The sequence below is a fragment of the Vampirovibrio chlorellavorus genome (assembly GCF_003149375.1).
Taxonomy (GTDB): Bacteria; Cyanobacteriota; Vampirovibrionia; order Vampirovibrionales; family Vampirovibrionaceae; genus Vampirovibrio; species Vampirovibrio chlorellavorus_B.
This window is the reverse complement of record NZ_QFWH01000001.1, coordinates 339646-397316: the sequence shown is the minus strand read 5'-3', so window position 1 is coordinate 397316 and position 57671 is coordinate 339646. Positions and strand designations below refer to the sequence as shown.

The 57671-nt window shown below is 54.1% G+C and carries 49 protein-coding genes and 1 tRNA gene (1 of these 50 running past the window's edge); 20 read left to right on the top strand and 30 right to left on the bottom strand.

The genetic code is table 11. The features are described from left to right. From DF283_RS01955 to dtd, 5 genes are all read left to right on the top strand, one after another. Nucleotides 1-506, top strand: partial view of a hypothetical protein gene (locus DF283_RS01955; protein ID WP_303672966.1) — the final stretch only. The gene continues 850 nt to the left of window position 1, outside the view; the window shows 506 of its 1356 coding nt (coding positions 851-1356); its start codon lies beyond the left edge, outside the window; the stop codon is at nucleotides 504-506. A gap of 180 nt (nucleotides 507-686) precedes the next feature. Beyond that, complete coding sequence (gene gap / locus DF283_RS01950; RefSeq protein WP_303672964.1) at nucleotides 687-1709, top strand: type I glyceraldehyde-3-phosphate dehydrogenase; 1023 nt, start codon at nucleotides 687-689, stop codon at nucleotides 1707-1709. 113 nt (nucleotides 1710-1822) lie between these two features. After that, entirely contained in the window at nucleotides 1823-2605 is a 783-nt protein-coding gene (gene tpiA, locus DF283_RS01945; RefSeq protein WP_303672963.1) for a triose-phosphate isomerase, read from the top strand. A 12-nt stretch (nucleotides 2606-2617) separates the two neighbouring features. Further along, the gene (gene dut / locus DF283_RS01940) at nucleotides 2618-3094 is read left to right on the top strand and encodes a dUTP diphosphatase (RefSeq protein WP_303672962.1); all 477 of its coding nucleotides are present in this window, start codon (nucleotides 2618-2620) and stop codon (nucleotides 3092-3094) included. A gap of 21 nt (nucleotides 3095-3115) precedes the next feature. Further along, nucleotides 3116-3556 carry a D-aminoacyl-tRNA deacylase gene (dtd, locus tag DF283_RS01935; RefSeq protein WP_303672961.1) on the top strand — a complete coding sequence of 147 codons (441 nt, stop codon included), beginning with the start codon at nucleotides 3116-3118 and terminating at the stop codon, nucleotides 3554-3556. Nucleotides 3557-3626: 70 nt separating this feature from the next. On the opposite strand, the gene hemC is transcribed toward dtd, so the two are convergent. The 4 genes from hemC to DF283_RS01915 form a co-directional block, all read right to left on the bottom strand. After that, nucleotides 3627-4562 (bottom strand): hydroxymethylbilane synthase, encoded by a 936-nt coding sequence (gene hemC, locus DF283_RS01930; RefSeq protein WP_303672960.1) that lies wholly within the window; start codon nucleotides 4560-4562, stop codon nucleotides 3627-3629. Nucleotides 4563-4574: 12 nt separating this feature from the next. Further along, entirely contained in the window at nucleotides 4575-5882 is a 1308-nt protein-coding gene (hemA, locus tag DF283_RS01925; RefSeq protein WP_303672958.1) for a glutamyl-tRNA reductase, read from the bottom strand. A gap of 265 nt (nucleotides 5883-6147) precedes the next feature. Next, complete coding sequence (gene metK / locus DF283_RS01920) at nucleotides 6148-7428, bottom strand: methionine adenosyltransferase (protein ID WP_303672956.1); 1281 nt, start codon at nucleotides 7426-7428, stop codon at nucleotides 6148-6150. 191 nt (nucleotides 7429-7619) lie between these two features. Beyond that, nucleotides 7620-8330, bottom strand: coding sequence for an N-acetylmannosamine-6-phosphate 2-epimerase (locus tag DF283_RS01915; RefSeq protein WP_303673098.1), 711 nt, complete (start codon nucleotides 8328-8330; stop codon nucleotides 7620-7622). Nucleotides 8331-8704: 374 nt separating this feature from the next. Between DF283_RS01915 and DF283_RS01910 the strand changes: the two genes are divergently transcribed. The 3 genes from DF283_RS01910 to rpoD all read left to right on the top strand — a co-directional run bounded on the left by DF283_RS01910 (nucleotide 8705) and on the right by rpoD (nucleotide 12894). Continuing rightward, a complete protein-coding gene (locus DF283_RS01910; protein WP_443082981.1) occupies nucleotides 8705-9739 on the top strand; it encodes a deoxyguanosinetriphosphate triphosphohydrolase in 1035 nt (344 codons plus the stop codon). Further along, a complete protein-coding gene (gene dnaG / locus DF283_RS01905; protein WP_303672954.1) occupies nucleotides 9736-11754 on the top strand; it encodes a DNA primase in 2019 nt (672 codons plus the stop codon). The genes DF283_RS01910 and dnaG overlap by 4 nt, the downstream gene beginning before the upstream one ends. 66 nt (nucleotides 11755-11820) lie before the next feature. Beyond that, complete coding sequence (gene rpoD, locus DF283_RS01900; protein WP_303672952.1) at nucleotides 11821-12894, top strand: RNA polymerase sigma factor RpoD; 1074 nt, start codon at nucleotides 11821-11823, stop codon at nucleotides 12892-12894. Nucleotides 12895-13149: 255 nt separating this feature from the next. Here rpoD and DF283_RS01895 read toward each other — a convergent pair whose 3' ends face one another. From DF283_RS01895 to DF283_RS01880, 4 genes are all read right to left on the bottom strand, one after another. After that, entirely contained in the window at nucleotides 13150-14388 is a 1239-nt protein-coding gene (locus DF283_RS01895; protein ID WP_303672951.1) for a type II secretion system F family protein, read from the bottom strand. 3 nt (nucleotides 14389-14391) lie between these two features. Next, complete coding sequence (locus DF283_RS01890) at nucleotides 14392-16167, bottom strand: GspE/PulE family protein (RefSeq protein WP_303672949.1); 1776 nt, start codon at nucleotides 16165-16167, stop codon at nucleotides 14392-14394. 62 nt (nucleotides 16168-16229) lie between these two features. After that, a complete protein-coding gene (locus DF283_RS01885) occupies nucleotides 16230-18443 on the bottom strand; it encodes a hypothetical protein (RefSeq protein ID WP_303672948.1) in 2214 nt (737 codons plus the stop codon). Between the two features lie 243 nt (nucleotides 18444-18686). Then, nucleotides 18687-19670 (bottom strand): hypothetical protein, encoded by a 984-nt coding sequence (locus tag DF283_RS01880; RefSeq protein ID WP_303672946.1) that lies wholly within the window; start codon nucleotides 19668-19670, stop codon nucleotides 18687-18689. Between the two features lie 291 nt (nucleotides 19671-19961). Between DF283_RS01880 and groES the strand changes: the two genes are divergently transcribed. Both groES and groL read left to right on the top strand, forming a co-directional pair. Then, on the top strand, nucleotides 19962-20273 hold the full coding sequence (groES, locus tag DF283_RS01875) for a co-chaperone GroES (RefSeq protein WP_303672945.1): 312 nt from the start codon (nucleotides 19962-19964) through the stop codon (nucleotides 20271-20273). A gap of 64 nt (nucleotides 20274-20337) precedes the next feature. After that, a complete protein-coding gene (gene groL / locus DF283_RS01870) occupies nucleotides 20338-21966 on the top strand; it encodes a chaperonin GroEL (protein WP_303672944.1) in 1629 nt (542 codons plus the stop codon). Nucleotides 21967-22265: 299 nt separating this feature from the next. Here the strand turns inward: groL and DF283_RS01865 are convergent, their stop codons facing one another. The 3 genes from DF283_RS01865 to kdsB all read right to left on the bottom strand — a co-directional run bounded on the left by DF283_RS01865 (nucleotide 22266) and on the right by kdsB (nucleotide 25157). Next, nucleotides 22266-23423, bottom strand: a complete 1158-nt coding sequence (locus DF283_RS01865) for a siphovirus Gp157 family protein (protein WP_303672942.1) — start codon at nucleotides 23421-23423, stop codon at nucleotides 22266-22268. Nucleotides 23424-23518: 95 nt separating this feature from the next. Beyond that, nucleotides 23519-24187, bottom strand: a complete 669-nt coding sequence (locus DF283_RS01860) for a lytic transglycosylase domain-containing protein (protein WP_303672941.1) — start codon at nucleotides 24185-24187, stop codon at nucleotides 23519-23521. A 211-nt stretch (nucleotides 24188-24398) separates the two neighbouring features. Next, nucleotides 24399-25157, bottom strand: coding sequence for a 3-deoxy-manno-octulosonate cytidylyltransferase (gene kdsB, locus DF283_RS01855; protein ID WP_303672939.1), 759 nt, complete (start codon nucleotides 25155-25157; stop codon nucleotides 24399-24401). Between the two features lie 169 nt (nucleotides 25158-25326). Here kdsB and murQ point away from each other — a divergent pair, with 169 nt between their 5' ends. Together murQ and DF283_RS01845 are read left to right on the top strand one after the other, a co-directional pair. Then, nucleotides 25327-26274, top strand: a complete 948-nt coding sequence (gene murQ / locus DF283_RS01850) for an N-acetylmuramic acid 6-phosphate etherase (protein WP_303672938.1) — start codon at nucleotides 25327-25329, stop codon at nucleotides 26272-26274. Between the two features lie 69 nt (nucleotides 26275-26343). After that, nucleotides 26344-27885 carry a class I adenylate-forming enzyme family protein gene (locus DF283_RS01845; protein ID WP_303672936.1) on the top strand — a complete coding sequence of 514 codons (1542 nt, stop codon included), beginning with the start codon at nucleotides 26344-26346 and terminating at the stop codon, nucleotides 27883-27885. 21 nt (nucleotides 27886-27906) lie between these two features. On the opposite strand, the gene DF283_RS01840 is transcribed toward DF283_RS01845, so the two are convergent. The 4 genes from DF283_RS01840 to DF283_RS01825 all read right to left on the bottom strand — a co-directional run bounded on the left by DF283_RS01840 (nucleotide 27907) and on the right by DF283_RS01825 (nucleotide 32535). After that, nucleotides 27907-28980, bottom strand: coding sequence for a hypothetical protein (locus DF283_RS01840; protein ID WP_303672935.1), 1074 nt, complete (start codon nucleotides 28978-28980; stop codon nucleotides 27907-27909). A gap of 329 nt (nucleotides 28981-29309) precedes the next feature. Next, nucleotides 29310-30167: a hypothetical protein gene (locus DF283_RS01835; RefSeq protein ID WP_303672933.1), complete on the bottom strand. Its 858-nt coding sequence runs from the start codon at nucleotides 30165-30167 to the stop codon at nucleotides 29310-29312. Nucleotides 30168-30291: 124 nt separating this feature from the next. Then, the gene (locus DF283_RS01830; protein ID WP_303672932.1) at nucleotides 30292-30483 is read right to left on the bottom strand and encodes a hypothetical protein; all 192 of its coding nucleotides are present in this window, start codon (nucleotides 30481-30483) and stop codon (nucleotides 30292-30294) included. Nucleotides 30484-30963: 480 nt separating this feature from the next. Then, nucleotides 30964-32535 (bottom strand): hypothetical protein, encoded by a 1572-nt coding sequence (locus tag DF283_RS01825; protein WP_303672930.1) that lies wholly within the window; start codon nucleotides 32533-32535, stop codon nucleotides 30964-30966. A gap of 200 nt (nucleotides 32536-32735) precedes the next feature. On the opposite strand from DF283_RS01825, the gene ribD reads away from it, so the two are divergent. Then, nucleotides 32736-33911 (top strand): bifunctional diaminohydroxyphosphoribosylaminopyrimidine deaminase/5-amino-6-(5-phosphoribosylamino)uracil reductase RibD, encoded by a 1176-nt coding sequence (gene ribD, locus DF283_RS01820; protein ID WP_303672929.1) that lies wholly within the window; start codon nucleotides 32736-32738, stop codon nucleotides 33909-33911. A gap of 12 nt (nucleotides 33912-33923) precedes the next feature. Here the strand turns inward: ribD and DF283_RS01815 are convergent, their stop codons facing one another. Beyond that, complete coding sequence (locus DF283_RS01815) at nucleotides 33924-34193, bottom strand: FmdB family zinc ribbon protein (RefSeq protein ID WP_303672928.1); 270 nt, start codon at nucleotides 34191-34193, stop codon at nucleotides 33924-33926. A gap of 19 nt (nucleotides 34194-34212) precedes the next feature. Further along, complete coding sequence (locus DF283_RS01810) at nucleotides 34213-34989, bottom strand: glycosyltransferase family 2 protein (RefSeq protein WP_303672926.1); 777 nt, start codon at nucleotides 34987-34989, stop codon at nucleotides 34213-34215. A 140-nt stretch (nucleotides 34990-35129) separates the two neighbouring features. Between DF283_RS01810 and DF283_RS01805 the strand changes: the two genes are divergently transcribed. Genes DF283_RS01805 through pyrR form a run of 3 tightly spaced genes read left to right on the top strand, consistent with a single transcriptional unit; the run spans nucleotide 35130 to nucleotide 37958 of the window. After that, on the top strand, nucleotides 35130-35891 hold the full coding sequence (locus tag DF283_RS01805) for a YebC/PmpR family DNA-binding transcriptional regulator (protein WP_303672925.1): 762 nt from the start codon (nucleotides 35130-35132) through the stop codon (nucleotides 35889-35891). Nucleotides 35892-35894: 3 nt separating this feature from the next. Continuing rightward, nucleotides 35895-37391 (top strand): anthranilate synthase component I family protein, encoded by a 1497-nt coding sequence (locus tag DF283_RS01800; RefSeq protein WP_303672924.1) that lies wholly within the window; start codon nucleotides 35895-35897, stop codon nucleotides 37389-37391. 27 nt (nucleotides 37392-37418) lie between these two features. Then, entirely contained in the window at nucleotides 37419-37958 is a 540-nt protein-coding gene (gene pyrR / locus DF283_RS01795) for a bifunctional pyr operon transcriptional regulator/uracil phosphoribosyltransferase PyrR (RefSeq protein WP_303672923.1), read from the top strand. A 15-nt stretch (nucleotides 37959-37973) separates the two neighbouring features. On the opposite strand, the gene hutI is transcribed toward pyrR, so the two are convergent. The 13 genes from hutI to fliS form a co-directional block, all read right to left on the bottom strand. Continuing rightward, nucleotides 37974-39266 (bottom strand): imidazolonepropionase, encoded by a 1293-nt coding sequence (gene hutI / locus DF283_RS01790; RefSeq protein ID WP_303672922.1) that lies wholly within the window; start codon nucleotides 39264-39266, stop codon nucleotides 37974-37976. 95 nt (nucleotides 39267-39361) lie between these two features. Continuing rightward, the gene (locus tag DF283_RS01785) at nucleotides 39362-40360 is read right to left on the bottom strand and encodes a GIY-YIG nuclease family protein (RefSeq protein ID WP_303672921.1); all 999 of its coding nucleotides are present in this window, start codon (nucleotides 40358-40360) and stop codon (nucleotides 39362-39364) included. A gap of 157 nt (nucleotides 40361-40517) precedes the next feature. Next, nucleotides 40518-42185 carry a urocanate hydratase gene (hutU, locus tag DF283_RS01780; RefSeq protein ID WP_303672920.1) on the bottom strand — a complete coding sequence of 556 codons (1668 nt, stop codon included), beginning with the start codon at nucleotides 42183-42185 and terminating at the stop codon, nucleotides 40518-40520. A 152-nt stretch (nucleotides 42186-42337) separates the two neighbouring features. Continuing rightward, nucleotides 42338-43660: a 3-deoxy-D-manno-octulosonic acid transferase gene (locus DF283_RS01775; protein WP_303672919.1), complete on the bottom strand. Its 1323-nt coding sequence runs from the start codon at nucleotides 43658-43660 to the stop codon at nucleotides 42338-42340. Nucleotides 43661-43750: 90 nt separating this feature from the next. Next, nucleotides 43751-44272: a tetratricopeptide repeat protein gene (locus DF283_RS01770; protein ID WP_303672917.1), complete on the bottom strand. Its 522-nt coding sequence runs from the start codon at nucleotides 44270-44272 to the stop codon at nucleotides 43751-43753. Nucleotides 44273-44420: 148 nt separating this feature from the next. After that, nucleotides 44421-48368, bottom strand: coding sequence for a DNA-directed RNA polymerase subunit beta'' (locus DF283_RS01765; RefSeq protein WP_303672916.1), 3948 nt, complete (start codon nucleotides 48366-48368; stop codon nucleotides 44421-44423). A gap of 25 nt (nucleotides 48369-48393) precedes the next feature. Then, nucleotides 48394-50112, bottom strand: coding sequence for a DNA-directed RNA polymerase subunit gamma (gene rpoC1 / locus DF283_RS01760; protein ID WP_303672914.1), 1719 nt, complete (start codon nucleotides 50110-50112; stop codon nucleotides 48394-48396). 12 nt (nucleotides 50113-50124) lie between these two features. After that, nucleotides 50125-53412: a DNA-directed RNA polymerase subunit beta gene (gene rpoB / locus DF283_RS01755; protein ID WP_443082977.1), complete on the bottom strand. Its 3288-nt coding sequence runs from the start codon at nucleotides 53410-53412 to the stop codon at nucleotides 50125-50127. Between the two features lie 226 nt (nucleotides 53413-53638). Further along, nucleotides 53639-54028: a 50S ribosomal protein L7/L12 gene (gene rplL / locus DF283_RS01750; protein WP_303672911.1), complete on the bottom strand. Its 390-nt coding sequence runs from the start codon at nucleotides 54026-54028 to the stop codon at nucleotides 53639-53641. Nucleotides 54029-54114: 86 nt separating this feature from the next. Then, the gene (rplJ, locus tag DF283_RS01745) at nucleotides 54115-54642 is read right to left on the bottom strand and encodes a 50S ribosomal protein L10 (protein WP_303672910.1); all 528 of its coding nucleotides are present in this window, start codon (nucleotides 54640-54642) and stop codon (nucleotides 54115-54117) included. A 318-nt stretch (nucleotides 54643-54960) separates the two neighbouring features. Further along, complete coding sequence (locus DF283_RS01740) at nucleotides 54961-55326, bottom strand: response regulator (RefSeq protein ID WP_303672909.1); 366 nt, start codon at nucleotides 55324-55326, stop codon at nucleotides 54961-54963. Nucleotides 55327-55359: 33 nt separating this feature from the next. Further along, nucleotides 55360-55674, bottom strand: coding sequence for a hypothetical protein (locus DF283_RS01735; protein ID WP_303672907.1), 315 nt, complete (start codon nucleotides 55672-55674; stop codon nucleotides 55360-55362). A gap of 40 nt (nucleotides 55675-55714) precedes the next feature. Then, on the bottom strand, nucleotides 55715-56152 hold the full coding sequence (fliS, locus tag DF283_RS01730; protein WP_303672906.1) for a flagellar export chaperone FliS: 438 nt from the start codon (nucleotides 56150-56152) through the stop codon (nucleotides 55715-55717). 273 nt (nucleotides 56153-56425) lie between these two features. On the opposite strand from fliS, the gene DF283_RS01725 reads away from it, so the two are divergent. From DF283_RS01725 to DF283_RS01710, 4 genes are all read left to right on the top strand, one after another. Beyond that, nucleotides 56426-56635, top strand: a complete 210-nt coding sequence (locus DF283_RS01725) for a hypothetical protein (RefSeq protein ID WP_303672904.1) — start codon at nucleotides 56426-56428, stop codon at nucleotides 56633-56635. A 3-nt stretch (nucleotides 56636-56638) separates the two neighbouring features. Beyond that, nucleotides 56639-56995 (top strand): type II toxin-antitoxin system RelE/ParE family toxin, encoded by a 357-nt coding sequence (locus DF283_RS01720; RefSeq protein ID WP_303672903.1) that lies wholly within the window; start codon nucleotides 56639-56641, stop codon nucleotides 56993-56995. Between the two features lie 106 nt (nucleotides 56996-57101). Continuing rightward, nucleotides 57102-57302 (top strand): hypothetical protein, encoded by a 201-nt coding sequence (locus DF283_RS01715; protein ID WP_303672902.1) that lies wholly within the window; start codon nucleotides 57102-57104, stop codon nucleotides 57300-57302. Nucleotides 57303-57424: 122 nt separating this feature from the next. Next, nucleotides 57425-57498 (top strand) — tRNA-Arg (locus tag DF283_RS01710). Nucleotides 57499-57671: the final 173 nt, after the last annotated feature.

The window sequence follows — 57671 nt, the reverse complement described above, 5'->3', positions numbered from 1 at the left end:
CCAACGTGAGCCAACCGGCCAAAGTGGGCTCCAGTGAACTTAAGGAGCTGACCAGTGAAGTCCGCAAGGGCTTCCAGTCCATTCCTCAGTGGCTATTCATCACTGTCGCTGTTTTCTTTGGTGGTATTGGGGTGTTCTGCGTCATCGGAGCGCTGGTGCTTTTAAAAATCCTGTTCACCCAGGTGCGCCAATCCGTATCCAACGGGAATCTGCCTGCCAGCATTCCTTACGTAACCGGATTAATGCCGCTTTATCCGGCTCCCGGAACCGCTGAGAACACAGCCCCAGACGAACTGAATGCGTCCGGAAAGGCCGCATACGCCAGCCGTCCCAGTTACGGCCAGACATCACTCCGGTTTGAGGACAAAAGCGCTATCAAAGCGCTGGACTATCTGAAAGAAACCCCCGCAAGCGTGACTCAGGCCATCCATAACACCCGGGTCAGCCGGTTACAGAGTCGAAAAAGAACAAATTTCAGGGAGTTTCCCCAAGCCTCCAACCGTTAGCACAACCCGATCCGGTCCAATGACCTCTCCACGGGGCGAACCTCCCGGACAGGCCGCCTTTCCTCAATCGGGATAAGGCCAGCCGCTGACCTCACGTTTGCACTTTGCTTGTGATATATTGAATTGGCAGTTATTTTGGCTGTATCAGCCGTATGAACTTTAGCAAGAAGGAAAATGCTTATGGCAAGCAAAGTCGCCATTAATGGCTTTGGTCGCATCGGTCGCTTGACCCTTCGGGCCGCTCTGGAAAACCCTCGTGTGGACTTAAACGTCGTTGCTATCAATGACTTAACCACCCCCAAGCAATTGGCCCACCTGTTCAAGTATGACTCCACCATGGGCATCTACAAAGGCGAAGTGGACTTCACCGAAAACGCCCTGATCATCGACGGGCGCACCATCCGCATTTATGCCGAAAAAGATCCGGCCAACCTGCCCTGGAAAGACCTGGGTGTGGATGTGGTCATCGAATCCACCGGCTTTTTCACCGATGGCGAGAAGGCCAAAAAACACATTGAAGCCGGTGCCAAGAAAGTCATCATCAGCGCCCCGGCCAAAAACGAAGACATCACCGTGGCCATCGGCATCAACGCCCACGAATACGACCCGGCCAAACACCACATCATCTCCAACGCCAGCTGCACCACCAACTGCCTGGCCCCCATCGGCAAGGTGCTGCACGAAACCTTCGGAGTGGTCTCCGGGATTATGACCACCATCCACAGCTACACCGGCGATCAGCGTCTGCTGGATGCCCCGCATGAAGATCTGCGCCGGGCCCGCGCCGCCGCCCTGAGCATGGTTCCCACCTCCACCGGGGCTGCCAAAGCCATCGGTTCCGTGTTACCCGCCCTGAAAGGCAAGCTGAACGGTTACGCCGTTCGGGTCCCAACCCCCGATGTCAGCCTGACCGACCTGACCGTGGTCACCGAAAAACCGATGACCGTGGAAGCCATCAACGAGGCTTTCAAAAAGGCCGCCGCCAACGAGCTGAAGGACGTACTGGAATACGCCGAAGCCCCGCTGGTCAGCACCGATTACATCGGCAACCCGCACAGCTGCGTGTTCGATCCTGAGTTCACCCAGGTCATCGGCAGCAACATGGCCAAAGTGATTGGCTGGTACGACAACGAATGGGGCTACAGCAACCGCCTGGCGGAACTGACCCACATGGTGGCCGAGCGACTGCCGGTCAGCGTTTAATCGCAACTTTACAGAGGGGAGCAAATGCTCCCCTCTGGCTATATCCCCTTTGCTACATGCACACAGTTTGACAGATCGTTTGAGTTGAAACCCATTTCGCAGGAGAGAGATTGATGGCTACCCCTCGCCGCCCCATTATTGCCGGCAACTGGAAAATGTTTAAAACCACGCACGAGGCCAGTGCCTTTATGGATGCCCTTTGGCAAAAAGTACAATCGCTGAAAGGGATTGAGCTGCCGGAAATTGTGGTCTGCCCGCCATTCACTGCTCTCAGCACCGTAAAGCAACAGGTGGAAGCGCTGAGCGCCCCCTTTATCGTGGCCGCTCAAACCATGGAAAGCCGGGATAGCGGCGCATACACCGGCGAAATCTCCCCTCTGATGCTCACCGACATCGGCGTGCGCTGGGTGGTTCTGGGTCACAGCGAGCGCCGTCAATATTTCAACGAAACCGATGAAACCGTCACCGCCAAGACCTTGGCCGCCCTCAAGTACGGTCTGACCCCCATTGTTTGTGTAGGAGAAGAGCTGCAAGAGCGGGAAAACGGCTTAACCGATGCGGTCATCGAGCAGCAGATTCGGGCCGTGTGCAGCCAACTGCAAGCCAGCGACTTGCCCAAGATCGTGATTGCCTATGAGCCGGTTTGGGCCATCGGTACCGGTAAAGTCTGCGAAGCCGCGGAAGCCAACCGGGTTTGCGCCCTGATTCGGCACTTTGTGAGCGAATACGGCCCGGCGGATCAAACCCGCATTCTCTACGGCGGCAGCGTAAAGGCCGATAACACCCAAGCCCTGATGAGCCAAAGCGACATTGATGGCGGATTGGTGGGTGGGGCCAGCCTGGAGGCGGACAGCTTCTTCGCCATCATCCAGCACGCCAGCCCTGTCACCGCCTAGGAGTCGCGCGCCATGCAAACCATCCCCCAACCCATTCAGGTGGCCATTCATCGGCTGGCCCACGCCCCCAAGCATTTGCCCGCCTACGCCACGCCGGGTTCCGCTGGCATGGACGTGCAGGCCGCCATTGGGGTACCCTTGACACTGCAACCACTGGAACGGACCCTGGTGCCCACGGGCTTTATCATGATGCTGCCGGAAGGCTACGAGTGCCAGGTACGGGCCCGCAGCGGGCTGGCCATCAAGCACGGCATTTGTCTGGCCAACGGCGTGGGAACCATTGATAGCGACTACCGGCACGAAGTCAAAGTGGCCCTCATCAACCTATCCAGTGAGGCGTTCACCATCCAGCCCGGCGATCGCATCGCCCAGTTGGTCATTGCCCCGGTCACCCAGGTACGGTGGACTGAAGCCGAGGACGTGGTGCTGGTGGAGGGACGTCAGGGTGGCTTTGGTTCCACCGGCATTGCCGCCCCGGAACCAGCCTAGACCGCAGGACGCTGTTTTACCGTGAAATGTGTGATTCAACGGGTCTCCCGAGCCAGCGTAACAGTCGATCAAAGCACCGTGGGCCAGATCGATCGCGGGTTGCTGGTGCTGTTTGGCGTGGAAAAAGACGATGACGCCCGCCAGCTGGATTACCACGTGGGCAAACTGCTCAAGCTGCGCATTTTTCCCGATGAACAAGGCAAAATGAATCGCTCGGTGCAGGACATTCAGGGCGGCATTCTGGTGGTGTCCCAATTCACCCTGGCCGGCGACTGCCGCAAGGGCAATCGTCCCGGTTTTGACAACGCCAAAGCCCCTCAGGAGGCCGAGCAACTGTACTTGCAACTGGTGGAAAAGCTGCGCGAAACCAGCGATTTAATCATAGAAACCGGGGTCTTTGGCGCTGATATGCAAGTCTCACTGATCAACGATGGCCCGGTGACCTTCATTCTGGAGAATTAAGCACTCGGCCGCCAACTGCACACCGGCTCAGGGCCTGGAGAGTCTGAGTGAGACAGCAGGCTGGCTTTGCTCAGGCGGGCCGAATGACATCCAAAATGGCTTTGCCGCCTTGTTGTAATAGATCTTGAGCCAGACGTTGCCCGGCAGCCACCGCATCCGGCGCTTCAAATGTCGTGTAAGCGTAAACAGCTTCGGTGCCATCCACCGATAAGACCACGCCCTTCATCTCATACCCATACTCACAGGGGCGACAGTAGGCACCGAGCGGCAATTGGCAGCCCCCCGCCAAGGTGGTTAACACAGCGCGCTCGGCCAGTCGGGCCACTTCCACGGCAGGACGTAGCAAAGGCTGAATCAGGTTGCGAATCCGACCATCCTCTACCCGGAACTCCAACCCCAGAATGCCTTGAGCCACTGCGGGAATGCTCTGTTCCCAAGCATCAAAGGCTTGAGTAATGCGATCCTGCCAGCCCAGTCGCCGAATTCCGGCGGCCGCCAACACAATGGCCTCATAAGGGCCTTCTTCCAGCTTGCGGTAACGGGTTTGCAGGTTCCCTCGAATCACCTGATAGGTCAAATCAGGCCGCAGCCGACGCAGTTGGGCTTCTCGCCGCAGGGACGAAGTCCCCACCACGGCCCCGGCAGGCAGCGCCTCAAAGGGCACCGAATTTTTGCTCACTAAAACATCCCGGGCGTCTTCCCGCTCCCCAAAGGAAACCAAAGCCAAACCATCGGGAAACGCTCCCGGCATATCCTTCATGCTATGCACGGCCACGTCAATCTGCCGCTCTAGCAAGGCTACTTCCAGCTCCTTGACAAACAGACCCTTGTCTCCCGCCTTGGACAAAGCGGTATCCAGGATGATATCCCCCTGGGTCTTGAAGGTGTGAATTTCCACTTGCAGCGCTGGCCACTGCTGACGCAGGGCCTCGGCCACCTGATGGGTTTGCGCCAGAGCCAAAGAACTCTCCCGGCTGCCCAGCCGCACCAATTGTTCAGTCATCATCCGTTAAACCCTTTAGGCCGATGCCGTATTGTCCCACAAAGGCGCGGGCTCCGCCGTGGCGTTATCGACATCGGTACTCAAATCAATATCAAAGAGGTGACTCAACACCGAGGCCTGCTGGTAGATTTCCGCCAGATTGCGAGAACTCTTCAGCCGCACGGTGGGATCGTGCAGAATCTTGCGAATGAGGTTCTTGGACACCACGTCAATCAGTTCATACTGCTTGCCCAAAGCAGGATTAGCCGCCAATTCGGCCTGACGAATGCTCTCCACCTTCTCCCGCAGGCGGGTGAGGGTGGGCACCACCGATAGCGACATGCGCCACTGCTGGAAGGCAATACACTCTTCTTCCAAAATGGACTGAGCCTGCTGCTTGATTTGGCGCTGAGCCTCGCCAGAAAACCCGTTCACACCCGCTAAATCATCCGTGTTAAACAGCTGAATATCACTCAGTTCAGCCACTCGGGCATCGACGTTCCGGGGCACCGCAATATCGATAACCAATTTGGAGCCACGACCTTCAAAGTCCGCTTTCCCCAAAACCACATGGGGGGCGCCGGTAGCCACAAACAACACTTCCGCGTGTTCCAGAACCGTGTCAAGCTGATCCCAGGTGTACCCCCGGTAACCATAGCGCTCACACAGCTCATCCAGGCGGGCCTGACTGCGATTGAGAACCACCACATTGGCCTGCTGCTCAGGACTCATGCCCTGTTTGAACAGAGACATAACAATTTCAGCCATCTTGCCGCCGCCGATTAGAGCGATGCGACGATCCATCAGCTGGGCGTCCTGCTGCTTGGCAAAGTGAAAGGCGGCCAGAGAGACGCTGACATCCTTGTCAGACAGACCCGTCTCCGTGCGCACCCGCTTACCCACACTGAGAGCGGCTTTAAAGAGCTTGTCCAACAACAGGCCCACTGTTTTTTCCCGCTGGGCCAGAGCCAGGGTTTCCTTGATCTGCCCCATAATCTGTCCTTCGCCGATAATCAGGCTATCCAGCCCGGACGCCACCCGGAACAGGTGAGACACGGCGTCTTCATGGAGCAAGTTAAAAGTGTACTGACGATAAGGAACGATATCCAGTCCCTTGAAAATCTTGTAAAACTGCTGCACAGACTGCAAGCCCAACTCCGTATCCCGCACCACCGCGTAAATTTCGGTACGGTTGCAGGTGGTCAGAATGGCGCATTCCTCAATCCCGGCACAGGCCCTCAGCACTTTCAACGCGGCAGAGACCTCGCCCTCCAGCAAGGCAAACTTTTCCCGCACCTCAATAGGGGCTGTACGATGTCTGACGCCGCTAACCAGTATGTGCATTGACTGTTTTAACACCTCAAAACGGGGAAAGGCTGATTCAGTTGAGTTGGACAGTGAAAACGCCTGAATTATAAACGAGTAACCAATCAACAATGCGCCGCAAGCAATATTACAATGCTAACACATCACGCATCTTTATTGTATCGCTCTCTCTAGATCAAAGTATATGAGCAAAATTAAAAACACTCAATCCGCAAGGACTGCAGGATTGAGTGTTTTTTACAATTAAAACACCGCCAAATGGCGGAATGCCGGAATAAAAAGCCTAAACAGCAGCAGCCACAGGCTTTTCAGACAACCGGGAAGCGGTAGCCTGACGCAGGGCATCCACTTTGTCCAGACGCTCCCAGGGCAAATCCAGATCCGGACGGCCCAGGTGCCCGTAGGCAGCCACGTTGTGGTAGAAGCGGCCATCGTGCTTGGCGGGCAACCCTTGCAGATCAAAGTTCTGGATGATGGCAGCCGGGCGTAGATCGAAGTGTTGCTCCACCAGCGCGGCCAGCTCGCTGTCGCTCAGCTTACCGGTGCCCCAGGTGTTCACGTTAATGGACATGGGACGGGCCACCCCAATGGCGTAGCCAATCTGGATTTCGCATTTTTCAGCCAAACCAGCGGCCACCATATTTTTGGCCACGTAGCGAGCGGCGTATGCAGCGGAGCGATCCACTTTGGTGGGATCTTTACCGGAGAAAGCGCCACCACCGTGACGGGCGTAGCCGCCGTAGGTATCCACAATGATCTTACGACCCGTCAGGCCCGCATCGCCCTGAGGGCCCCCAATGACAAAGCGGCCACTTGGGTTGATGAAGTACTTGGTCTGGGCGTCCGGCTTCACATCAAAGTGTTTGAACACTTCATCAATCACGAATTTGCGCAAGTCGGCGTCAATACGCTGCTGAATTTTGGCGTTATCGGCTTCCCCGTCAATGGCCGGGTCGTGCTGGGTGCTAATGACCACGGTATCAATGCGATGCGGTTTGTCGTTGACGTACTCCACCGTCACCTGAGATTTGCCATCGGGGCGCAGGTAGGGCAAAGTCCCGTTTTTACGCACGGTAGTCAACTGACGGGCCAGAGCGTGAGCCACCTGAATGGGCAGCGGCATCAACTCCTTGGTTTCGTTGCAGGCAAAGCCAAACATAATGCCCTGATCACCGGCACCAATCTTGTCAATCTCATCATCGGAGAGCTTACCCCGCACTTCGTGAGCCTGATCCACACCACCAGCGATATCTACAGACTGCTCATCAATGCTCAGCAACACGGCGCAGGTCTTGCCATCAAAGCCACCGGAGGATTCGCCCACGTAGCCAATATCCTGAACGGTTTTACGCACCACGGAAGCGATATCCACATAACAATTCGCCGTAATCTCCCCGCTGACCAGCACCAAACCCGTAGTGACCGACGTTTCAGCGGCAACACGGGCCTTGGGGTCCTGGGTTAAAAAAGCGTCCAGAATGGAATCGGAGATCTGATCGCAAATTTTATCGGGATGCCCTTCGGTCACGGACTCGGAGGTAAATAGGTAGCGAGAAGTGGACATGCCTGGGTGACTCCTTGATTATACGGACTTAGACCTTGCTAAATCCCGGCAACATGTGTCTTTGGGTGTCATTGAGTGATTCACAACCACACTTTAAAAGAAAGCATGAATGAATAGCGATTTATTGTAGGGCAGGGGCAGTCCAGATGCAAATAATGGCAGCGGTCAATTTTGAATCCGGCGGCTGTGGGTTATGACAACCCCGATGCTGCGGCCTCCACGAAACGCCGGGTAATCTCATGCGGGCGGGTCACCGCCGAGCCTATGACCACGGCAAAAGCACCCAACGAAAAGGCCTTGGCCACTTCAGCAGGCTCCCACAAACGGCCTTCCATAATCACCGGAATCTCCACGGCGGCCAGCAAACGTTGGAGCAACTCAAAATCCGGACCCTGATCCTTGCGGGCCAACGTGCCGGTGGTATAGCCGGACAAAGTGGTACCGATCACATCAAAGCCCAGTGCCTGCGCGTTCAAGCCCTCTTCCAGCGTTGCCACATCGGCCATCAGCAACAAATCCGGGTAAGCGGCACGGGCCTGAGCGACAATCTCGGCCAGGGTTTCCCCAGAGGGTCGAGGCCGCCGGGTGGCATCCAGGGCCACAATATCGCAGCAGCCAGCAATACTCTGCACATCGACCAATCCCGGGGTGATATACACCATTTCGTGCGCATTTTCAGGAATTTGATGTGGCTTGGTAATCCCAATGACCGGCACTTGTGGATGCTGACGTTTGAAATAGCGCATATTATCCGGCTGGGCCATCCGCACGGCGCAGGCGCCGCCACGTAAAGCGGATTCGGCCAGAGCGCACAAGATCTCGGGGCGATCCAGCGGCTCCCCCTGAGCGGCCTGCACCGAGACCACCACCCCACCCCGCAAGGCTTCCAGACTGCTCGCCATCTTCCGCACAACCCTTTCCTCTAAAACAAACCGTGACTGAAGCCGATACAGGCACCAGTCTAACACCCCCCACGCCTGAGCAAAACCGGAGCGAAAGCGAAAATAGCTGAGCCCGTAGCCTCCCTTCACAAATGTGGAAGATAGCGCCCCTTCTGTGCTAGTCTATTCATCTTAATGATTGATGAAACGATCCTGTCAATGGCCCGTCTCATCAACCCATCCTTGCCATCCTTGGTCCTGAAGTAATCACCATTTCCAGCCGAGTGAATGGCATTGCGCCCGGGCCTGACCGCCCACACAACAACAGGCGGCAGACCTCACCATCGATTCAGGCAGGAAGGAACAGGTACGGAGACATCGTGACAACGGGTGTTTTGGAGATTCGGGAATCCACGGAAGCGCTGGAAGCCCAGTGGCTTCATCCGCTGGCGGCCCGTAGCGCGGCCACCCTGGGACGATTAAAAACTGAAAACGCCTGCCAAATCCGTACGGACTTCCAGCGAGATCGGGATCGCATCCTGCACTCCAAAGCCTTCCGACGGCTCAAGCACAAAACGCAAATGTTCATTGCCCCCATGGGCGATCATTACCGCACCCGCCTGACCCACACGCTGGAAGTGGCCCAGGTTTCCCGCACCATCGCCCGAGCTTTACGTCTGAACGAAGATTTAACCGAAAGTATTGCCCTCGCCCATGATCTGGGCCATCCGCCCTTTGGGCACACCGGCGAACACGTTCTCAACGAGCTGTCTCCACTGGGCTATCATCATCAGGAACAAGGCTTACGCATCGTTACCCTGCTGGAACCCCTGAACCTGACCCGGGAGGTGCTGGATGGCATGGAAGGACTGACCGCCGAAAAGCCCTCTTTCCTGACACTGGAAGCCCAGATTGTAGACATCGCCGACCGCATGGCCTATCTGCACCACGATGTGGAGGATGCCCGTCGGGCGGGCATTATGCAGGACAGCGATCTCCCGAATGACATTCGGGCTGCGTTAGGGGCCAATCGGCTGGAACGACTGGACTGCATGGTGACTGATATGGTCAGCACCAGCGCCCACAATTTAAACGAAGGCAAGCCCACCATCGCCCTGTCCACTGAAACCTGGGAAGCCATGATGGCCCTGCGCCAGTGGATGTTCGACAACATTTATCTGGCCCCCCAACGCATGGAACAAACCGAGAACGTGCGCCGCATGTTATTGGCCCTGTACGAGTTTTACAGCAAGCGCCCGGAAACCCTCAGCCCCAACCTGCCGGTCAGCGATCCCCTGGAGCGGCGCATTCTGGATTACATCTCCGGCATGACCGACCGGTTCGCCATTGAGGCCTACAAAAACTACCTGCTCCCGCAAGCCTACCGGGCCTTTAGCGTCAATATGTTTTCCGGGGAATTGACCCAATGAGCCGCCTTTCCTTTGCGGAAGCCGCCGAGCGGGTCAAGGGCGGGCTGGACATTGTGGATGTCATCCAACGCCACGTGGTGCTGAAAAAAACCGGCCGCAGCTACACCGGGAAATGCCCCTTTCACAACGACAAAAGCCCCTCCATGAACGTCAGCCGGGAAAAAGGCATTTTTAAGTGCTTTGCCTGCGGGGTGGGCGGCGACTCCCTCACCTTTTTAATGAAAATTGAAAACAAGACCTTCGGGGAACTCATCCGGGATTTGGCCCAGGAGCAGGGCATTGACATTCAGTACGAAGGCCAGCAGGCCGAAACCGTGCAAATCCAGCGGGACGCCCGGCAAAAAATTCTGGCCCTGAACGAATCGGCCAGTCAGTGGTTTGCCCTGCAACTGCAAACCGCTGCCGCCCAGGAGGTACGCCAGTACCTGAGCAAGCGCTATACGGACAGCCAACAGTGTCAGCAAGCCATTCAGACGTTTCATCTGGGCTATGCCCTGCCGGGTTGGGAAAACCTGACCCCTTACCTCAAAAGCCAGTTTGATTTCGCGCAAGCCAACCCGGATCTGTTGAATACCGCCGGTCTGGCCAGTACCCGTGATCACGGACAAGGCCAGTACGACCGGTTCCGCCATCGCCTCATCATCCCCATTCACGATGAAAAAGGGCAGGTGGTGGCCTTTGGGGGCCGAGCCCTCAGCGATGAGGACAAGCCCAAGTATCTGAACTCCCCCGAAACGCTGCTATACAAAAAAAGCCAGATCCTCTACGGCTTCCATCAGGCCAAAGATAGCATCCGGCAAAATCGAACAGCCATCATCATGGAAGGCTACTTCGATGTGATTACCGCCCACCTGCACGGCATCACGGAAGCGGTGGGTTCCTGTGGTACGGCCATGACCGATAGCCATCTTAAATTATTGACCCGTTTCGGGGCCCAAACGGTTTATCTGGCCTTCGACTCGGATGAGGCGGGCCTGAAAGCCGCGCTAAGCGCCATTCAGCTCATTGAACCCTACGCCGAAAGCGGGGATTTACAAATCAAGGTGCTGATTGTCCCCGACGGCAAGGACCCGGATGACTTTATCCGGCAGCACGGCGGGGATGGCTTCCGGGCCCTGATTGAGGAGGCCCAGCATTTTTTAACCTTCAAGCTGGGCATGGCCATTCGGGGCATCGATTGCCACAGCCCGGAAGGGCGCATTCAGGCCGCCAATCGCCTGACCCCGCTTTTGGCAGCCATTCAGCGACCCACCATGCGGGCGGAATACCTGAAGCTGTTTGCCGAGCAAATCGGGCTGGATGAAGAGTCCCTGGCCCTGGAAGTAAAACGCTACGAGTCGGCCCGAAATCCGCAGGCCAACCGAAACTTTGCGGGTTTTCAAAAATCCGATCGAAAAAAAGCAATTTCCAAAGGGGGTTCGACTTCATTCAGGAGAAGCGAGGTTGCTCCCACCGAAAACGTCACCGTCCTTCGTGCCCAACTGTCCTCCCGGCAAGTCGCCGTGGAAAAAAACCTGCTCAAACTTGCCCTTTACTCGACTGAAAGTTTCTCCACCATGATGCGTCTCCTCCATGCGCAAGCGGCTTTGACTTTTGATGACCCCGTTCATCAGGAGATTTTGACCGGCTTGCAAAACCTGGATATCGCCCAGTTTGAAACAAAGACTGATCCATCGGATAATGGATTCGTGGGAACTTTGATCGACAGAATGAATCACTTATATTTTGACAAACCGGACGTGATTCATACATTCGCCGAACTGACCTTTACGGCAGAGTCTTTTTGCGAGTCTCTCGGCTTGGGTGACATCAAGGGTTCATTATTTAAGGACAAAGTGACGAATCTGGCGCAAGAACAGCTCGCCTTGCTTGCTAACTGTCAACGACTCAGGCATCTTCAAGCCCTGAAAGCAGACGCTTTACGCAACGACGGCAACCAGGTGGAGCTCACCTACCAGTTTCAGGACCGGCTGCTGGCCAATACAGGGCCTCCGGGGAATCAAACACCCGGCTAGGCACCTCACCGTAGTCAGCACCAACATCAACTGTATTATCAACGCAATAAGGGATGGATACCAACCATGACCAAACGTAGATCCTCAAAAAAAAGCGAAGACTCCTTGTTGGCCATGATCAACAAGAGCGAACGCGGACGTGATGAGCGCAGCGGCGTCGATGAAATCTTGTCCGTTGATGATGGGGATTCCGATCAGATTGGTTCTCTTTTTAACGATGCGGCCAGTAGCAGCAGTGTGGCCCTGCTGACCAACGATGACGAGCAGGAAGAAGTAACGTATAACGTGGAAACCCGGGGCCTGACCCTGGATGACCCGGTGCGTATGTACTTACGGGAAATTGGCCGTATTCCACTGTTGACCGGTGACGAAGAAATTGAGCTGGCCCGTCAAATCGTGGCTGGCGGCGAGTCCGGCGCCCGGGCCAAACAAAAGCTGGTGCAAGCTAACCTGCGTTTGGTGGTCAGTATCGCTAAAAAATATGTAGGCCGTGGCATGTTGTTCCTGGATCTCATTCAGGAAGGGAACCTGGGCTTGATTCGGGCCGCTGAAAAGTTCGATCACGAACGGGGTTACAAATTCTCTACTTATGCCACCTGGTGGATCCGTCAGGCCATCACCCGAGCCATCGCCGATCAGGCCCGCACCATCCGTATCCCGGTCCACATGGTGGAAACCATCAACAAACTAAAAAAGATCACCCGCAAGCTGGCCCAGGAACTCAGCCGCAAACCCACGGAAGAAGAGCTAGCCGCCGCCATGATGATCACCGTGCCCAAGCTGCGCGACATCATCAAAGTGGCTCAGGAGCCCCTGTCGCTGGAAACCCCTATCGGGAAGGAAGAAGACTCCCGTTTGGGCGATTTCATTGAAGACCGGGAAGCCAAAGCCCCAGCCACCACCGTGGCCCACGAACTCCTGCGGGAAGATCTCACCGAAGTCCTCAGCAGTCTGTCCCCTCGGGAGCGGGATGTGTTGCGTCTGCGCTTTGGTCTGGATGATGGCCGTCAACGCACCCTGGAAGAGGTGGGTCAGCTGTTCGGGGTAACCCGGGAGCGCATCCGGCAGATTGAAGCCAAGGCCCTGCGCAAGTTGCGTCACCCCAACCGCAGCCGTCGCCTGAAAGAATATATTGAATAGGATCGATTCCTAATCAGGACTGATTCCAGATTAAAAGCCTTCTGACTGCTCAGAGGGCTTTTAAATTTGGTCAGTACCCCCTCACAACAAGCTTGTAACGGTTTGAGTACAGCGAGTTCAATAGCGAGTTCAATACTGATGCTAAGAGACAACCTCGCAAAAGCAAGGCCACGGCTTGTCTGAGCTGCACGCAGTTTTTACAAGCGTGTTGTGAGGGGATACTGACCTTAAATTTTTACGGATTTAGCCTGTGCTTTAACCCAAACCATCGTAAATACTGAACAACGGCAAATAAATGGAGAGAGCCACAAAGCCCACCACGGCGCCAATCACCAGTAACATGGCCGGTTCCATCATGGTGGTTAAAATACCCACCCGGTGGTTCACTTCCTCTTCCAGATAATCGTAGGAGGCCTCCAGCATTTTTTCCAGATCCCCGGACTCTTCACCCGTGGAGATCATCAGCATGACAATATCGGGCACATAACCGGTATTGGCCAGGGCCAGGGCCAAGCGCTGACCGCTTTGGATCTGAAAATTCACCTGCCGAAACGCCGATTTAATCTGGGTATGGGTCAAGGTTTCGGTGGAGAGGGCCAGGGCGTCGGTAATGGGTAAGCCAGCCCCAAAGGCAATAAACAGGGTGGAGACAAAGTGAGAGCTTTGGATATGCTTGACCAAATCTCCCAACACGGGAACCTTGAGTACCAGGCGATCCACCAGTTCCTTCCCCACCGGGCTGACCAAAAATTTGTAAATCCCGAACAAAATACTGCCCAGCAACGGAAACGAAACAAACCAGTAACTCCTCAAGGCAAAGCTAATCCCCATCATAATCTGGGTAATCATGGGCAAGGGAATGTTCATTTGCTTGTAAATATCGGCAAAGGTGGGCAATACCAGCAAGAACATTACCAATAAAACCAGAGACAAAATGACCACCACAATAATGGGGTAGATGGAGGCGGAGATGATTTTCATTTTGAGTTGTTCCGCCTTGGTCAACATCTCGGTTAACCGGGTCATGGTCTGATCCAGCTCCCCGCTGCGCTCCCCGGCTTTGGTCACGCTGACATAAACCTCGTCAAACACCTTTTTATGCTTGGCCAATGCCTGACTTAAGGTGTAGCCCGCCAAAATATCCTGACGCACCCGGCCCACCATTCTGCGGAACTTGGGGTTGGCGGCAAAGTTCTCGTAATACATCAGCGCTTCGGTCACCGGAATCCCGGCACGCACCATCATGCCCATGTTTCGGGTAAAAGCAATCTTGTCCTTGGCGCTGACGCCAAAAATATTCTGGACAAACTCTGCCAGAGAATTTTTTTTATTGCCGCTTCCCCGACCCTCGCTGGAAATAATGGAAATTTTAGTGGGAATTAAATTCTGTTCCCGTAATAACTCTCGCGCCTCTTTCTCGCTGGCCGCTGAAATGACCCCGTTCGCGCGGCTGCGATCGCTGATCTTCATTGCCTCATACTGAAAAGACGCCATGACTTACTGCCCCCCCAGATTGACACCCAGGACACGGGTGACTTCCTCAACGGTGGTGGTTCCATTTAAAACCTTGGCCCGACCACTCATCCCTAAATTCTTCATGCCAGCGGCAATCGCCGCGTCTTCAATTTCCAGATCCGAGTGACTGTCGTTGATTAACTGTCGAATTTCCCGATCCACCAGTAGAATTTCATAGACAGCACTCCGGCCAGAGTACCCGGAATTCATACATAGCTCACACCCCTTGCCCTTGTACAGGATCAGTTTATCCATGCGCTTTGCCTCGGAATGAGGGAAAAGCAACACCTTCTCCGCCTCACTGGCCTCATAAGGCACCTTGCAATACGAGCAGATATTGCGTACCAGACGTTGGGCCAATACCCCGACCAGAGCGGAACCAATCAGGTTGGAGGCCGCTCCCATTTCAATCATGCGGGTAATGGTAGCGGCGGTGGTATTACTGTGAATGGTGCTGAACACCAGGTGGCCCGTTAAAGCCGCATGCACAGCGGCCTCCAAAGTTTCATAATCCCGAATCTCACCGACCATGATCACATCCGGATCCTGACGCAACAGGGCCCGCATGCTACTGGCAAAAGTATAATCCGCCTTGGGATTAACCTGAGACTGGTTTAAACCTTCAATCTGCAATTCCACCGGATCTTCCACGGTACAAATGTTTCGGATGTCATCATTAATCCGCTGCAATACTGTGTAAAGCGTGGTGGTTTTCCCCGAACCGGTGGGACCACAGACCAGAATAATGCCATAGGGCGACTTGTACAGGTATTCCAGTTTGCGGATATCCTCATCATCAAAGCCCAGCGCCTGGAAGTCGCTGATATTTTTGGAAGGCCGCAAAATACGAATAACGATTTTTTCCCGATTATCACTGACCGGCAGCGTGTTAACCCGCAGGTTATAATCCGTTCCCTTGTATTTAATGGTAATACGACCATCCTGCGGACGCCGATGCTCGGCAATATCCATTTTAGCCATGACTTTAATCCGGGTGACAAAACTGGACTCCATATTCTGGGGCACATCCAGAATCGTCCGCAGAATGCCATCCACCCGAAACCGCACCAGATATTTTTTAGGACGCGGCTCAATGTGAATATCGCTGGCATTTCGCTCAATGCCCTCTTCAATAATGGAATTGACCAATTTGACCAAAGGGTTGGTGGGGTCAGAAACCTCAGCGTCATTTTTTTGCCGAAAATCCAGCTCCTGGGCCTGCTCCAGCAACTGGCCCGAGAAGGTGGAAATTTCCTGCTTCAAAAAAGTGGTGGCCGATTCGGTCAGATTTTTATTGCAGAATTCAATAAATTCAATACTGGTACACACCGTCACCAAAGGCCGCATCCCGGTGATAAAAGTAATCTCGTCCACCACTTCCCGGTTGGACGGATTGACCATGGCCACCACCAGGCGACCTCGCTCCTTGGCCAGAGGAATGACCTGCTTATCCCGGATAAACTCATCCGGAAGCAGGGCCATCAGTTCGGGGTTCATAGGCACTTTGGAAATACTGATATATTTCAGGCCATATTGGACTGCCAGGGCTTGCCCGAGTTGCTCTATGGTAATTTTGCCCGATTTAACCAAAACCAGACCGATAAATTGTCCGGTCTTTTTGGATTCGGCTAACGCATTCTCCAGTTCCTGGTCATTAATCAGACCCGCTTCCTGCAAAATTTCGCCAATACGCTTGCGGGCCGGACGGTTGACCGGAACGGGTATCGGGCTATTCAGATTTTTCTCTTCAAGGCTCATCGGAACAAATTTACCAACCCTGTCCTCATCCAGTTGATCCGGGAAAACACACTTCCCGAACGCTAGTTTTTCAGAATCTCATCCAGACTATTCGGCGCTTCCGTGCCGGATGGTATTTTTTCATAGACCCGATCCGCCGCCTTCTGCTTCCAAGAAGGCTTGTCCGGTTTTGAGCCGGAACTGCCACCGGACTTCAGGGCCTCTACACTCGCTTCTGTTTTTGGGGGCTCGGCGAATATTTTTTTAGGATTGTGCAACACCTGCCCCACTTTAGGCAAAGACTGGGCTCCAGTAGTAGCGGGCGGCGTGGTTGTCGATTGCGAACCTGAGTGACCCTCAGGGGCAGACGGCAACGGATGGCTCTCGTTTGAGCTGCCAGGCGTATTCAAGTCAGGCGTAGCGCCCGTAAATTTGGGCAGCGAGACTGGCTGCAAGCCACCCCGTCCATGATTCAAACTCATGGGTTTGGGTGTGCCCGCCCGAGGTTGCGTAAAGTAGCTGACCGCCTCTTCCTTTAAAATGTGCGGTGTCACCATCAGCACCAATTCGGTTTTTTCCTTGTTGTTGCTGTTGGTCGCCCGAAACATGGCGCTCACAATGGGCAGCTTATCCAAACCGGGCACCCGGTTGATATCGGTTTGTGCCGTTTCTCTCAACAGGCCACCAATCACCAGGGTTTCTCCGTCCTGAACCCTGACACCTGAAATGTCCATACTGCGCGTGGCCAACAATACGGTGGAGGTGGTGGTCGCCGATGCCCCAGTACCACTGGTTGCGGTCACCGTTCTCACCGGTTGCGAAACTTCCGGCTGCAAGCTCAGCAACACCGATCCGTCGTTAAAGATTTGCGGCGTCAGCTCAACCGTCACACCGGCCTCCTGGGTGGTAATGGTGCTGGTAATGGTTTGAGAGCCATTCACAATGGTGTTGGATTGACTAATGGTGGGCACCTGATCCGTAATGCTGATGCTTGCCGAAGTATTGTCCATGGTCACAATGGTTGGGTTGGCCAGGATTTTACCCCTTAAATTCTGGTTGGTGTAACTCAGCGAAACGGTATTGGTAAACGTTTCCGGTCTGGATAATTGCAATTTTTGCTTGGTAAAGGGACTGGCCAGTTGAATCAAATTGGCCCCCCCGGAGCCCAGTGGGCTCAAGCGGGCGATTCGCCCAAAGTTGAAAGAATCCCAGGTCGGCACCATATTTTTGAGGCTGGAATCCTGAATTTCCACCAGAGAAATTTCAATAGCCACCTGAGGACGACGCACATCCACCTGCTCAATGATCGAGTCGATCAGCCCCAACTGCTCATCCGTGGCCAACACCGTCAGTGTGGCGGAAATGGGTTCAGGAATAAAGGTCACACCACCCACAGTAAAGGTACTGAGGCCGCCTGCCATACCACCCGCTGCGCCGCCTGCCATACCGCCCGCTGCGCCACCTGCCATACCACCCGCTGCGCCACCTGCCATACCACCCGCTGCGCCGCCTGCCATACCGCCCGCTGCGCCACCTGCCATACCGCCCGCTGCGCCACCTGCCATACCGCCTGCCATACCACCCGCTGCGCCGCCTGCCATACCACCTGCCGCGCCGCCTGCCATACCACCCGCTGCGCCGCCTGCCATACCGCCCGCTGCGCCACCTGCCATGCCACCCGCTGCGCCACCTGCCATACCGCCTGCCATGCCACCCGCTGCGCCGCCCGCTGCGCCACCTGCCATACCGCCGCCATTGGTCGCCATATTATTCGTGGCAAAAAAGTTGGCCGCCAGCACCTGAGCCACATGAGCCGGTGTGTTATGTCTGATATGATAGACTTTCCGGTTACGAGGAACGTCCAACTCCTTCAAGGCATCCCCTATCAGGCGAATATCAGAATCCGTGCCCAGCACCAGAAGGGAGTTGGTGTCTAAATCGGCAGAAAGCAGCGCCGCCCTGTTCCCGCTGGGACGCTGGACTCTCAGAATCGTGTTATTTAATTGCCCGGCGATGATAGCGGCGTTTTTATACAGAACCGGAATGGCCTTAAACGTTTTTGCCGTTAAATTACGATTCAGGGCGGTTTCTTCGGATGCCACAATGACCGTATTGCCATCCTTCGTGTAGGATAGCTGCCCCAGCGTGAAAATATATTCCAGAGCCTTATTAATCGGGATGTCTTTGATATCAACCGTTAACGTCCCTTCCACGGACTCATCCACAATAATATTAAAGTTTCCTTGCTTGGCCAGCATATTCAGCAAATCCCGGATATTGGCATCTCGCAGGTTCATGCTTACTTTTTCTCTGGACGATGAGATGGCCACCTCGCGGGAGATGGAAACTTGCCCTTGTACCGAGCCCGGAGTCGTTGTCCCAAGCGTCTGAGCCAAAGTTACCCATTGCAATTGAGGAAGAAAAAGACTCATGGCAAGCACCACATTAAAAGCCTTTTTAAACAGCTGCAAGCCCGAGCCTGAGAAATAATCAGGTTTGAGAAATGGTTTATGCCAAGGCTTTAACATCGCTACTTCCCTTTAACGTTCCTGTAAATTCAATTGAGCGCCCGCAGCAGGCGACGAAGAGACTTTTCCGCCTGATGACTGCTCGAATAACTGTTTCAGGTTTTCCAGCGCCGAACCGCTTTTATTATCGGCGGTAGCACCGGGCACACTCAGACCGCTGGGTAATTGCGCCTCCGAAGCCTCTCCCCCAATATTGCCTCCCGAACTGGCGGATGGGCTGTAGCCAATAATATCGGGCAAGGTGAGTGTCCTGATTTGAGGCTCTTTGCCCAGAAGCTGAAAATCCACGCTGTCGGAGCGGATGGCGGTCACCTTGGCCATACCGGCCCCCAAAGTAATTACACTGCCTTGCTCCGCGAACTGATTCCGACCATCCCCAACACCAATCAGGGCCATAGCCTTTTTCCCATGGGACATAACGCCCAGTAGCGTTACCCCGTCAAAGGGATCGGTGGGAGTTGCGGTGGCGGCAGTGGCAGACGAAGTATCACCCGATAAATCCGAAGTCAACAAAGGCTTTGGCAGCCAATCCAGAAAAGGATTGGCTTTGGCAGCGATGATGGCTGAGGCCAGCTCAACCGTATTACCCGCCTGTTCCACCCGAGCGGCGGGCCCCAGGGAATTGACCCCCGAAGCGCTGGGAGTCAGGACTGCGTTGGGGCTATTTTTTCCTGAATCCAGCGGATTTGCGAGATCCGGTTTTGTGGGCACCAGACTGGCGGCGGTTTCCACAGGTGTGGTTTGGGCGCCTCCCGGCTTTAAGCTGGAACGGGCCGGAGCGTTCCCACGGGGTAAGCCCGATGACGGTACCGATGGATTTACACTTCCCGAAGTACCGGGGCGACCCGGGATGGCACTGCCCGGCCTTGCTCCGGGGGGAGCGCCCGAAGTCGGCTCACACCCGGAAGCTCCCAGTAAAAGGAGCAATAACAATGCCAAAAGAACGCCACTCGGGCGTTCCGATTTCTGAATAACACTCTCCAAGGGCACTGTCATCGCACTTCCTTCAAAAGAACCAAGGGTTTAGGGACTGGCTTCTCCCAACGTTTCACTTTCCCTGATCAGGTTGTTTTTGGCGCTGTCCGGATCATACCCTGTTAGCCCATCAGGCTGGCTCCTCCAGTCAGTGGAAGTCTTGCCCGCCCCTCTCCTATGAACAGTGTGTCTTGGTAATTATTAATTTTTCCTTAACCGGATAGACACGGCTTTTGGTCTTGCCTACTATAGAATCACTCGAAAAACTACCCATTTGTAGTATCAACACCTGTTTAGATTGTGGAGGTTCCTATGCCTACAACTGAAACCAAAATCGCAATTAAACCGCTCGGCGATCGCGTCGTGCTGGAAGTGCTGGAAGAAACCGAGCAAACTTCCGGTGGCATTTACTTGCCGGAAACCGCTCGTGAGAAGCCCCAAAAAGGTAAAATCCTGGCAGTAGGCCCTGGCAAGCTCAATGACAGCGGCAAGCGTGAGGAAATGCAGGTGCAAGTTGGCGATGTGGTTCTGTTCGCCAAGTACAGCGGCACCGATGTCAAACTTTCCGGCAAGGAAGTTAAAATCCTCTCCGAGAAGGATATTTTGGGCATTATTGAAGGTTAATTCCTTCAAAAGCCACCGTTGAGCATTATCCCTACAGTTATTAGTAAGCAGAGGTATAAACACAATGGCTAAGCGCATTGTATTTGAAGAAGAAGCCCGTCGCGCCCTTGAAAGCGGTATTGATGCCGTGGCCAACGCCGTGAAAGTAACCTTGGGGCCCAAAGGCCGTAACGTGGTTCTGGAAAAGAAATTCGGTTCCCCGCAGATCGTGAATGACGGCGTCACCATCGCCAAGGAAGTGGAACTGGAAGATCACCAGCAAAATGCTGGGGCCCAGTTAATTCGCGAAGTCGCTTCCAAAACCAACGACGTGGCCGGTGACGGTACCACCACCGCTGCCGTTCTGGCGCAATCCATTGTCCACGAAGGCTTGAAAAACGTGGTGGCAGGCGCCAACCCGCTGGGCCTGAAGCGTGGTATTGATAAATCCGTGGCCGTCATTGTAGACGATCTCCGCAAGCAAGCCCGCAAAGTAGAAAACCGTGAAGCCATCGCTCAAGTTGCTTCCATCTCCGCCGGAAACGACGAAGTGGTGGGTAACCTGATTGCCGACGCCATGGACAAAGTGGGCAACGAAGGCGTCATCACCGTAGAAGAGTCCAAGTCCATCGGCACCCAGCTGAAAGTCGTGGAAGGGATGCAGTTCGACAAGGGCTACATCTCCCCGTACTTCATCACCGACACCGAGCGCATGGAAGCGGTGCTGGAAGATTGCTTCGTGCTGACCGTCAACAAGAAAATCAACCTGGTCAGCGACCTGGTGCCCATTCTGGAAAAAGTGGCCCGTGAAGGCCGTGGTCTGCTGATTATCGCCGAAGATGTGGAAGGCGAAGCGCTGGCTACCCTGGTGGTCAACAGCATGCGGAAAGTCATCCGCGCCGTGGCCGTCAAGGCTCCCGGCTTCGGGGATCGTCGCAAGGCCATGCTGGAAGACATCGCCATCCTGACTGGCGGCCAGATGTTCACCGAAGATCTGGGCATGAAGCTGGAAAACGTCACTGTGGAGCATTTGGGCAAAGCCCGCCGGGTGACCGTGACCCGCGAAGCCACCACCATCGTGGTGGATGAAGCCACCAAGTCCGACGTAGAAGCCCGCGTGAAGTTGATCAAGCGTCAAATCGAGGAAAGCGACAGCGAATACGACCGTGAAAAACTGCAAGAACGTCTGGCCAAGTTGGCTGGTGGGGTTGCCGTGATTGAAGTCGGCGCTGCCACTGAAACCGAACTGAAGGACAAGAAGCTGCGTTTGGAAGATGCCTTGAACGCCACCCGCGCCGCTATCGAGGAAGGCATTGTGCCCGGCGGTGGTACCGCTTTGCTGAAAGCCACCCTGTCTCTGCAAAAGTTCGCAGAAACCCTGAAAGCCGAAGAGCGCACTGGTGCTGAAATCCTGGTTCGCGCCCTGGAAGCCCCTTGCCGTCAGATCGCCGACAACGCTGGCGCTCGTGGTCAAGTGGTGGTTGAAAAGGTGAAAGAAGAAGCTGGCAACATCGGCTTTGACGCCCTGAACGGCGTGTACGTCGATATGTTCGCCGCCGGTATCGTCGATCCGCTAAAAGTGGAGCGCTCCGCTCTGGAAAACGCAGCCAGCATCGCTGGGCTGTTGTTAACCACCGAAGCCCTGATCGTGGATATGCCGGAGAAAAAAGGCCCCGCCATGCCCGCCGGTATGCCGGGAATGGATGACTACTAGATCGTAGTTTTCCCCCTAAACTCAAAAGCGACGGGCCTCAAAAACCCGTCGCTTTTTTGGGGTCATCCATTAACGTACTACTATTGAAGTTTTAGGTAGACACTCTATCTTGACTTACTATTTAAACTTCAATATGTCATTCCCGCGAAGGCGGGAATCCAGTTTATAAGAGTCATCCCAGCTACAAAATGCGTACTATAACCATTTTTCTCTGGATTCCCGCCTTCGCGGGAATGACAAACCGCACGGCAAGAGATAATTCAGAATTTTTTATAGAACTAAGAACGACTCAGAAGACCCTACTGTAAGGGGCGGTTGTTGTTCATCCCCGGCCAGAAAATAGCCGGCTGAGCATTACCCGTATTAATTAGGGTGGGGCCTATATTAATTTCCGGATTCGGATCTTTTATCCAGGAGTCGCCCGCATAGTGACGCCCCCCGCCACTCCAGATACGATGCTCGGGCGGCAGGATGGATTTTTTCAATCGCTTCTGTTGAAGCTCGGGATATCGTTTTTCAATGAACCGATTGATTAAAGCGGCCACCGGGGCCCCAATCATCAACCCGGAAATAACGTAGCCCAAAACAGGATTTAAAGCCCGTAACCCTTTTACAAAACCACTTTGAGAGTACCGAATATTGCTCATCAGGTTCTTGGCGATACGGCGATTGGCTTCTCCCTGCAATGGCTTCAGGGCATCCTGTTCCAGATGGGTAAACTGCTGGTAAGCCTGCTCTTTCAGGTGTTTCAACTTTTCCAGCACCCCTCGGGAATCCTGCAACACCGCGTCGGTGCGCCCCTCCGATTTCAACCGGGCCAGCACATCCACGTTTTTATCCAGTTCCTGAGCCAGATCTTTCAAAGTAGCGCCAAAGCCACGCACTTTTTCATCCCCGTGGCCAGAAAGTTTCTCTAGCCACTCCTGAATAACCTGACGCTCAGGCGTCGATTCCTCCCGACGGCCCAACGATTTATAGAGAATCTCGTTGTCGATGCGGCCATCCACCTTGGCCATCAGCTTGAATAATTTAACGCCCGCATAACCCATCGTTAAGGTGGTGGCCGTATTGACCAGCGCTTTGACTTGTCCCAGTCCGGTTTCTTCCTTACCAGCCCTGTAAGCGGCCAAGGCTATCCCCAATAGTGGATACAAGCCCGTGGTGTTGGCCAGCACCCCATAAGCCAGGGTCGATTCACCCAGTATCCGTAACCAGGCGTTACTTTCCTGACCACTGCCCTTCAGACTTTCCCGGCCCTGATTGTAAAGCAGGCCAGAGCCCGCCACGATCAAGGGCATCAAGGGCCGAAAGCTGATCTCGATGGCCTTACTGGTAGCCGGCCCCGGTTGACCCCGAATAATGCGCTGCAAACCGGAGGCCAACCCCTGCACCACAGTGGCGCTGTTATTGCCAAAACGCAATTTGGAAAATGCCGGGCTTGAGCCAACAGGCTGCATACCTTGGTGCCCTCAGTTGGGTAATCTGTGAGAGAAAACCAGCTGAAGGGGAAAGGGTGTTAAAAGCACAAGATTTTATTGCGGAAAATTTACAACTAAAGCAGAGAACCCAAGGCCCGGTTGATCTTTTGCAGGTAAGGCATGCAAACGGAGCTGACCCCGTTACGATCCACGTAACCCGGCCCCTGATAATAGGCAGACAAGGCGTATTCCAGATTGCCGTTGTACTTTTGCACCAGCCAGCCTAAAAAACGGGCGGTTCCGGCAATGTTATCCACCGGATCGTAAGGATTCAAAACGCCCAGCCACTTGGCCGTGGCGGGTTTCAACTGGCCCATGCCAATGGCGCCCGAGGAAGAGACCGCATCCGAACGAAAGGAGGATTCAATGGCAATCAGGCTGGTCAGCAGACGGTAATCCACGCCATAGCGCTCGCTGTATCGCACAATGGCATCGGCGATGCTACCGATCTGTCCAGCAGGCAGATTTCGGTTGTACGTCTGCACGTAATTGCTGACCGCTGCTACCTTTTGGCGCAATAATTCCGTGTTCTCCGCAGCCATGAAAGGGGTGGCCATGATTGCGGCTTCGCTGATCTGCAAGGGGGCCTCACCCAATGACTCTGCTTTGGCCGCCTCCAGCTCTACACTGGATTCCTCCGGCACAGTGGCCGTTGCGGGACTGACTTGCCCTAACAAGAGACCCAAACTCACCGCTAAAACCAGTTGGGTACTGAACATTCGAGAATAAGAATTCACACGCATTCAAACGCTTCCACTGTTACCTAACTCAACTGTCACAGGGATCTGAAAACGATCCACACTTTCATTCAGGAAAGAGACTCTCTGTGTTACTCACTGCCATTACGCTTTCCAGGCGGTTACTTTCAAAACGATGCACACGCTCTGGCTGAGCCAATCGGAGCCGCTAAAAGTAGACCTCATTATACCGTCATCATTTTAAAATCGGGAAGCCCTACCCCAAAGATTCCCGTATACGGATGAGATCCGCAGGGGTGTCCACGCCCACCGGCGCTTCGGAGACCACCGCCGCATAAATAGTCATCCCCGCCTCCAGGGCTCGCAACTGCTCCAGCTTTTCCATCTGCTCCAGCGGGGAGGGCGGCAACTGGGTGAAGCGTTCCAGGGCAGTGCGGCGGTATAAATAAAGCCCAATGTGCCGATAAACGCCTTGAGGCAAATCAGGCGCATCTCGATGATAGGGCACGGGAGCCCGAGAAAAATAAAGCGCCCGCCCCTCGGCGGTCAGCACCGCCTTCACCAGATTGGGCTCCCGCCAATCCTCCACCGTATGAATGGGCGTGACCAGGGTAATGATATCGGCCCCCGCAAATCGCTGAATGCCCTCAAGGGCCGCCTGCAAATGCGCGGGATTGATGAAGGGCTCATCTCCCTGCACGTTCAACACCCACTCAAACGCTGGCAAAGTCTGGGCCACCTCCCACAGACGATCCGTCCCGGAGGGATGCGCCGGGGAAGTCATGGCAACCTCCGCCCCAAAAGTCCGGGCGGTCTGGGCGATACGCTCGTCATCGGTGGCCACAATGATCCGCTGAATGGCTGGAACTCCCCGCACCCGCTCCCAAACATGTCGGATCATGGGCTTCCCCTGAATGTCCACCAGTGGCTTCCCCGGAAACCGGGTGGAAGCGTAGCGGGCCGGAATGACCGCCAATACCTTGGGTTGCTCACAAGCAGGATGACTGGGGCTCACGGGCTGTATCCCCTAACAGAACCGACAAAATGCTTTACACTAATAGTTAATCACGAACAGGCAAAGATAATCGCCCCCGGCTTGCCATTGCTTTACGGCCTGCGGCCCGGTTCGACTCCATCCATAGGACGCTACAACCAGACGCCACAACCCACAGGATAGACGCCCCATGCCAGATTCTGCCCTTGGTTCCAACGCTTTTGAACAGGCACTCCATTCGGTCATCCCCACCGAGCAGGTGAATCCACACACCATGGATATCGATTTACTCTCCACCGAGGAGGTGCTACGCAAAATTAACGCCGAAGATCAGTTGGTGGCCCTGGCGGTGGAGCAAGCCATCCCCCAGATCGCGGTCACCGTGGACGCCATCAAAACCGCTTTTAACAATGGCGGCCGACTGTTCTACTTTGGGGCGGGTACCAGTGGCCGCTTGGGTGTGTTGGACGCCTCCGAATGCCCCCCCACTTACGGAGCGCCCCCGGAGCTGGTGCAAGGCATCATCGCCGGCGGCGACATTGCCCTGCGCAAGGCCGTGGAAGGTGCCGAGGATTCCGCGGAGCAGGGCGCGCAGGATGTGCAAACAGCCGGCCTGACTGCGGGTGATGTGGCCGTGGGCATCTCTGCCAGTGGGCAAGCCCCTTACGTGGTAGCCGCCATGCAGGCCGCTGATGCGCTGGGGTGCTTCACCGCCGGATTGACCTGTGACCCTAACTCCAAGCTGGCCCAGGCGGTTCGTCAGCCCATTGTGGTGGAAGTGGGGCCGGAAGTGGTGGCCGGGTCCACCCGCATGAAAGCGGGCACGGCCCAAAAGCTGGTACTCAACATGTTGACCACCGGGGCCATGATCCAGACCGGCAAGACCTTTCAAAATTTAATGGTAGATGTGCAACCCACCAACCTGAAGCTGAAGGCCCGAGCCCGACGCATTGTGGCCGCTCTGGGGCAGGTCAGCGTCGAGGAAGCCGCAGCCATTTTGGAAGAAACCCGTTATCAGGTAAAGCCAGCCATTTTAATGGCCCGTGATAAAATGACTCAATCGGAGGCTCTGGCCCGGTTAAAAGCAGTTTCCGGGAAACTGCGGCTGGCCCTTCAAAATAATGACCAAAAGACTTAATTGGGGAATACGACAATCAGCGATTCCCTGATCTGCCACCCATTAAAAGCACTGAAAGAGGGAACCCCCATGAGTTTATTATTTGATCGCCTTCTGCAAAAGTCCGATGCCAGCCTGTTAACCCTGATTGAGGATGAAACCAGTTGGACCCTGGCCGAATTTCGGGAGAAGGCCATCCGGCTGGCCTCGGTCCTGCAGGCCAAGGGCATTCAACCCGGCGATCGGGTGGCCCTGATGTTTATGAACCAGAAAGAGTATCTGGTGGGGTTTTTCGCCGTTTTATACGCCGGGGCCATTGTGGTGCCCATTAACGTCTCCATCCCGTCCGAAGATATTATTTACGTGGTGTTAAATTCCGGTAGCAAGCTGATTTTAACCACCTACGCCTTTAAACACTGCTTTGAAGGACGTCCCATCCCGGTCATGATGGCCAACCAACCGGCAGAAGACAGCACCTATCCCAGTCTGGAAGAGGCCATTGAGCAGGGAAACCCTCAATTCCCCCAAGTGCCCTTTGGGGACGCCCACAGCATGCGCATTTTAATGTACACCTCCGGGACCACCGGCAAGCCCAAAGGGGTCATGCTCAGCGAAAATAACCTCATCGCCAACCTGGAAGGCATTCACCCCATCTTCAAGTTCTCCAATTCAGAACGCTTACTGCTGGCCTTGCCCTTGTTTCACGCCTACGGCCTGATTATCGGCCTGTATGCCCTGGATGCCCAGGCCCCCATTTATCTGGTGCCCAACTTCGCTCCCAAGAAAATCCTGCAAACCCTGGTGGAAGGGCGCATTACCATATTGCCTCTGGTTCCCACCATGTTCAGCGTACTGCTGCACAGCATCCAGAAAGTCGGGGCCGAGAAACTGGCCCACTTGAAAGCCTGCATCTCCGGTGGCGCTTCCTTGCCGGAAAAATTGTTACGCCAGATTGAAAACAGCCTGAATTTGGTGGTGCTGGAGGGCTACGGCCTGACTGAAACCGCTCCGGTGCTGGCCGTCAATCGTCCCGCGGTGGGCTCGGTACCCAAATCCGTGGGCCCGGCCTTGCCCAACGTGCAACTCAAGCTGGTGGACGCTGAAGGAAAAACCATCGACTGGCAGCCCGGTCAGGTTTCCGCGGAAGGCGAAATTATGGCCAAAGGTCCCAACATCATGTTGGGCTATTACAATCTGCCCGAGGAAACCAGTCAGGTGTTTGACGCCGAAGGCTACTTCCACACCGGGGATTTGGGGCATTTCGACGCGCAGGGAAACCTGTTTATTTCGGGTGGACGCATCAAGGACTTAATTATTAAAGCGGGCGAAAACATTGCCCCGGTGCGCATTGAGGACGTCCTGTACCAGCACCCGGCCATTCTGCACGCTGCCGTCATTGGCATCCCCGATGAAAAGCTGGGCGAAGATATCGCAGCCTGCGTTGAACTGAAAGAAGGGGCCACCGCCACCGAAACGGAGCTTAAAAAGTTCTGCCAGGAGCATCTCCCCCCCTTTATGATCCCCGCCGTGATTCGCTTTTATGATGAACTGCCCAAAAACCAGACCGGTAAAGTCATCAAAAAGCAATTGCGGGAAGAAAATCTGAATCTGCTGCAAAAAGCGGGCAGCTAAAACCTGATACGCTGGCCAGCCCTATTTTTTAGGGTTGGCCTTAAAGGTTAAACCGCTGCCCAACAAGGCATCCAGTTCCGCTTCGCTCAACGCCCCATCCAGACTGATGGGGGGCTTGGGTTTGTTTCGCAAACTGGCGAAGGCCTCTTCCAGGGGCAGGCCTCCATTGTCCGGCTTTTGCCGACGATTCAGGGGCCAGCTGGATTGCATCTTTGCCCACAACTGGTCTTTGGTGTTCAATATCTTGTCTTTCCAGGTGGCGGGCTTTTCGGGTAAAAAGGCATCCCCAAAGGGATCGTCCGCCGCGAAGGGGTCAGCCAGGGTACCGGCATTGGCTCCTTGCCTTTGGGTCTTGGCATTCTCTTGACGAGCCTTCAGGCGCTCTTCCCGGGCCATGTTCGCCAGTAAAGCCGGATCTGGCTCTTTCCGCAACCACTGATCAAACTCAGTGGCCAGCTCTCGGGTTCCCGGGTCCAGCATGCGAATCAATCGGTTATCCACCGCCTGCGGCATTTTTTTAAGGGCCTGCTGAATCTGGGCACGGGCCTTTTCCACTTTAGGGCCAATGTCCTGGGCCAGTGCGTCCAGATCCACCCCGTTCAGCTTCTCCAGCAAGGCAGGGTTTTCTTTCATAAAGCTGGCCACCACCGTTCCCACCTTCTGACCCATGGCATCGGCGGTCAGGGGCTGGCTATTATCGGTCAGGTTGGACCAGGCGGAAGCCAAACCCGGTGTTTCGGGGGCAGAAATAGCAAAGGGACTTGCGTTCACTCGCGAAGGGGCCGAAGCCGGGCTGAACGCAGCGGTCGGCTGAAAGCCCACAGAGCCTGGCAATGCCATGGCCGCCGGTAGACCTGACGCATTAAAGCCCGCCGCATTGAAAGAAGCTGGCCACTGTGAACGCCCGGTGGTAAGCCCTGAGGTTACTCCTGAGGCCAGCCCCGGAGTCATTGCTGTGGACAAAGTCGCCGGAGCGGAGAAGCCAGTGGCCGGGAACGGCTGGTTAAACGAAGGATAGGATGGCCGCTGGGGCAAAGGCGCAGTGAACCGGGGGGCGTTGGGATAGGGATAAAGAGAGGGTCCGGTCAAAGTCATTGCGATTCACCCTGTTGTGCGGTTGTAAATGGAGTCCCACCTGGGGAAACAGGCTTGGCGGCCTGACTGGCCAGTATGCTGGCCAAAGGTTACCAGCTGTTTTTATAAAATCTCACTCACGTAAAACCCGGTCAAGGAAAAAAGTTGCCACAGCGATTACACAATAATTTGGGGTGGGGCTGCACTCACACCAAAGCTTAAATAATCATCCGTTCCCCGCCATGGCCTTTCCACGCCATAAATGATAGGGCTACCGCAAGACACTAACGGAAAAACACGGATGCAAAACCCGCCTGGTGATCGTTGAACAAGCCAGTTAAAAAAATCCGCTAACTGTTTTTTCTGAAAGCCTGAGCGTCCTGCCGGGTGGCCCGCTCCCGCAATAAAGCCGCCGCGCTTTTCAGGTGGCTGTTCAACACTCGGGGATGCTGTACGGCCTGCTGCAGCAACTGCTCCCAGGAAGCGTCCAGGGAGGCACTATCCTGAGAGGCACGCGGGGGAGGCGTTGCCATTTTGTTCACCGGCGCTTTGCCGGTAGCCGGTTCAGACGGTTCCGCGGACGATTTTTCCGGCGCCAACGGCAAAAAAGGAGAAAATCGTCCGGCCTTGTTTTTGGGTTCAGCGCCCGTGCCAGCATGCGCTTTGGGGGCCGGTGGGCTGACACGCTCGGGCAAGTCCGGGTGATCGAGAGCCGTGGCGCCCACTTCTTTCAGCATACTCTCGAACACTCGGCCCAAACCGGTGCGATGCACGCTTTTATACCGCTCAAAGCTGTCTTCCGCCGCTTTCTCATACGGTTGGCGATCCTGAATTTCACGCATGGGGGGCTGAGGCACGGAAGAAGATCCGGCACTGGCCGACGCTGACAGACTATCCCCACCGTTGGGGGTAACGCCCTCTGCGTCGCCCTGCATGGCAGACGTCATCGATGGCCCCAGCGCCTCCAGACTGCTCAGGTGGCGCTTGACCATCTCCAGGGTATCACCCATCAGCAAGCGCTCTTTCACCCGCAGGAAAAACTGAAGATCGGGCTCGGTAAAGGCCAGATCCCCTTTAAACGACAAATAACCCGACGCTTCATAGGCGGCCCGGGGCATCTTAAAAAACTGCGACAAGCGAACCAGAACCGTTTCGGTCAGTTTCAGCTTATCAGCCGCCTCTTGCAAGGAATAACATACATGCGTCATTCAACAGTACCCGGTATGGTGTGCCCCTACAGGTGTGTCCATTCATTATAGGCCAAACCGCCAGGATTGTGTTCCGGCCCACAAATTATCGGTACTCAAAGCGCGGCCAGACCGTTTCCCCGTCTTACAGGGCAAAGGCGGAAATCGCGTACTGAAAGTTCTGGACCGGCTGAGTCCGGGCCTGCCAGGCGTAGCACACCAGTTGGGTCAGGCAGGCAATCAGCACCAGACTAAACACGCCCGGCAGCAATAATTCCCACAGCCAATGTTCAGAAACCTCCGACTGAGGAAGCCTTCGCTTACTTTCACTGTCCATTTCCCTTTTCCCCTTTTCAATCAATACCAACCGTCCGTCAATAGGCATACAGCCCGGACAGGACCCGTCATAGACTTAACAATCATTCTCCTCATAGCCCTTTCCAATGATATAAAACCCAAATGCCTTCTGAGTAAAAGGCGTTGCCTCAACCGATCTTCATCAGGCAGGCGATTTCAGACCCACAAACCCGGTGACTTATCTGATGCAACTTATTTCAAGCTCTTCAGTTGCATAAAAACAGTATATCCATATTTCTTGCTACCGATTTAACCCGTTCGTAACACACCCCCAAAATCCTCCATCCGGAGTATCAAGTATCGACCGCAACCTTCGATACCTAAAACATAAATCCACATCTCTCTCTTTCTTTCCCTGATGAACCACACGGTGCCCCTCAAAAAGGCACCTTTTCTTTTTCTTCTCCACAGGCAAAGAAGCAAGAGCCCCAAAACGACAGCCATTAGAGATAAAGGCAGCCTAAAATTCCACGTACAGGCTGCATGGCTGATGACTGGTCACGGCGTGAAAGGTCTTACGAGTATCCTGATCCAGATTAATGACCGTGTAGGGAACCTTCCAAGGAAACGGTGATAATTGACGATGCACCGAAAAAGGGGAATCCAGCGAGCCCCGATCATGACCGTGTACCAATGCCTGGACCCCATTGTTGAAAAAAGGCACGCTGTCCTTCTTTTTCAGCGGATCACGCCGCCATAAAAACCCCTGTCCCGGCTCCAGACCCTCCAGCATTTCTTCCACCGGGGTTTTTAAGGAATTTTCCGCGAAGGCCTTACCGGCGTAAGTTTGCCAAAACCGATTGGCCCAGGTCTGCCAAAAACTCACATCGCTCAAGCAGGCGCGTCCGGATTTGCTGTCGAACTGAGGGGTAGGGGCACAATCCAGATAACGCTGGGACAAAATATCGTTTAACTGTGAAATTTCGGTAGTGGTAACAGGGGCATGGGTAAACAGGGTCTGGTATTCAGGCCCATAGTGAACCAGCTGCGATCCTTGCACATACCGGCGGTAACGCTGCCGTAAGTCGGAGAGGGAGCCCGGAGCCTCTTCAGTGCGCAAGGCCACTCGGACCGCTTCCCCCTCAGGGTGCAGCGACAGACGAACCCGAGAATCCTCATCCGTGGCCATTAGGACCGAACGACCCAACGAAGCCGCCAACCTCCAACCCACCGGAAACATACCATAAATCAGGGTTTGCATCCCGGCGTGATCATGGTTGGAGGCCAGCCCAATGAGCCGATGGGGATGGTCTCTGGTGATTTGATCCATCACATCCAGGGTTAAAAAGTCCAAAGCGCCCCGATCCGACAAAACATCGCCGATCAGCAGTAACTGCTGTCCTTCCGTTCCCGTCCAGCGAAGCTGTTGAATGAGCGACCTGAGCTGCTGATAGTACCCTTGATACCGTTGCTGCCGCTGAGTGATGTCATCAATAGCCTCCTGAGAGAAAGCGGCCATTTGCAAGAGTCGTTCAGAGCGTGCCAGAGAATTCCGGTTAATACGAGAAATGGCGTATCGCCGGAAAGGATTGGCATCCGTTGGATACCTGGGCTCCGTCAAAATATCCTGGGCAAACGCATCGGAAATTTCCCGGAAAGATGCTACGCTATCCGGGGGCATGGTGGCCAACCCAGTGGCCAGTAAGGTTTCGACCAGTTTTTGATAGGACCCGTGCAGATCGCCCAGGGCGATTAATTTGGCGCCCCGCAAATGGCTTGCCAGATTCTCCGGTTGAATGGTACGGGGCAGGTAGTTGGAAATTTTGCCCCGCACAGGATCTTTTTCCCGCCGGTAGACTTTAAAGGCGTAGGGAATTTTCAATTCCTGAACCACCTGCCTTGAGACGGTCGCTTCTCCCTCTGACCCGCTTCCCCGAAAGCGCACGGTGTCCCCTGAGAAATGGGTTGAGAGATCCACACTGGCCGATGGGGAGGCATCCGCATTCTTGGGCGGCAGGGCTGCTTTTCGGTCCGGCTTGTATGCCGATCTGGCCCAAGCCCGGGATAACAGTTGAAAATCGGGAATTGGCATGGACATCCTGCATTTTAATGATGGACGAGACAAATTCCAGAGAATTTTCGAGAATACGATACTGAACAACAAGCTGCAATCAAAATTGCCCCGGGCCGTGGTAATGGATGACGGCCTGTGGCCGATGAGCTTCCGGGATTTCCTGATTTTCAATTGGCCCCAATACCCATCAGGACAAAGCATACGCTATAATAACGCTTATGCCTGTACACGCTCCTTTACTGTATCAAAATATTGATGAGGCCTATATTGCCCGCTGCCTGGCATTGGCTGAATTAGGAGCCTGCACGGTCAGCCCCAACCCTTTGGTAGGGGCCATTGTGCTGGATTCCGCCGGACGCAAGGTGGGAGAAGGCTATCACCAACGGGCCGGAGAAGCCCATGCTGAAGTCATCGCCCTGGAGCAAGCGGGAGACAAAGCCAAAGGCGGCACGCTATACGTTAATTTAGAACCCTGCAACCACTACGGCAGAACGCCCCCCTGCACCCAAAAAATTATTGAGTCCGGCATTCAGCGGGTGGTGTGCGGCACGTTAGATCCCAATCCACTGGTGGCTGGCGCCGGGCGGGACATGCTGCAAAACGCCCGCATTTCGGTGCGCTACGGTTTTTTAGAGGCCGAATGCAGACGGCTGAACGAATTCTTTTTTCACGCCATTGTGCATAAAACCCCGTTTGTCACGCTAAAACTCGGGCTTAGTCTGGACGGCAAAATCGCCAACCGCCACGGGGAAAGCCAATGGCTGACCGGTGCCTTTTCCCGGCAGTACGTTCACCATTTGCGCCAGCATTACGATGCCATTTTAACCACCGCGGAAACGGTGATTGCCGATAACCCCCAGCTAACTGTGCGGGATATTCCGAATATTAAAAAGCAACCCATCAAAATTATTCTGGATCGCCAATTCCGGCTCAACCCAGATAAATACCGCATCTTCAAAGGGGAAGCCCCCACCTGGGTGGTGACTTCCAAGACCAGCCACAATGCCGCCAACGCCCAAAAAGCCAAAGCACAAGGAATCAAAATTATTGAGCTGGATGAAGCCGGCACCGGCTTAAACCTGAAAGCCCTGATGCCTCAACTGGGCGAACTGGAAATCAACAGCCTGTTTGTGGAAGCCGGTGGACGACTGGCCTCCTCCCTGCTGGCGGAAAATCTGGTGAACAAGTTTTACCTGTTCTACGCCCCCAAAGTTTTAAAGGATCAAATGGCCAAAGCCGCATTTGGCCCAACGTTCCAGCTGGATTTACCCGATGCCCCGCAGTTAGAAATCATTCAAACCCGCCAGCTGGATCAGGATTGGGTGGTGGAAGCGCAACCTTACAAAAAGGTGAAACACTACCCCGGCCTCATCAACACAGCCACCGGGCTTTAATTATTTGGGCTTCTATTCTTCAGACCCCTCGACAGGCCCCTGAGAATAGCGACGATGCAGAACGCACCCACTCCCACAGTGATGCCCCTCCGTCACCGGATGAGCCGCTGCCCCAGTGATCGACTCTGTCGCCCTGCCATCCATAACCATTGGGGCAGATAAAACCACCTTGGTACAAAAATGCCCACAGGCCTCACAGATCAGGGTCAGGCTTTCCAGCATGCCGTGCGTGCGTGTAAACACCTGCTGACACTGGGAACACCGATAGTGATTAGTGGGCATGGCAAGGCCTTCCGTCAACTCAGGAGCGAACCGTAAGCGCGCGCACCTTGGCGTACTTCAGAAAAACCTGCAAGGTGTTGGCCATGGCCATGGTTTGCCCGGTAATGCCCTTAAACAAACCGCCCAGCAAGAAAAACTGCTTCCAGGCGGCCAGCTTGGTTTTAAAAATTAAATTGGCGGGCTTTTGGGCCCCGTTGGCCGTGCCGTGCGCTTCCAGATATTGATAGGCGGCCAAGGTCGAGAGCTTGTTAATGGTGCCGAACAGGCTTTCCACGGTGGTAAACGGCTCGTACCCCAAAGGGCGATCCAGCTTCCCCACATCGCCATTCACGGCCAGACTGCACTCCCAGTTATCCCGAATCAGCCATTGCTGTTTGCGTACCAGCCGCAGCACCCGCTTGGGCTCATCCCCCAGAGGGACAGTCAGCCACTGGTTTTGAAACCGGAGCTGCCGGGGAATGGTAAAGCCATTCAGGTGCGAGGGCGTGTTCAGCATAACCCCGTCAATCTCGTGCCGCAGCATCTCTTCCACCCACTCATCGGGTTCCACCAGCAGCAACCAATCACATTTGCCCATGGACAAGGCATCCCGGCGCACCACGTTTAAATTGCGGGAGGGATGAAACAGCACCTTGTCGGTAAAGCCCCGGGCAATGCTCAAGGTAGCGTCCGTACTCCCCCGATCAAACACCACCAGTTCATCCACCCAGTGCAGGGAAGACAGGCAGCGTTCCAGAGTAGCGGCATTGTTTTCGGTGATCACGATCGCCGAAATGGTTTGGGATTTGTAGGTCATCTAACGCTCACATCACTTCTTAACTCTAGAATACCAATAAATTTACAATTTGGAACATTTGATCTTTCACTATTTTTTTAAAACAATCAAAAGGCCTTGATGAGTTGAGCATGCCTTGGCCTTCGTGATACATTTTTACTATGGCTGGACATTCTAAATGGGCTCAAATCAAGCGTACCAAAGCGGTAAAGGACGCCAAGCGCGGCGCCAATTTCGCCCAATGCTCCCGGGAAATTATTATGGCCGCCAAATTGGGCGGGGGTGACCCGGAAGGCAATTTTCGGCTGAGAACGGCCATTACCCGGGCCAAAGCGGCGGGGGTGCCCAACGACAACATCAAGCGAGCCATCGAAAAAGGGATCGGCGTTGGCGGGGCGGACCAACTGGAAGATCTGTCCTACGAAGGCTATGGCCCGGGCGGGGTGGCTATTTTTATTGAAGCCATGACCGACAATCGCAACCGCACCGCCGGGGATATTCGCAGTTACTTTAACAAGTATCAGGGCAACTTGGGCTCCGATGGTTGTGTGGCCTGGATTTTTGAGCAAAAGGGCCTCATCCGGGTGACCCAAACCAGCCACTCTGAAGAAGCGCTGTTTGAGCATGCTTTGGAAGCCGGAGCCACGGATTTTTCCGCCAACCCGGATGAAGATGGCTTTGATATTTTTACGGAACCACTGGCCTTGAACGCCGTGGCCCAGGCCCTGACAGAAGCAGGCATTTCAGTCGATTCCGCTGAAGTGACCCGTATTCCCCAAAACACGGCCAAGGTGGACAGCGAAGCGATCGCCAAACCGCTGCTGAAGCTGATGGACGCCATTGAATCCCACGATGACGTGCAGCACGTGTACGCCAATTTTGAAATGGACGAGGCCCTGCTGGCCAAACTGGAGCAGCAATAAGGCATGGTGGCTCTGGCGACCCATCACCTGCACCGCTTTTTCCGGCAGGTGAGCGAATCCGCAGGGGAAGCCCTTATGCTGGGCGGCTCAGCGGAGGTCACGCCCTTAAACCAATGGGTGATCGTGGGGCTGCATGCCCGGCAAACCCTGCGCCTGCAAGGAAAAACCCTCGACTGGATTGATCTGGGAAACCATCAACGCATTGACTTAACTGGCCATCATGCCCGTCAGCACCTGTTTGAAACATTGGAACGGGCCCGACAACAGTGTCAGCCATGGCCCAACGAAAAGCAGGCGCTGGGCTTGCCCATGGCCGGAGGCCTGGCCGGGGTGTTGGGCTATGAGTTTTACCGCTGGTGCGATTCGGGCTGGCAACAGGCCGCGCCCCCTAAAACCGCCGACTGGCCGGAATTACAGTTGTTCGAGTTTGAGGACTGGTTGTTCATCGACCTGAAAACCGCCGCCCTCACCGTTTTAAGTAAAGATGCCCAGCGCACAGCCACCTACCAGCATCTATGGCAAACCTGCTTGGAAGTGTCCACAGCCACAGCAAAATCCTCTGGTGAGCCCGACCTGAATTTAGACGCCACGGCCATGGCCGAGTATCTGGAGCGCTTTCAGGTCTCCTTCCAGCCGGAAGGCTTTACGCAAGCCGTGGAACAACTGAAGCGGGATATTTTTAACGGGGAAGTGTATCAGGCCAATTTATCGCTGCAACTACAAAAAGAACTCAGCCTCGATCCCTACGCCCTGTTTGAGCGCCTGTGCCTGAAAAACCCGTCCCCCTTTGCCGGTTTTTTGAAATCAGCCCACGGCGTCTTGGTCTGCAATTCCCCGGAGCGGCTGGTGCAACTGGATACGCAGGGACGGGCCCAAACCCGCCCCATTGCCGGGACCCGGGGTCGGGGCCAAACCCCCGCAGAAGACGAGGCCATTGGGCAAACCCTGCTCAACAACGAAAAAGAACAGGCCGAACACTTAATGCTGGTGGATCTGGCCCGCAACGATTTGGGACGAGTCTGTCAGCCCGGCTCCGTGCAAGTGGATGAATTTTTGGTGCTGGAGCGCTACTCGCATGTCACCCATTTGGTCAGCAACGTGACCGGACAACTGAAAACACAAGCCAGCGGTTGGGATCTGCTGCAATCCCTGTTTCCGGGGGGCACCATTACCGGCTGCCCCAAAATCCGCTGTGTGGAACTATTAAGCCAGTTAGAGCCGGTCTCTCGGGGGCTGTACACTGGCAGTCTGGGCTATGTGGACGCAGCCAGCCCCGCCCTGGATTTTAACATCCTCATTCGCAGCGTGTACCTGAAGCCCTTGCCCGATCCTTCTGGCACCGGGAACGATTTGCCGATGCGCTATAATGTGGCTGTTCATGTGGGGGCGGGAATCGTGCATGATGCCATTGGCCCGCACGAATACCGGGAATGCCTGCGCAAGGCCAACGCCATTCTCAATGAACTCCACCGGCTGGAAGCCCAGCCCATTCCTGTGTAACTGCCCAATTTCGCAAAGGAGCCTCCCATGCCAACCGAGCAGCACAACGAAGTGGTTATTTTCAACGCCAGCGATATTGAGCGTAGCTTGAAGCGGCTGGCCCATGAACTCATTGAGCGCAACCAGGGCATCGAGAACGTGGTTCTGCTGGGCATCGTTACCCGGGGCAAGCCTCTGGCCGAGCGCATCGCACAACTGCTGCAAGCCTTGGAAGGCAAAACCGTGCCGGTGGGTTATCTGGATGTCACCCTGTACCGTGATGATACGGCCCAGACCTTCAAACCGGCCTCTGAAAGCCTTGTACCGGTGGAGTTGACCGGCAAAACCGTGGTGCTGGTGGATGATGTTCTCTACAGCGGACGCAGCGTGCGGGCGGCTTTAGATGCCTTGAACGGTTATGGTCGACCGGCTGGGGTACAGTTGCTGGTCTTGCTGGATCGGGGACACCGGGAATTGCCCATTCGGGCCGATTACGTAGGCAAAAACATCCCCACTGCCAAGCAGGAACGGGTCAACGTGCAACTACAAGAAGTAGACGGGCTGGATCAGGTCATTCTGCGGAAGTAAAATAGCACTTCCCGGTTAAGTGACAGGCTGCAATTGAGCTTCTAACCGGGTGCGGGAAAAGTGCTGACCGGCCACATAGACATCGGTCAGCAAATTACTGCCCACCCGATACAACAGCTCGTTGTAACTGTGGATGTCAAACAGCACCGCATCGGCCCGTTTGCCCACGGTCAAACTCCCCCGGTCGTGCTGCAAGTCCAGCGCTTGGGCCGCATGCAAGGTCACCGCCTTGATCACCTCCACCGGGGGCATATTCATTTGCAGGCAAGCGAGAGCCATAATTAATTGCAAGTTATCAATCACGCAGCTCCCGGGGTTAAAATCGGTGGCCAAGGCCACGGGCACCCCAGCGGCCAATAACTTCAGGGCCGGGGCGTACTCTTTTATGCGCAGATAAAACGCCGTCCCCGGCAGTAAGGTGGCCACGGTGCCTCCGGCTTTCAGGGCGGCAATGCCCGCATCGGAGACATGCAACAAATGATCGGCTGAGGTGGCCTGCAAGTCCCCGGCCAGCTGGGCCCCACCCAGATCGCAAAATTCCTCGGCGTGAATTTTCAGTTTGAGACCATGCTGGCGAGCCGTCTCCAAAATGCGCCGGGACTGGGCCACATCGAAGTACCCTTGTTCGCAAAACACGTCGCAAAAGTCGGCCAGTTGTTGCTCAGCCACCGCCGGAATCTGCACGTCACACAGCTGATCCACGTAAGCATCCGTACGGCCCTGATACTCTGGGGGTATGTCATGCGCCCCCATGTAGGTAGGCACGATATCCACCGGGGCTTGGGCACGCAGGGCCTGAAGCACCCGCAGGCATTTCAGCTCACTCTCAAAATCCAGCCCGTAGCCGCTTTTCACTTCCACGGTGGTCACGCCCAAGGCCATCATCCGCTTCAGTCGCTGCAAGGTCAGGGCGCTGAGTTCCTCTGGAGTGGCCTGTCGGGTGGCTTGCACGGTTTTGAGTATGCCGCCCCCGGCTTGGGCAATTTCCAGATAGCTTTTGCCCTGCAGGCGCATTTCAAACTCGTTGGCCCGATCGCCCGCAAAAATAGTGTGCGTGTGCGAATCAATGAGTCCGGGCAGCAGAACCCGCCCACGGGCATCCACCCACTGGGCGGCGGGGGAGTCGGCCCGGTTGATTTCCGTAGCCGATCCGACCCAGGCAATGGCGCCGTTTTCAAATAAAATGGCCCCGTTCTCAATGATCCCCAAGGAATTGTCCGCCGTCATGCGGGCTAGGTCCACGGTAACCAGTTGCCCAATGTTTTCAATCAAAACGGAAGGCGCTGTGTGTAAATGACTGGTTGTCATATGAACTGCATTCCTTTTCATTAAGCCAACCCCCAATAAACAGCAATAAATTCATTAGGATAAAAAGCTGCTCATTCATTCCCCAGAAAAAAACATCAAACAAGTTCCATAGTTGGCGAGTAAAAAACAGATTCATTCAACTTTTCGTCACGCCAGTCGCCATAAGATTGACCAGTACTCTTTACCTTCCAATAAGTTCTACCGTTTTTTGAACTACCACACACAAACATGGCAGCAGAAGAGGGACTTTTAAAAGCTTTGTCCCTGGTTAATCGTACAAGGCCTTCAGGTAAACCTTCCTCGGGCACCAGAGTTCCATTTTTTAAACTTTGATTGATGTCAGATATAACATAACCAAAGCGCTCAACGGAAAATGAGTTGGCCATTTTGGAGGGATGCCGGCAAACTGCCCCTGCCTGGACAATGAACTGCCCATCAACCTCATACGCTTCTGCATAAATGCCACTATTCATAGTTAACTCAAAGATCGGTACATCCCCCTCTGCGCCGGGTAGATCACCTAAAGCAATGAGCGCTTCATGGCTTGTCGTACCTACAGATAGAGCAGGTCGTTTGGGTAACTCTTGAAGAAAAGTAAACCCCAACACAGGAAGAATAGTCCGAGTCTGGTGCAGAAAATACTCCATATCCGCCATGTCAGATTCCGGAAGGTTTACAGGCTGGCCCATATTACCGTTGTTCAATTGAGCAGAATCTTGTTTGCGAATAATATCAATCAATCGAGCTTCCAGATAGCGTATATGTCCTTTAGTCAGATTATCGTCCTTACTAACAATTAAAACCACTTGGTCGAAAAATGCTCTCTTATTATCTTTATCGTGGTCGATAAGACGTTGACCTACCAGATCACTTTCGCCAACATAAACAATCGGTTGAAACAGGTTATCCTGATTAGTGCCAACTAAAAAATAAACGCCTGTCTTTGTAATTTCTTGGCGGCTTTTCAGTACTTGGGGCAGTAAGCCACGGGGAAAACTAAGAACTTTTCCTGTCCAATTTAGAATTTCAGCTACAATAAGGCCTGCTGGGTGCCCATCAGCCAGATATAATTTGAGGGTTCGACTTTGAGTCATGAAAGCAAGATAAACTTCTTATACTTTTGATACCCTTGAATCATAATCTTTCGTAATTTAATGCGCAATGTTCAACCCATCCAACGTTTGGGCGCACTTCAAATTTTTTTCATTTGGGCCGTCTACAATGCTTGAGAGAAGCTGAAAAAGGTATAGCCTATTTTAAAAAGGGGACTTGCACGCCTTTGGCCCGAGCGACAACTTTGGCCTCCTCGTATCCGGCATCCACGTGACGGATCACCCCCATGCCCGGATCCGAAGTCAGCACCCGCTGCAAGCGAGCCTCCGCCTCCGGGGTACCGTCGGCCACAATGACCATCCCGGCATGCAGGGAATACCCAATGCCCACCCCGCCCCCGTGGTGATAAGAAATCCAGGTGGCCCCGTTCACGGCGTTAATCAGGGCGTTTAAAACGGGCCAATCAGCAATGGCATCGGAACCATCCTTCATGCCTTCCGTTTCCCGGTTAGGAGAAGCCACGCTGCCGCAATCGAGATGATCCCGCCCGATAACAATGGGCGCTTTCACTTTACCGGAGGCCACCAGATCGTTGAAGATCTTGCCCGCCTTGGCCCGCTCACCGTAATTCAGCCAGCAAATGCGGGCCGGGAGCCCCTGAAACTGAATGTGCTTTTGGGCCAGGGTCAGCCAGTTAATTAAGAGTTTATTCTCGGGAAAGGCAGCCATCAGGGCTGCATCGGTCACCCGAATGTCTTCTGGATCGCCGGACAGAGCCACCCAGCGGAAGGGGCCAGACCCTTCGCAAAACAGAGGCCGAATGTATTCGGGGATAAAGCCGGGGATGTTAAAGGCGTTCTCCACCCCTTCCCCTTTGGCCTGCTGGCGGATGTTATTGCCGTAATCGAACACCACGGCCCCCCGCTGCTGAAAGGCTAGCATGGCCTGTACCTGCTTGGCCATGGCCGCTTTGGATTGATGCACATAGGCCTCGGGATCTCGCTGACGCAGAGCCGCCCCTTCCGCCAAAGTCAAGCCTTCCGGCAAGTAGCCCACCAGCGGATCATGGGCCGAGGTTTGATCGGTCACCATATCGGGGATGACCTTGCGCTGCACCAGTTCATGGTAAATGGTGGCGGCGTTGCCCACCAAGCCGATGGACACCGCCTCTTTTTGGGCCACAGCGGCTTGCACCCAGTGCAGGGCTTCATCCAGAGAGCTGGCCAGTTTGTCCATATAGCCTGTGTCCAACCGCTTCTGGATGCGAGCGGCATCCACATCAATGCCCAAAAAGACCCCGTTGTTCATTTTGACAGCCAAGGGCTGAGCGCCGCCCATGCCCCCCATCCCGGCGGACAACACAAATTTTCCGCTTAAGTCACTGTTGTAGTGCTTGCGGGCCGCTTCGGCAAAAGTAAGGTACGTGCCTTGCACAATGCCTTGGCTGCCAATGTAAATCCAGCTTCCGGCGGTCATTTGACCGTACATGGTCAGGCCCATGCGCTCATATTCCCGAAACTGCTCCCAGTTGGCCCAGGCGGGCACCAGATTGGAATTGGCGATCAGCACCCGGGGCGCATCGGGGTGAGACTTCATGACGCCCACCGGTTTGCCGGATTGTACCAGCAGGGTTTCATCGTTTTCCAGCGTTTTCAGGGTCTCCAGAATTTTGGCCAGACAGGCCGGGTTGCGGGCCGCCTTACCCGTGCCGCCATAGACCACCAGCGCTTGGGGATCTTCGGCCACCGCCGGATCCAGATTGTTCAGCAGCATGCGATAGGCCGCTTCCGTCAGCCAGGATTTGCAGACTTTTTGCGTGCCGGTGGGCGCTCCGGTTAAGGCGACAGTGTGCGCTGCTTCGGTCATGGCCATAAAAACTCCCCTCATGCTCCGCTTGAAACGATACCCCTAGTTTAACCAAAGTTGGGAGATTTATCTCCCCTGATTTGCAACACCCTCCCCCAGTCTGCACATGGCCGCAAGATTTATCTGGGCCAGCGGATCGGAGCAACCGCCGGTCAGGGAATGCTTTCCCGGAGTCTTTCAGCAGGCAAGTGGTTCTCAATGGCTTTCAGAATAATGGCTTTGGCCCCCCGGTTGTTTTCGATGAGCTGCAATCCCTTTTCGGAAACCATCTGGTAAATTTCGGGCTGGGTCAGCAAACTGGTCACGGCGTTGATCAGCTCATCCTGCGTATGAACCTGAGTCCCCGCCCCACCTTCTATCACCAATCGGCTGATTTCACTAAAATTGTGCATGTGCGGGCCAAAAATAACGGGAATGCCCTGACTAAGAGGCTCCAAGGGGTTTTGCCCACCCCGTTCGATGAAGCTCCCCCCCATCACCGCAATGCTGGACAGGCTGTACACGGTCAGCAATTCCCCAATCGAATCCAGCACCAAAACGTCCTGCTGATTGGGATGGGTTGCGGATAGCTGACTGCGCACCGCATAAGCAACCGCCTTATTATTCAGAATGGTTTTAATTTCGGCCAAACGCTCCGGGTGACGAGGGGCCAGAATGAGCTTGAGTTCCGGGAAATCTTTTTTCAGGCTCAGGTAACTCTCCAGCAAAGGCAAGTCCTCCCCGGAGTGTGTACTGGCAAAGGTCAGTACCGTATCCCCCCGATGAATATTGAGCAGGTGAGCCAATTGCGCCTGCTTATCCTCATCCACAGTGGGAATGAGATCAAACTTCAAATTCCCCGCCACCGTCCACTGCTCCGGGGCCAGCTGCCCCAAGCGCACCATGCGATCGGCATCGGCCTGAGATTGCATGTACAGGTGCGTCACCTCATGCAGACAGGGCTTGATGAGCGGCGTAATCCACTGATAACTTTTAAAGGAGCGCTGCGACAAGCGGCCATTGATCAAAATCAGGGGCACACCCCGTACCCGGGTGACCTCATGGATAAAATTAGGCCATAGTTCGGTTTCCGTGAGAACAACCAAATCGGGCTGAATGTAGCGAAGAACCCTCGTAATCACCCAGGGAAAATCATACGGGAAATACAGGACTATCAGCTGGGGAAAGGTTCGCAAGGCCAAATCCTGCCCGGTTTGCGTGGTGGTGGAAATCACCACGTCATAGCGCTCACTCAAGTGGGGAATCAGCGTTTTAATGGCGTTAAACTCACCCACGGAAACGGCGTGAAACCACAAACGGGGCTTGGCTTTTCGGCTCAGCTGGCTCTTAAGTTCATCCGTGTAAAGCCCCAGCTTGGGCTTGAGCCCAGCCCGGGCCTTGGGCACGCTAGCCAAATAGGCCAGCCATAGTGGACTCAGGATGACCAGTCCGAGGCAAAGCAGAATGTTATAAATCAATCGGGATAAAAAGCCCATGCCCTAAAACACATAGTCCCAAAACGCTAACTATCATACCCTATTTTGAAGGATTTCCGGCCTCTGGATAACAGTCTGCAAAGCGCCTGTCTAGTTCAGCGTAAACTTTTTCAGATGCTCAATGGCCTTATAGGCAATCAGATAGCGGGGTTCAAGCTCCAGGGCCTGTTTGTAGTGACGCAGGGCGTTGATAATATCACCCTGATACTCTTTGGCCCGACCCAGATTAAAGTGGGCAAAATGATAGGCCCGGTAGCGCTTGGCCTTCAACGCCTGCTGCAAGTAAGGCACCGCCTCCTGATACTTCCCTTTGGCAATGAGGTAAGCGCCAATATCGTTGTAGGAATTACCAAAATCAGGATCCACTTCAATAGCCCGCTGACATTCTTCAATGGCATTTTCCAGCTCGCCTAAAAAACTGTAGGTCCAGCCCAAAAAAGTGTGGGCTTCTGCCGTCGGGTAGACCTCAATGGACTCCTGGTACTTTTCAATGGCCTTGTAGTAATCCCGCTGCAACTGGGCCCGGTACCCCTCGTGGAAGTACTTCATGGCCTTGCGCCGTTTCAGTTGCTTCAAGCTGTCGGAAAAGCAAACAATTTGTGTGGTAGACATAGTGCGAATCATCAATTCTGCTTGAGGGGAACTACCAGAGAGGTCGCTATTTTACTCTAAAAATGCCGGTCTTTAAATGGCCTGTTCATAAGAAAACCACCGCCCTGAAAAAGGTGCGGTGGTTTTCCTGTTTTAAATGCGATGAATCCTAGTCGTCCAGAATCGCGTCGCTGGAGTAGTCTTCGTCTTCGCCTTCAACGCCGCCGATGGTCTCGACATGCATGGAGGAATCGTCGATGAGCAGGCTTTCCATAGTCTCTTCCGAGATTTCCGGTGAACCGAACATGCTTTCAATCTCTTCCAGAATGGCCGACGGTTTACGCAGCGAGGACTTGGCGGCCAAAGCCTGTTCGGCGTCGTCGAACATATCGGCACGCTCGTCCTTGAAGTGAGGGAAACCGGTACCGGCCGGGATGAGACGGCCAATAATCACGTTTTCCTTCAAGCCACGCAGGAAGTCGCGCTTGCCTTCCACGGCCGCTTCGGTCAGAACCCGGGTGGTTTCCTGGAAAGAGGCAGCGGAAATGAAGCTCTCGGTATTCAAGCTGGCCTTGGTGATACCCAGCAGAACCGGGTGATACTCGGCAGGCAGCTTGCCTTCCTTGCCTTCAATAACACGGTTGGCTTCTGCACCCGCTTTTTCGTCCACCAGTTCGCCGCCCAACAGGGTGGTATCCCCGGCTTCGTCCACACGAACCTTCTTGGTCATCTGACGAACAATGACTTCAATGTGCTTGTCGGCGATCTCTACACCCTGAGACCGGTAAACCCGCTGAACTTCTTCCACCAGGTATTCCCGGACGGCTTCAATGCCGGAGACAACCAGAATATCGTGGGGGTTGATGGGGCCATCGGTCAGGGCTTGACCCGCTTTGACCGCCTGTTTGTTTTCCACCACGATGTTGGAGCCAACCGGAATGGAGATCTCTTCCCGGCCGTTGATGCTGGTCAGGTATAAACGCTGGACGTCCTCTTCCCAGATGATTTCCACCGTACCGTCCACGGGAGCGATAATGGCGGACTCCTTGGGCTTCCGTCCTTCCAGCAATTCTTCAACCCGAGGAAGACCCTGAACAATATCCCCGGTCTTTTGCCGTTCAAAGATCAGCGAGGCAATCAAGTCGCCCCGTTGGGTCAGGGCCCGGTTTTCAACTTGCAGCAAGGTACCACCGGAAATCAGGTAGGGCTGGGATTCCCGGATGGTCACGGACTTGGCGTCAACCGCAGTCACTTGTCCGGAAATGGGGGTTTTATCCACCGCAGCGATTTCCTGATCCATGGTCACAAAGTCGCCCACTTTAACGGTTGGCTTGGTGCTGGTCTCGATCACAGTTTCATGATCGTCGGTAATCAACAGTACCCGACGCACGTCCTTGTCATTGGCCGCGTTGCCGAGGCTAACCCGACCCTTGGTGTGGGTAATAACCTGCGTTTTGACCACAGGGGAGCGTTTGTCGATCACCTGGCCATCTTCCACCAGCAGTTGGGTCTGGGTGGCGGTTTTCTGGGAGCTGAATCCGGAAGGATTTTCCCGACGGATGGTCAGGTTCTCCAGAACCACCACCTTCAGGTTATCACCCTCTTTTTTGCTGCCATCCTTGATCTCGGCGACGGCCTTCAGGCGCTCCAGATACCCTTTCATTTGCAGAACCAGACTGGTTCTCAAAATGGGGGCGCCTTCGATATGGCGAATTTTGTCGCCATCCTTCACCTGCAATTGGGTCACCGGCACGATGGTAATGTTGTCAGGATCGGTGGATTCAAAATCAATCTTGACTTTGCGGGGCTCGATAATGAATTCCTGGTAAGGACGCAACAGCACTTCGGCGTATTCCAGATCGCTGGTGTCCTCAATGTCCTCATCATCATCTTCCGGGACTTCAATCTGGAAGTTGACGGTCACCACGCAATCTTCGGTGGCCTTAATACCCGGGGCGACCTCGGTGCCTTTGCTGACCACGGTACCATCATCCACGTTCAGGGTGCTGATATCGTCCACACGGAACAACTTGCCGGGACGCACCACGACCTCGCGGACAATGTCGTTTTCTTCCACAATTTCCACGATACCGTCCGTCTGACAGGTAATACCCTTGATGATCTCGGTACCCGCGGTCACTTCCATGCCAGATTCGATACCGGGCACTTTCAGGGAGATATCCTTGCTGACCTGATGGATTTCTTCCGGCAAGAACAGGATTTTGCCCGTTTGGGTCAAAATACGCTGCTCATCGACTTCCACATCCAGGTAGCGGATTTGGCCACTGGTGGGAACGGCCATGCTTTCATCAATCAGCTCGGCGACCACACTGCCGTTTTCCAGAGAAGTGCCCTGTGGGGATTTGACGATGTAGGTCTCCTCATCGTCGCCCACTTTCCACAACTGTTCTTTCTTGGTCTGCACCAATTCGGCATTGCTAGGGGAAATGCTGGCAATGATGATGGTGAGGTCTTTACCGTTGATGATTTTCTTAACGGTTTCCTTGCCGACCTTGTGTTCTTCGATTTCGAGATCAGCGGGAATACGGACTTCACCACCATGCTCACTGACCACGTGGGTTTCAGCGATGATCTCACCGACGTTCAGCACTTGTCCATCCTGAACCATGTGCTTGGCCCCAGTGGGCAAGTTGTAAACGTCGCCACCCAGAACCCAGATGGTACCGGGGCGGTTGGCGGTCCGGCTGATGTTGCCTTGACGATCCCGTTTTTCATCGGCGTCAAAGCCATCAAACCAGACTTCTCCGCTCATGCTACCGGTAATATCCTTGGTAGCCCGCTCCGTTTTACGGCCCGCAGTGGGTTCAAACGAGGCGATAATCTGATCTTTTTTCACCTTGTCGCCAGCTGCCACCATGACCTGGGTGTTGAAAGGCAGGTTGTACTTGCTGGTCTTACCGTCGGCACCCTTGATCTCCAGAGTGCAATCGCGGGTGGTCATCTGCACGGTGTCGCCATGACGGGTCCGGAAGTCCCGGGTGGGTAGCTTGCTGACCACTTCGCCATCGCTCTTGGCCTTGAACATTTCGCGTTTGCCCAAGCTGCTGAATACACCGCCCGTGTGGAAGGTACGCATGGTCAGCTGAGTACCAGGCTCCCCGATACTTTGCGCGGCGATAATCCCAATGGCTTCACCAATATCAACGATCTTGTTACTGGTGAGAGACCAACCGTAGCACTTCTGGCAAATTCCGACCTGGCTTTCGCAAGTCAGCACCGAACGCATCAGGATTTCTTTGATATTGGATTTCTCAATCACATCGGCCAAGGCCAAGGTAATGATTTCACCGGCGGGGACCAGGACTTCCCCATCTTCATTCACCACGTTCACCGCGGCGGCCCGACTGATCACCCGATCCACCAGGGACATGATCTCGGATTCACCTTCCATGATGGCCCGCATAGGGATCCCGTTGGTGGTACCGCAATCGGCTTCCTGAATAATCACGTCCTGAGCGACATCTACCAGACGACGGGTCAGGTATCCGGAGTCAGCGGTTTTCAAGGCGGTGTCTACCAGACCTTTCCGGGCACCGTAGCTGGAAATGATGTACTCGGTTACGCTCAAGCCTTCCCGGAAGTTGGATTTAATGGGCAAGTCAATGATCTGCCCCTGTGCGTCCGCCATCAGGCCCCGCATCCCCACCAACTGACGAACCTGACTGATGTTCCCCCGGGCACCGGAGAAAGCCATCATGTATACCGGGTTCAAGCGGTCGAAGTTGTCGACCACGGACTTGGTTAATTTTTCAGTGGTTTCGCTCCAGGTGTCGATAACCTTGGTATAACGTTCCACCTCGGTGATCTCGCCCTTCATGAAGCGCTGGGTAGCCCGCTCAATCTCGGCCTCGGCGTCATTGATCAGACTTTTCTTTGCTTCAGGAACGCTTAAATCGTCAATGGAAATGGTGACGCCAGCTTTGGTAGCGTAGCGGAAGCCCAAATCCTTCAGGTTATTGGCCAGCGTACCGGTTTTAGCCATGCCCATTTCGGCATAAACCTTGGCCAGCAAGCGGTTCAACTCCTTCTTGTCAACCACCTTGTTGATGAAGTCCAACTGCTTTTTCTGGGATTTGTTGGGCGATAGGATGCTCATAGGTGCCTGTTACCTCGTTCAATGCTTACTGGAGAACCGATTGACGGACGGTTTTGTTGAAAATAATCCGTCCTGCGGTGGTTTCAATGAGTTGACCACCTTCATCACGCACAATCACCTTGGCGTGCAGATCAATCACTCCCGCTTCAAAAGCCGCCAGGGCGTCTTCAAAGCTAAAGAATTTCATACCTGCGCCTTTAGTGGCGTGGGGGTTGTCCAGGGTCAGGTAGTAAATGCCCAAAACCATATCCTGGGAGGGAGTAATAATCGGTTTGCCGGTTGAAGGCTGCAATACGTTGTTGGTAGCCATCATCAGCATGCGGGCTTCCGTCTGGGCTTCCACCGACAGGGGTACGTGAACGGCCATCTGGTCACCATCAAAGTCGGCGTTGAAAGCGGTACAAACCAGCGGGTGGAGCTGGATGGCGCGCCCTTCCACCAAAACCGGCTCAAAGGACTGAATCCCCAGACGGTGCAGCGTTGGAGCCCGGTTCAGCAGAACAGGGTGACCCTTGATGACCTCTTCGAGAACGTCCCAAACCACAGTTTCCTGACGCTCAATGGTCTTTTTGGCCGACTTGATGTTCTGGCTTTCACCACGTTCAATCAGCTTGTTGATGACAAAGGGCTTGAACAGCTCAATGGCCATCTCCTTGGGCAAACCGCACTGGTGCAGTTTCAACCGGGGACCGACCACGATTACACTCCGACCGGAGTAGTCAACCCGCTTACCCAGCAAGTTTTGGCGGAACCGACCCTGTTTTCCTTCAATAATGTTGGACAAGGACTTCAGAGGGCGGTTGTTGGGGCCCACGACCGTACGGCCACGACGTCCATTGTCAATCAAGGCGTCCACCGCTTCCTGCAACATCCGCTTTTCGTTCCGCACGATGATTTCCGGAGCGCCCATTTCCAGCAAACGGGACAAGCGGTTATTCCGGTTGATGACCCGACGGTACAGATCATTCAGGTCGGAAGTGGCAAAACGACCACCATCCAGCTGCACCATGGGGCGCAAGTCCGGGGGGATCACAGGCAATACGTCCATGACCATCCAGGAAGGGTTGGTACCACTCTGCAGCAGGGATTCCACCAAGCGCAGACGCTTCAACGGTTTGACCCGCTTTTGGCTGGAGCCGGTAATTTCTTCCAGCTCTTGCTTCAGGGCATCACTCATTTCCTGCAAGTTCAAGCGGGACAGCAAAATCTGGATGGCCTCTGCGCCAATACCAACTTCTAGCTGAGCTTCTTCGTTTTCTTCCAGGATGGTTTCGTAATCTTCTTCCGAGAGCAACTGGTTGGCCTTCAGTTCGGTATTTCCCGGATCCAGAACCACGTAGGAGTTGAAGTAAATCACTTGCTCCAAATCCTTCAGGGACATATCCAGAATCAGGCCCAAGTAGCTGGGAATCCCTTTCAGGAACCAGATATGGGTAACCGGTGCGGCCAATTTAATATGGCCCATGCGGTGACGGCGCACCTTGGATTCAGTCACCTCGACGCCGCAACGTTCGCAAACGATGCCTCGGTGGCGAACCCGCTTGTACTTGCCGCAATAGCACTCCCAGTCCTTGGAAGGACCAAAGATACGCTCGCAAAACAGGCCATCCCGCTCGGGCTTCAGGGTTCGGTAGTTAATGGTCTCGGGCTTCATCACCTCGCCGTGAGACCAATTCATTACGCGCTCGGGCGAGGCAATCCCGATTTTGATGAAATCAAACTGGTCAATATTGGTGCTTACCACAGTGGTGCTCCTTTAAATCGAATCGGAATTGGCAGAGAAGAAGTTGAGCAGTTCGTTGCCAGCGGAGGCAAATTCGCGCTTGGGGGCACGAGCCGCTTCATCCGCCATCAAATCGATTTCAACCTCACGACCGTCTTTCAGTCGTTTTTTCACTGTAATATCCAGGCCAATACTATGAATTTCACGAACCAGTACCTTGAAAGACTCAGGAATACTGGGTCGATTCAGGTTCTCACCTTTGACGATGGCCTCATAAGCCCGGGAACGACCCACCACATCATCAGACTTGATGGTTAGCATTTCCTGCAGGGTATAGGCGGCGCCGTATGCTTCCAGGGCCCATACTTCCATCTCCCCGAAGCGCTGACCACCAAATTGAGCCTTACCACCCAACGGCTGCTGGGTTACCAAGCTGTAAGGGCCGGTGCTACGGGCGTGGATCTTGTCGTCTACCAGGTGGACCAGTTTCATAACGTACATGCGACCAATGGCGACCCGGTTGGCGAAGGGCTCGCCGTTCCGTCCATCATACAAGACCGCTTTCCCATCGCTGAAAATCCAGTCGATGCCGGCGTCATCAATGGCAGTTTGCAATTCTTTGGTAACGGCCGTACGAGAGGCTTCTTCCCCGTACATTTCATCGAACGGAGGCACTTCGTAGTGCTTGCCAGTCAAGTGAGCCGCTAAGCCCAACAGAGTCTCATAGGTTTGACCCACGTTCATACGAGACGGTACGCCCAGCGGGTTCAAAACGATATCAATGGGGGTGCCATCCGGCATGAAGGGCATATCTTCAATGGGTAGGATCTTGGAAACAATCCCCTTGTTTCCGTGACGTCCTGCCACCTTGTCGCCCACGCTGATTTTACGCTTCTGGGCCAAGTAGACTCGAACCACGGTATTGGCCCCGGGCGGCAATTCATCACCTTTTTCGCGGTCAAAGACCTTCACATCAACCACCCGGCCACCTTCTCCGTGGGGAACACGGAGAGAGTTGTCTCTCACATCACGTGCCTTCTCGGCAAAAATGGCCCGCAGCAGCTTCTCTTCCGGCGGATGCTCGGATTCACCCTTGGGGGTAATCTTGCCGACCAGAATGTCACCGGCGAACATCCGGGCACCAACCCGCACGATACCGCGCTCATCCAGGTTGCGCAGGGCGTCTTCACCCACGTTGGGAATCTCCCGGGTGATTTCCTCCGGCCCCAGCTTAGTGGTACGGGCGTCTACTTCCAATTTCTCGATGTGAATACTGGTGTACACATCATCGTGAATGAGGCGCTCGCTGATTAGGATGGCATCTTCAAAGTTGTAGCCTTCCCAAGGCATGAAGGCCACCATAATGTTGCGACCCAGTGCCAGTTCGCCTTGCTGACTGGCGGCGCCGTCGGCAATGACCTGTCCGGCGTCCACGGAATCACCCACCCGGACAATGGGACGGTGGTTTAAGCAGGTATCCTGGTTACTGCGCAGGTACTTGATCATGGGGTAAGAGTGGAGCTTCCCGTCTTTGCCACGGATGTCAATGCTCTCACCGGTCACGCGCTCGACTTTACCTTCCACTTCGGAAACCAGCGACATACCGGAGTCCATGGCCACGCGACGCTCCAGGCCAGTTCCAACCATGGGACGCTCAGCGGAAACCAAAGGCACCGATTGCCGTTGCATGTTAGAGCCCATCAAGGCCCGGTTGGCATCATCATGCTCCAAAAAGGGAATCAAGGCCGTACCCACAGAGACAATCTGGATGGGGGAAACGCCGACGTAGTCAACGGTATCGGGTTCGGTAATGGTAAATTCGTTGCGATAACGAACCGGAACGGCGGAACCAGTCAAGGTACCATCCTCAGCACGGGTGGCGTCACCGGGGGCCACACGATACTTGTCCTCTTCATCGGCGGACAAGAAGTGGATTTCCCCGGTCAGCTTCCCGTCTTTGACTTCCCAATATGGGGTTTCCAGGAAGCCATACTCGTTCACGCGGGCATAAGTGGCCAAAGAGCCAATCAAACCGGCGTTGGGCCCTTCCGGTGTCTCTACCGGGCAAATTCTTCCGTAGTGGCTGGGGTGAATATCACGAACCGCAAAACCGGCCCGCTCACGGGTCAAACCACCAGGCCCCAAGGCAGACAAACGTCGTTTGTGGGTCAACTCAGACAATGGATTAGTTTGATCCATAAACTGGGAGAGCTGGGAAGAGCCAAAAAACTCCCGGATGGCCGCCAGCAAAGGCTTGGGGTTCAACAGATTGTTGGGGGTCAACGTGTCGATATCCTGCAAGGTCATCCGCTCTTTAACAATCCGCTCCAGACGGGTTAAACCCACCCGGAACTGGTTTTGCAGCAGTTCACCCACCGCGCGAATCCGACGGTTCCCCAAATGATCGATGTCATCCACCTGACCATCATCGTAATTCAGGTTAATCAGGTAATCGATGGCCGAAACGATATCTTCGTTGGTCAAAACCCGCACAGTATCTGGCGCGGACAAGCCCAGTTTTTTGTTGACCTTGTAGCGGCCCACCTTGCCCAAGTCATAGCGCTTTTCATCAAAGAAGCGGCTTTCCAAGAGAGAGCGTCCGCCGCTAACGCTGGGCGGATCACCGGGACGGAGTTTTTTGTAGACCTCGATCAAGGCTTCCTCGGTGGTTTCCGTAGGATCCTTATCCAAAGTCTTCTTGAGGTAGTCAAAATGACGGAACTGGTTTTCCATTTCCGCGACGGAAAGACCCAAGGCACGCAAGAGGGTAGTGGCCAAAATCTTGCGGTTTTTGTCAATCTTGACGTAGATGACGTCGTTGATATCGGTTTCAAACTTCAACCAGGCGCCCCGATTGGGGATCATGGTAGCGTTAAAGATACGCTTACCGTTCAAGGCCTGATCTTTCTTGTAATAAATCCCGGGGGAACGGACGATCTGGGAAACAATCACCCGCTCGGCGCCGTTAATGATGAAAGTCCCACGATCGGTCATCATGGGAATTTCGCCGATATAGGCTTCCTGCTCCTTGATCTCACCGGTATCCCGGTTGACCAGGCGCAACATAATTCTGAGTTGACGAGCATAGGTGGTGTCATGAAGCCGGGCACTTTCCACAGTGTGCTTGGGCTTGTCGAAACTGTATTCTGGCAGGAAGTAAAGCTCTAGACGGCCGGTGTAGTCACGAATTGGAGAGAAGGATAAAAGCTCTTCTTTAAGACCTTCGGTAATAAACCAGTTAAAAGAATTCTTTTGAATTTCAGCCAAATCTGGTAGTTGCTCCAGGGGGAGAGACCCAATACCTGGAAGGGTTGAACGCATGGTCTTTGCTGCCATTGTGAACCTCGTCGTAATTGAAAACGTAGTTAGAGTGGTGGATTGCGCGCTAGAGACTGAATCAGGTCACGATCAAAAATATAATAGGGGTCAAACAATATCCCACTATATCAAGGACATACGGAAACGCAAAATTTCATAGGCAAAAAGGAAAACCAAGTGGCCATTCCTTGGAATTGGCTGTCTCGGTTTTCCCTTGCCTATGATGCGGTTACTTGATTTCGATGGTAGCGCCAGCGGCTTCCAGCTGCTCTTTCAATTTGGCGGCGTCTTCTTTTTTCACGCCTTCTTTGATGGGCTTCGGAGCAGCGTCCACCAGATCCTTGGCTTCTTTCAAGCCCAAACCGGTGATGGCGCGCACTTCTTTCAAAACGGCGATCTTGTTGCTACCGGCATCTTTCAAGATAACGGTCACATCAGTCACTTCTTCTTCAGCGGCAGCGCCACCAGCGGCAGGCATAGCAGCAACGGCCATGGGAGCGGAAGCGGTGATACCGAACTCGTCTTCGAACGCTTTTACCAGATTGGCGGTTTGCAAGAAGCTCAAGGTTTTGATTTCTTCAAAAATCTTACTTGTCTTGTCATCTAATTCAACAGGCATTGAAATGGAACCTCATTATTTTGATTGTTGACTTGGTAACACCTTGTAACAGGGAGGGGTAAATCTGGGGAGAACGGCCCGTAAATTTACGCTTCCTGCAAACGTTTCGCATACTGATCCAGCACGTTCACCAGACCGCGCTGCGGGCTGCTGATTGCCGAAACAATACCGCTCAACGGAGAATTGATAGCACCCACCAGTTTTCCGCGAAGCTCTTCGAGTGGCGGGAGCTTTGCCAGCTGATCCACTTCAGCCGGACTCAGAAGCTTGCTGTCCAGGACACCGGCCCGGATTTGATTGGACTTTTTGTTCTTTTTAAAGAACTCGGTCAGGATTTTCACCGGGGCAACCTGATCGGCCTGCCCAATGAGCAGAGCGGTCGGACCTTTCAGCGAATCCTTCAAGGCGTCCAGTTCGGTGTCTTTGATGGCATGGATTGCCAACGTGTTTTTTGCAACCGTGAACTGAGCTTTCTCTTTGTAGAGTTCCCGGCGAAGCTGGGTCAGCTCGGACACAGTCAAACCGCGATAGTCAGCCACGACAGCGATGGTGGCTTTCCCCAAGTGCTCCTTGAGTACTTCTACGGTCTCTTGTTTTTGGGCCAGTTTTCCCACGGCAGCCACTGATCCTTTCTTTTATTCCGTTCTTTTGTTCCGTTTGTGATGCGTGCTTCCGTTTTTTGAACGGTTTTGGTTGCTTGGTTCCCTAAAGCTGCAGGCCAGCCCGGATTGCCAAAACAATCCACTGACTTGGAACCGGGGGATTTGCCTTAAATGGTTTTATCTCTGGACTTTTACCCAGATAGGCTCGTAACAGCCTGATGTGTAACGCTTGAGAGGTAAACTCAAATTGCATAGAACCTGCAATTTTAGCCATTTAAGGTGGGAGCATTATATATAGCAAAGACAAAATAAGGACGCAAGCGCTGAAATTTACGCGGGAAATAAAGCGTCCAGCAGGGGCAAAAGTTGGTCCGAGATTTGATTTTTAGGGATATACAGAAACGGGTGGCTGGGGATGGATTGCGGATTGGCCGCGCTAATCAGGACGATTTGATGAGAGGCCAGGCCGAGCTGAAGCAGTTTATGCCCGACGTCCAGCCCGTCTTTCTCTCCAATAATCTGCCAGTCCAGCAGAACCAGCTGTGGCTGATACTGCGTAAATGCGCTCAGGGCGTCTTCGTAATGATCAACAATGGATACGGCCTGAAACCGACCACTTTGCTGCAGCAAAACCTGAATCCCCTCTTGCCAGTGGGGATCATCTTCTACAACAAGAACCGGGATGAGCGATACCATGCTTCCATAGTACCTTAAAAGGCGTTTTTATGGCTAGGCGTCCTCGTTATGGGTTTCCTGACCGCTACCTGCGGGACTTTGGTACTTCCCAAGCAGATTTTGACTTTGCCTGAGATGCCGAAGCTGTTGGCCCATACGCGTTTTAAAGTCATTCATGTTCTGCTCAATCTCCAGATCCAGTGCCTGGCAGGACTCCAGCCTGACCCGAAGGTGCGCTTTTTGTGCCAGCGTGAAGGCGTCTGTATCGAGGACCTGGCAAGCCTCGATAATTCGCTCCCGCTCCAGAATTAACTGGTTGAGCCTGGGCAGATCGTCTCCAATGCTATGCTGAAGTATGGTTTGAGTCATTATTTCCAGCTGATTCAATAGCCCGTCGGCCTCTTCAAAGTTATACTTGCACGGTGGTTTCGGGTTCATCCGGTAACGCTTCCCTTTGCCGCTTGGCGATAACAATGGCCTCTTCCCAGGTCCCTTTCAGTTTTCTGAGATGATCGATGACTTCATCCAGCATGGCGATATCTCTTTTAATGTTACCTTGCACCAGCCGGTAGTGTAAGTAGTCGTACAGGCGGTACAGGTTGACGGCCATTTCGCCCCCGATTTCCAAATCCAGACTGTTCATGAATTCCTGGATGATGTGCTGGGCCTTGATGATGTTTTTACTGTATTTTTCCAGATTTTTTTCTTCATCGGCCTTTTTGGCGACCAGCAAAAACCGAATGGCCCCCTCATAGAGCATAATCAGGATTTCTTCCGGGGTGGCCGTTTCAATCTGATTCTTCTTGTAGGTCTCAGCCTGTCTGGCGTAAGGGTTGGCAGCATTCATAAGGGGCGCTCGCTCCTCTTTCCGTTCGGATGGGTATGATAGCGCTATCGGGTGGAGTGGCCAAAACTTGAGCGCTACGCTGGCATATCTCCTCTATTTACAGGAGCGAAACCACCCACTGGCCTAAGGGTGATGACCGAAGGAGTGCTTCCTGATAGGTACCACCGCCCCTTGTTTTTTAATCCTGAAAGCGACTTTGATCGGCTGAGAAGGGGGCATCAAAATGACAAAATTTGTTTTAATGCATGCGTGATTGAATGTGGGGAAATTACAATGCCCTTATCCAACGGACATATCAAGGCAGATGGTCATTCATGGTTTTCCTCGGTAGCGGCGGCCGCGGTGGATGCCGTGGGAGCCTCCCGGATGGAAACCCTGGAGATTGTGACCGATGTGGAGCAGATTTCCATGCTGTTGAGCAGTCTGGACGACTCGCGCAGTGGTCGAATATTATCGATGAGCGATGCTTTTGGGGATTTATAAACCATGAGCGCCTTGCTAAGCGATGGCTTCTCGGCCTTACCCCCGGAAAGCATACAACCTGAGCGTGAATGGACGCTTTATTTAACCCGGACGGCGGATAAGGCCCAGAAAAATCTGGACAAACCGCTGCGAATCCTGATTCGAGATGCCTTATTACGGCTTTGTCAAAATCCGGAACGTCTGGGTGAGCGTTTGTCTCAGCCTTTAACCACCGTTTTTTCCCATCACATCACTTACAAGGGCAAAGAGTTCCGCATTGCCTACCAGTTATCTCCGGAAACGGACAGTGTGGTGGTGTTATTGATTGGCCCCCACGAGAATTTTTACCGCAAGCTCAAGAATATGCTTTATGCTTCTTAACCATTGGTTTTAATGAGCATTGCCGAAGGCATATATCCTCTAGTGGTATAAATGCCTTGGGGTTGTCCGCTCCGTACGTCCTGCCAAAAGGATGGACACCCCAAAGGTGATGAGGGTTGCGATTGTGTGTGGCAAGCAGAAGAAGAGCTTTCGGGGGCAAGGGGTGGTGGAGTATGTGGGCGCCATGGTGATTGCCGTGGCCGTTGTTTTGGCCGGTTTATTGGTGGCCCCGCCCAGTTTTAATAACCTGATGACCACCATTTTTGCCTCGGTGACAACCCTATTCACAGCGGCTTTGGGCTTTTAGGCTTTACAGGCAAGGCTGGGCGTACTTGGGGAGGCTGTCCGCAGACGTGAGTTTTATTTGTAGTCGAGGCTATTATCAGGCGTGTCGGTTTTTGTTACCATAGAACTACTATTTATCGACACGCCTCAGTAGCTCAGTTGGATAGAGCAACCGCCTTCTAAGCGGTAGGTCACAGGTTCGAATCCTGTCTGGGGTGTTTTTATTGCAAGGATTTTAGGGTGTTAGGGCCTGGAGAGCTTACAACCTTGTGTAATGCCTGTGTAATCGGGGCAGATTTTTTGAGGCTCAGGCATTAGAAGGATTTCCCCTTTTCACAGATAGCGGATGCAGGCTTTTATATGCCATTGCAGATAATTTTTTATATTTATA

Excerpts from the sequence above, each read along its gene's own strand:
- DF283_RS01880 (WP_303672946.1), bottom strand. The coding sequence starts at position 19,670 with ATGACAGTGCCCTTGGAGAGTGTTATTCAGAAATCGGAACGCCCGAGT.
- dut (WP_303672962.1), top strand. The coding sequence starts at position 2,618 with ATGCAAACCATCCCCCAACCCATTCAGGTGGCCATTCATCGGCTGGCC.
- DF283_RS01735 (WP_303672907.1), bottom strand. The coding sequence starts at position 55,674 with ATGACTCAAACCATACTTCAGCATAGCATTGGAGACGATCTGCCCAGG.
- DF283_RS01915 (WP_303673098.1), bottom strand. The coding sequence starts at position 8,330 with ATGGCGAGCAGTCTGGAAGCCTTGCGGGGTGGGGTGGTGGTCTCGGTG.
- DF283_RS01800 (WP_303672924.1), top strand. The coding sequence starts at position 35,895 with ATGGTGGCTCTGGCGACCCATCACCTGCACCGCTTTTTCCGGCAGGTG.
- groL (WP_303672944.1), top strand. The coding sequence starts at position 20,338 with ATGGCTAAGCGCATTGTATTTGAAGAAGAAGCCCGTCGCGCCCTTGAA.
- hutI (WP_303672922.1), bottom strand. The coding sequence starts at position 39,266 with ATGACAACCAGTCATTTACACACAGCGCCTTCCGTTTTGATTGAAAAC.
- DF283_RS01740 (WP_303672909.1), bottom strand. The coding sequence starts at position 55,326 with ATGGTATCGCTCATCCCGGTTCTTGTTGTAGAAGATGATCCCCACTGG.
- DF283_RS01865 (WP_303672942.1), bottom strand. The coding sequence starts at position 23,423 with ATGCAGCCTGTTGGCTCAAGCCCGGCATTTTCCAAATTGCGTTTTGGC.
- DF283_RS01770 (WP_303672917.1), bottom strand. The coding sequence starts at position 44,272 with ATGTCTACCACACAAATTGTTTGCTTTTCCGACAGCTTGAAGCAACTG.
- DF283_RS01860 (WP_303672941.1), bottom strand. The coding sequence starts at position 24,187 with ATGCGTGTGAATTCTTATTCTCGAATGTTCAGTACCCAACTGGTTTTA.
- hemC (WP_303672960.1), bottom strand. The coding sequence starts at position 4,562 with ATGATGACTGAACAATTGGTGCGGCTGGGCAGCCGGGAGAGTTCTTTG.
- DF283_RS01815 (WP_303672928.1), bottom strand. The coding sequence starts at position 34,193 with ATGCCCACTAATCACTATCGGTGTTCCCAGTGTCAGCAGGTGTTTACA.
- DF283_RS01845 (WP_303672936.1), top strand. The coding sequence starts at position 26,344 with ATGAGTTTATTATTTGATCGCCTTCTGCAAAAGTCCGATGCCAGCCTG.
- DF283_RS01810 (WP_303672926.1), bottom strand. The coding sequence starts at position 34,989 with ATGACCTACAAATCCCAAACCATTTCGGCGATCGTGATCACCGAAAAC.
- metK (WP_303672956.1), bottom strand. The coding sequence starts at position 7,428 with ATGTCCACTTCTCGCTACCTATTTACCTCCGAGTCCGTGACCGAAGGG.
- hutU (WP_303672920.1), bottom strand. The coding sequence starts at position 42,185 with ATGACCGAAGCAGCGCACACTGTCGCCTTAACCGGAGCGCCCACCGGC.
- DF283_RS01720 (WP_303672903.1), top strand. The coding sequence starts at position 56,639 with ATGAGCGCCTTGCTAAGCGATGGCTTCTCGGCCTTACCCCCGGAAAGC.
- rpoD (WP_303672952.1), top strand. The coding sequence starts at position 11,821 with ATGACCAAACGTAGATCCTCAAAAAAAAGCGAAGACTCCTTGTTGGCC.
- rplL (WP_303672911.1), bottom strand. The coding sequence starts at position 54,028 with ATGCCTGTTGAATTAGATGACAAGACAAGTAAGATTTTTGAAGAAATC.
- fliS (WP_303672906.1), bottom strand. The coding sequence starts at position 56,152 with ATGAATGCTGCCAACCCTTACGCCAGACAGGCTGAGACCTACAAGAAG.
- DF283_RS01885 (WP_303672948.1), bottom strand. The coding sequence starts at position 18,443 with ATGAACCTGCGAGATGCCAATATCCGGGATTTGCTGAATATGCTGGCC.
- DF283_RS01895 (WP_303672951.1), bottom strand. The coding sequence starts at position 14,388 with ATGGCGTCTTTTCAGTATGAGGCAATGAAGATCAGCGATCGCAGCCGC.
- DF283_RS01825 (WP_303672930.1), bottom strand. The coding sequence starts at position 32,535 with ATGCCAATTCCCGATTTTCAACTGTTATCCCGGGCTTGGGCCAGATCG.
- DF283_RS01840 (WP_303672935.1), bottom strand. The coding sequence starts at position 28,980 with ATGACTTTGACCGGACCCTCTCTTTATCCCTATCCCAACGCCCCCCGG.
- gap (WP_303672964.1), top strand. The coding sequence starts at position 687 with ATGGCAAGCAAAGTCGCCATTAATGGCTTTGGTCGCATCGGTCGCTTG.
- hemA (WP_303672958.1), bottom strand. The coding sequence starts at position 5,882 with ATGCACATACTGGTTAGCGGCGTCAGACATCGTACAGCCCCTATTGAG.
- DF283_RS01765 (WP_303672916.1), bottom strand. The coding sequence starts at position 48,368 with ATGAGCATCCTATCGCCCAACAAATCCCAGAAAAAGCAGTTGGACTTC.
- murQ (WP_303672938.1), top strand. The coding sequence starts at position 25,327 with ATGCCAGATTCTGCCCTTGGTTCCAACGCTTTTGAACAGGCACTCCAT.
- DF283_RS01890 (WP_303672949.1), bottom strand. The coding sequence starts at position 16,167 with ATGAGCCTTGAAGAGAAAAATCTGAATAGCCCGATACCCGTTCCGGTC.
- tpiA (WP_303672963.1), top strand. The coding sequence starts at position 1,823 with ATGGCTACCCCTCGCCGCCCCATTATTGCCGGCAACTGGAAAATGTTT.
- DF283_RS01775 (WP_303672919.1), bottom strand. The coding sequence starts at position 43,660 with ATGGGCTTTTTATCCCGATTGATTTATAACATTCTGCTTTGCCTCGGA.
- groES (WP_303672945.1), top strand. The coding sequence starts at position 19,962 with ATGCCTACAACTGAAACCAAAATCGCAATTAAACCGCTCGGCGATCGC.
- dnaG (WP_303672954.1), top strand. The coding sequence starts at position 9,736 with ATGAGCCGCCTTTCCTTTGCGGAAGCCGCCGAGCGGGTCAAGGGCGGG.
- DF283_RS01835 (WP_303672933.1), bottom strand. The coding sequence starts at position 30,167 with ATGACGCATGTATGTTATTCCTTGCAAGAGGCGGCTGATAAGCTGAAA.
- ribD (WP_303672929.1), top strand. The coding sequence starts at position 32,736 with ATGCCTGTACACGCTCCTTTACTGTATCAAAATATTGATGAGGCCTAT.
- DF283_RS01805 (WP_303672925.1), top strand. The coding sequence starts at position 35,130 with ATGGCTGGACATTCTAAATGGGCTCAAATCAAGCGTACCAAAGCGGTA.
- DF283_RS01725 (WP_303672904.1), top strand. The coding sequence starts at position 56,426 with ATGCCCTTATCCAACGGACATATCAAGGCAGATGGTCATTCATGGTTT.
- DF283_RS01785 (WP_303672921.1), bottom strand. The coding sequence starts at position 40,360 with ATGACTCAAAGTCGAACCCTCAAATTATATCTGGCTGATGGGCACCCA.
- DF283_RS01830 (WP_303672932.1), bottom strand. The coding sequence starts at position 30,483 with ATGGACAGTGAAAGTAAGCGAAGGCTTCCTCAGTCGGAGGTTTCTGAA.
- pyrR (WP_303672923.1), top strand. The coding sequence starts at position 37,419 with ATGCCAACCGAGCAGCACAACGAAGTGGTTATTTTCAACGCCAGCGAT.
- rpoB (WP_443082977.1), bottom strand. The coding sequence starts at position 53,412 with ATGCGTTCAACCCTTCCAGGTATTGGGTCTCTCCCCCTGGAGCAACTA.